Here is a 56108-nt window from a genome sequence, read left to right on the forward strand (position 1 = left end):
ACGGTGTTCTTCTGCGAGGCCAGCGGGAAAGGGTTGGAACGATCCGGGGCATACGGGTTGCCACCCTTGCCTTCGCCGACACGCACCCCGTTCACCGTCCAGGCCTGACCCGAGGTGCCGAAGACTTTTTCGGCAAAATCGAAGAACGGTTCCAGCTCTTCATAGCTGACGCCGAAATCCTGGATGGTCATGTCCTTGGGAATGAACTGCTTGCCGTAGCGCTCTTCGTAGTGGCTGCGCATGCGCAGCTCGATGGGATCGACCCGGAAATGCACGCCGGACCAATGCAGGCCGGCACCGCCGACGCCTTTGCCTGGCAGAAACGCACCCAACTGACGGTTGGGCAGGGCGACGTCGTTGACGCTGTGACGGATGGTCACGGTTTCCTTGGAGATGTCCTGGAACAGCTTCTTGCGCACGCTGTAGGTCAGCTCGTCGATCACCTGTGGATAACTGCCGTCGGGGTAGGTGTCCTGCATCGGGCCGCGCTCCAGCGCGACCACGTTGAGGCCCGCCTCGGTGAGCTCCTTGGCCATGATCGCGCCGGTCCAGCCGAACCCGACGATGACCGCGTCGACCTTCTTCATTACCGTTGCCATGTCAGGCCCTCTCGCCGCGAATCGACACTGCCGGGAAAGGGTATTGTTCGTTGCGTTCCACCCAGTCCATGAAATCGGCGCGTGCGCCGGGAAAACCGATCTGCGTCCAGCCGACCATGCCTTTGTTGCCGCCATGCACCGGATCGCAGAAGAAGCCTTCGCGGGTGTTCTGCAGCATCAGACTGAAAAATGCCGTGGCCGGCAATTCCTCGAAAACCAGCTCGCCTGCTTCGATCTTGCTGAGAATACGCTCCTGGGTAGCGCTGTCTTGCTCGGCAAAGCTTTTGCCTGATTGAGCCTTGCACCAGGTGTCCGTGGCAGCGATGCCCAAGCGATAGATCTGCTGTGGCACCAACTGCAGCTGATAGCCCATTTGCGGCGCGGCGTCGGTGACGAACGGACCCTGCATGTACCACAGCGCGCCGGTGGCGTAGGGCGTGTTCATCTGACGGTCGATGAATTCCGCCGCTCCGGCTTCCAGAGCACCGGGGCCCAGATCGTCCGCCGGAATCAAGCGAGCCACTGCGGCTTGGACGAACGCCCATTCTTCAGCGGTGAAAAATGACGGCTGGTAGTCGGCGGCAGGCGCGGGGGCTGGCGCTGGCGCTGGCGAGCGAGTATCGGCATTGGCATTGGCAGTCAGGGCAGCGACGCCCAGGCCACTGCTGGCAACGGTCACCACCGGAATGAGGGTCAGGGTTTTGCGCAGAAAATCCCGGCGCGGGTTGTTTTCTTGCTCGGACATCAAGGTTCCCATCAGCTGTTCGATACGGTTTTATCGATGCGCAGCCCAGCGGTACGTGTTCGTTGCACCACGCGGCCGGAGGCGGGTGGTGCTTTGTTGAAGGCGCAGACGCGACACATTCGGCACGAAGCCAGGCGCGGCAAAATGCCGCCCTGACGGTTCAGCCGATAAATGTATCCATTTGTGACGGCAAATGAAACCGGTTTCAGCCTACCTGTGCTCAGTCTTCACCTCTGTCGTTGCCCGAACGGCTCACGTCTTGATGCTCAGATCGAGCAGCAGCGCTTCGATACCCGGCTCGCTGCCAGCGAAGCTCTCGACCAGTTCCGCAAAAGGTCGCGTCCCTCCCGATGCCAGAATCAAACGTTCGAAATCCCCGCCGACCTGACTCGAGAACAGCCCCTCACGCTTGAAGCGGGCGAACAGATGAGCGGCCAGCACCTGCGCCCAGACATAGCTGTAGTACCCGGCGGCGTAGTCGGCACCGGTGAACAGATGGGCGAAAGTGTTGAGCCAACGAACATAGGGCGGATGACGGACGATCTGCGTCTGCTCCAACACCTGTTCGCCAATCTGCTGCGCCGACAGGGTGTCGCTGTGGCTGTGCAGGCGATAGTCGACCAGAGCGTATTCGAGTTGCCACAGCAGGGCTTGGGCACGAAAGCGCGCCTGGGCGGCGAGCGCCCGCTCGACGAAGGCGGTACCGATGGCTTCGCCGGTCCGGTGATGTCGCGACATCGATTGCAGAACTTCAGGCTGCATGGCCCAGTGCTCGAACACGCCGCTGGGCAATTCCACCGCATCTTCGGCCACGCCCTTGATGCCAGAGACGCTGCCATGGTCGATGCGGGTCAGTACATGGTGCAGCGCATGCCCCAGCTCGTGGAAGAACGTCTGGATGTCGCCCAGGCTCAGCAGGCAGGGAAACGCTGGCGTGTCGGCGGCGAAATCACACCCCACGTGGGCGATGGGCAGCTGCAGCCGACCATCGGCGAAACGGTGGCGGTCACGCAGGGCTTCCATCCAGGCACCCGCGCGTTTCTTCGGCCGAGTGTGCAGGTCCAGGTAGATATGGCCCAGAACCTGTCCCTGCTCGCTGAGTTGAATCAGGTGCACCGATGCAGGCTGGCGCGGTGCTGGCGGGCATTGCAGCCACTGCACGTCGAACAGCTGCTCGAGCAGACGCTGCAGCCCATCGAGCACCGCCTGCACGGGAAAGTACTCACGCACCTTGAGCTCTGTCACCCCATGATGGATCTGCAGGTATTTCTCCTGATAGTAATTGCAGTCCCAGGGCTGCGGCGCCGGCACTCCGAACAGCGCGGCCAGTTCCTGCAGCGGGGCGAACTCCGCCTGCGCCGCAGGGCGGACCTTGTCGATCAATTGCAGCAAGAGCTGCTCCACGTCCGCGGCCTCGTCGAACATGCGCGTGGCCTGGGCCAGCGAGGCATAGCTGCGATAGCCACCCGCTTCGGCCAGCTCGGCGCGGGCGGCAAGGATGCGTTGCAGCACCGGTCCATTGTCATAGGTTCCGGCCTGCGGGCCTTGCTCCGAAGCCTGGGTGTAGAAGGCGCGGTAAACCTGCTCGCGCAGCGCGCGGTCATGAGCCTGGCTCAATACCGCCAGCACCAGCGGCAGCTCCAGTGGCAGCCGCCAGCCCGACTGGCCGGCCTCGCGCGCGCATAGCGCCATGCTGGCAAGTACCGCGGGAGCAATGCCTGCCAGGGCGGTTTCGTTGTCGAACGCCAGGGCCCCGGCTTCGCTGGCTGCACTCAGGTTGTCGGCAAAGGTTTGGTACAACCCGGCCAGCTCCATCTGCAGACGCCCAATGCGCTTCTGGATCGACGGCTGTGTGCCTACCCCGGCCAGGCGCGAAGCACGCAACGCATGGTTCAATGCAGCCTGCTGGGTCGGATCGAAATCGAGCGCCTGCGGGCTCTGCTGCAACAGCTGCAGCACAGCATGCACGGTACGGTTGTGCTTGATGGCCAATTCATAGGCCTGTACTCGTTTGCGACAGCGCGCATAGGCGTCGATCACCGCGAGATGGTGATGGCGACTGAGCAATTGTTCGGGCTGCAGCACCGCCAGCAGGCGTTGGTGCATGTCTTCCAATGGCTTGACCAAGCCTTCCCATGTAGGTGCCGCGAGCTGCTCGGGGAGCAATTGCGCCAGCTGCCGGAGGTTGGTCTGGATCACATGCTCGATCGCCGGCTCGACGTGTTCGGCCCTGATCAAGTGGTAGGGGATCACATCGTGATGGCCCAGCAGGGGGTTTTCGGCAAGCAGGGCGGGGAGTGCAGCGAGGTGCGCAGCGGTCATGTTCGATTCCTTGAATGACGCCTGAGTGGCGCGCCAGTCTAGGAACGGGAACGAAGCATGACGTGGTAGCCGGCTATTGCCGTCGGCCTGCCCTTGCGGCAAGTCGGCGGCACGCCTGGCTCAAGGCTTCTTGAGCTTGGGGTTGGGAAAGAACTGCACCGGTTGCGACGTGGGCCGGGCAACCTTGACGGCGACCTTGTTGACCCGCGTGCCCAGCTCGCTGGGCACCGACTGGCCCTGCGCGTTCAGCGTGTCGCTGTAGCCACAGGCCACGCACTCGCGATGCGGGACTTCGTCGACGCTCCACATCATCAGCTTGTCCGGCTCGCTGCACGCCGGGCAGACGGCCCCGGCGATGAAGCGTTTCTTGGTGATCATGCTGCCGCTTCCTCGCTCAACCCGCTGTGGCGCAGCAGCGCATCGATGGAGGGCTCGCGACCGCGAAAGTCGACGAACAGCACCATCGGTGCCTGCGACCCACCACAGGCCAGAATGGCTTCGCGGAACGCGCGGCCAGTGTCGGCGTTGAGCACGCCGTCTTCCTCGAACTTGCTGAACGCGTCGGCCGACAGCACTTCGGCCCACTTGTAGCTGTAGTAACCGGCCGCGTAGCCGCCGGCGAAGATGTGCGCGAAGCTGTTGGGAAAGCGGTTGTAGGCCGGTGGACGCATGACCGAAACCTCGTCGCGGACACCGTCGAGCACTTCCATCACGCTGCGGCCGTCGCCGTGGGAGGCATGCAACTCGAAGTCGAACAGCGAGAACTCGATCTGCCGGACCATCATCAAGCCGGACTGGAAGTTCTTCGCCGCCAGCATCTTCTCCAGCAGGTCCTGGGGCAATGGCTCGCCGGTTTCGTAGTGACCCGAAATCAGGGCCAGGCCTTCGGGTTCCCAGCACCAGTTTTCCATGAACTGGCTGGGCAACTCGACTGCGTCCCACGCCACGCCGTTGATACCCGAGACGCCCACATGCTCGACCCGCGTCAGCAGGTGGTGCAGGCCATGGCCGAACTCGTGGAACAGGGTGGTGACTTCATCGTGGGTCAACAGCGCGGGCTTGCCGGCATCGGCCGGGGTGAAATTGCACACCAGATTGGCCACCGGGCTCTGCAACTCGCCGGCCTCGGTGCGACGCCGGTCGCGCGCGCCGTCCATCCAGGCGCCGCCGCGCTTGTTGGCGCGCGCATAGAGATCGAAGAAGAAGCGGCCCACGTGCTGGCCGTTTTCCTTGATCTCGAACAGGCGTACGTCGGGGTGCCAGGTGTCGAACCCTTTCTGCTCGGCGATCTCGATGCCGTACAGGCGCTGCACGATGGCGAACAGGCCGCCCAGCACCTTGTCGATGGGGAAGTAGGCGCGCAGCGCCTCTTGGGAAACGCTGTAGCGCTGTTCGCGCAGCTTTTCGCCATAGAAGCCGCTGTCCCAGCTTTGCAGGTCGGCACAACCCTGTTCGGCGGCGTAGGCCTTGAGCTGTTCCAGATCCTGGGCCGCGAACGGCTTGCTGCGCTGAGCCAGATCACGCAGGAAGGTCAACACCTGATCGGTCGATTCGGCCATCTTGGTGGCCAGGCTCAACTCCGAATAGCTGGCGTAGCCCAGCAGCTGCGCCAGCTCCTGGCGCAGGTCGAGGATCTCGCGCATCACCGGCGTGTTGTCGTTCTGGCCAGCATTGGGGCCTTGGTCCGACGCGCGGGTGCAGTAGGCCGCGTAGAGTTCTTCACGCAGGGCACGGTCGTGAGCGTAGGTCATGACCGCGTAGTAGCTGGGGAACTCGAGGCTGATCAGCCAGCCGTCCAGGCCCTTGGCCTGCGCCGCCGCAGCCATCTGCGCCTTGGCCGAGTCGGTCAGCCCGGCCAGGGCCGCTTCGTCGGTAACATGCTTGGTCCAGGCCTGGGTGGCATCGAGCAGCTGGTTGGAGAAACGGCTGCCCAGTTCCGAGAGCTTGCTCTGTACCTGTGCGTAGCGCTGCTGCTGATCCACCGGCAAATCGATACCAGACAGGCGGAAATCGCGCAGCGAGTGCTCCAGAATGGTTTTCTGGGCAACGTCGAAGTTCGCAGCTTCAGGGCTGTTGGCCAGGGTTTCGAAAGCCTGGAACAGTTCGCGGTTCTGGCCCAGCTCGGTGGAGTAGGCACTGAGCGCTGGCAGGCACGCTTCATAGGCCTGGCGCAGTTCGGCACTGTTGCACACGGCATTGAGGTGGCTGACCGGGCTCCAGGCGGCGCCCAGGCGGTCGTTCAGCTCGTCCATGGCCAGCACCAGGCCGGCCCAGGTAGGCTGGCTGCCCTGGGTTTGCAGAATGTGGGCAATGGCCGCGCGGTTGTCGGCCAGGATCTGTTCAATCGCAGGTTGTACGTGCTCGGCACGGATCGCCGAGAACGGCGGCAGGTCGTAGGACTGCAGAAGGGGATTCGCGCTCACGGTTAAACACCTTGGCTATTGAAGAAACACTGGGACATCTTAATTACAATTGCGATTCACCGCAGCTATCAACAACACAGAGGATGCCTATCGTGGCTATTCGCACATTCCAGCAGCATACGCCGCGCCTTGGCGAACGCGCCTTCGTCGACCGCTCGGCGGTGGTCATCGGCGACGTCGAGATCGGCGCCGATAGTTCGATCTGGCCGCTGACCGTGGTGCGCGCAGACATGCACCGCATCCGCATCGGCAAGCGCACCAGCGTGCAGGATGCCAGTGTGCTGCACATCACCCATGCCGGCCCGTTCAATCCGGACGGTTTTCCGTTGCTGATCGGCGATGATGTCACCATTGGACACAAAGTCATGCTCCACGGCTGCACCCTGGGCAATCGCATTCTGGTCGGCATGGGCAGTACCGTCATGGACGGCGCGGTGGTGGAAGACGACGTGATCATCGGCGCCGGCAGCCTGGTAGCACCGGGCAAACGTCTGCAGAGCGGCTTCCTGTATGTGGGCAGCCCGGCCCGCCAGGCCCGGCCACTGACCGACAAGGAACGCGCGTTCTTCACCTACACCGCAGGCAACTACGTGAAGCTCAAGGACCAACACCTGGCCGAAGGCTTCGACAAGGACTGATTCCGTGCATTATCAAAACATTCTGTTCGACCTCGACGGCACCCTGACCGACCCGCGCGAGGGCATTACCCGCTCCATCCAGTATGCCTTGGCCAAACTGGGCATAGACGAACCCGACCTGCGCAACCTGGAGCATTTCATTGGCCCACCCCTGCTGGAGCAGTTCATGCATGCCTATGGTTTCGACGAAGCCCGCGCCTGGCAGGCAGTGAATTACTACCGCGAGCGTTTCCGCGTCACGGGCCTGTACGAAAACCAGATCTTCGCCGGTGTCATCGCGCTGCTCGAAACATTGCAGGCGCAGGGCCGGCATTTGTACATCGCCACGTCCAAACCCTGGGAGTTCGCCCGGGAAATCGCCCGCCATTTCGATTTCGCCAGGCACTTCAAGGTCATCTACGGCAGCGAGCTCGACGGCACGCGAACCGACAAGGTGCAACTGATCGCTCATATCCTCGAGCAGGAAGGGCTGCAGCCGACGCAGACCTTGATGATCGGCGACCGCAAGCATGACCTGATAGGCGCCCGCCTCAATGGCCTGGATTGCGCGGCGGTGGGCTATGGGTTCGGCTCGCGGGAAGAGCTGGTCCTGGAAAATCCGACGTATCATTTCGACACGTTGCAGGCGCTGCATGAGGCGTTTTTGCAAGGCGCGGGATGATGCGGTGAAGGCGCGGGCCTCTTCGCGGCCAGTGGCCGCTCCTACAGGGGTTCGTGCAGCGGTACAGATACCGGGTTACGCAAGGCCTCGTGTAGGAGCGGCCAGTGGCCGCTCCTACGGGGATTCGTGTAGCGGTATAGATACCGGGTTACGCAAGGCTTCGTGTAGGAGCGGCCAGTGGCCGCGAAAGGGCCCGAGAAACCACTGCAACCTTCATCTGCCCAACCGATTCAACTCGGTCCTGCGCTGGTCCATCGGCAACTTGCCCAGCTTTTCCGCTTGGGCATAGAACGCCTGCCAATCACCATTGACCTGCCGGAACAGGCCGGCGAACGCCGGCACCCATTGGTCGTACAATCCGAACGGCAGCAGCTTGGCATTGTTCATCGGCCCGTTCATCCAGGCATCGAAACGCCGGTCGCCACCCCAGCGTCCATCGCGCAACTGGCGATACTCGCGGCGCAGGTGCTCGAACTCGGCAGCCTTGCCTGCGCGCATGGCCTCCGCCGACAGCGGCTGTGCGTACAGCGCACCCAGGCGTTCGCGGGTCTCGAGCACCAGCCGGGTGAACTGCTCACGTTGTAGTGCAGGTGTGCCTGCCGCCTTTGCCAAACCGCGCCAGGCCCGCCACTGCCGAGTGCCCTCCTGCTCGACGAAGGTGGCGAAGGACTCGTTGAACTCGGTATCGTCCTGCACATACACGCGCTGATGCGCCAGCTCATGGAAGATCAGCGTGGCCAGGCGCTCGTCGCCCCAGCCCAGCATGGTGTTGAGAATCGGATCATCGAACCAGCCCAAGGTCGAGTAGGCTTCGACGCCGCCGATGTACACATCCCGGCCCGCCAGCTTCTGCAGCGCCGCTTCGCCCCGCGCGCCGGACTGGCTGTAGTAGCCGCGGTAGGCAACGCACCCCGCGATGGGAAAGCAGTGGGTCAACGGGGCGAGGGAAAACTCGGGCGTGGCGAACACGTTCCACACCACCAGCGGCCGACCGATGTCGGCATACAGCCGATAGCTGCGGTTGTCCGGCAGGTGCAGATGCACGCTGGCGAAATCGCGAGCGGCCTGGGCACGCTGCAACTGCTCGCGCAGGCGCGGGTCGCGCGCGGGGTCTGCGATGATCCGCGTGACCGGCTCGCGTGCCTGCAACAGCTGCCACTGGCCCTGTATCAGCTGGCCGTAATAGCCGACGCTGGTGCAACCGCTGAGCAGGAACAGCAGGCACAGGGGAACAAAAGCGCGCAAACCGCGGTCGAGTGCGGCAAGAATGGAACGACGAACAACAACGAATTCATGCATGTGGTTTTCCATGGCCAGGCCCGCCAGCGAGCAGGTGTTATCGGCGCTGACCCTGCATCTTACGATCCCATCAGGAGAATTCCATGCGCGCATTGATCATTGCTGGCGGCATGCTGGCCCTTGCCGGCTGCGCCGGTCTGCCCGACCCGGACCCCAACCAGGCCTGGATCGATCTGCAGGCCAAGGGGCACAACGCCCTGCAGGCGACCCAAGTCGACGAGCGGGAATGGGGCGACACCCGCTATTTCGAAGTCGAACCCGGCAGCCATGAGCTGACCGTGCGCTTGCAGTTCCCCGTGCAGCCGACCAACATCGGCCCAGTCCCCGCGCCGCTGTGGCGCAACTGCGAACTGAACCTCACCTATGCCGGCTTCGACGCGGGGCAGCGGTATTTCCTGGAAGCCGGCAGCGTCGGCTTTCGCCCGTGGGCCAGGCTCTACGACGAGCAGCGCAAACTGGTAGGCCAGGCGCAACCTGCGGGCTGCCAGAGCGCCTGAGCACTGGCCTGAACATGGCCACCGTCGGCGGCGACTCGCAGCGCCGACGCAAAGCTTCTAGACTCGACCATTGTCCTGCTCACTTTCTTCCTGCAGCCAAGGAGCTTCCATGCGCGCCCTGCTCGCCCTGTTGACCCTCGCCATGCTGGCCGGCTGCGCCAATCCGCCGTTGCCGGCCGTTGACCCTGGCAAGGCCTGGATCGAGATGTTCACCACGACCGGTCGCCTGGTCATGGCAGAAAGTCTGGATGGTCGCAAACTCAATGACGGCCGCTACTTCCAGGTAGATCCGGGCAGCCATGAGCTGGAAGTGCGTTTCGACTACGAAATGTACGCCGGTGGCGGGCTGGTCAACGACCCGTTCGACCGTACCTGCTACTTGACCGTGCGCTATGACGGTTTCAAGGCAGGTCAGCGCTACCGCCTGGAGGGCAGGGCGATTGCCATGCAGGCCAGTGCCCGTTTGTACGATTCGAACCGGGAGATTGTTGCCGAAGACCGGGCGATTCACTGCATTCCCTGAATCCACGCGCAACGGTGCACCACTGAATCACAGCAGCGGATGCTGCGGGATCAGGTGTCGTTCTTTTGATAGATGATCTTGCGCATGCCGTTGTCGCAGGAACCCACCACCATGCTCGGGTCCTTGGCGTCCAGATTGTCGACGATTTCCAGGGTGTAGGACGCAACGCCTGCCGCCTGGATCTTTTTTTCGATCTCGGCCTTCAATTCTTCGCACGAAACGGGTGCAGCCGACGCCGAGGTTGCCAGGACACTGCATGTCATCGCCAAAATGAATCGTTTCATGGGCAATTCTCCAGGTGAGTGAGCAGTGTACGGCAACCGGGCGCAACCCTACCTCAAGATTCCAGCTTAGCGTCCAGGGTGATCTGGGCGTTCAGCACTTTCGACACTGGGCAGCCTTCTTTGGCCTTGTTGGCCAGTTCTTCGAACTTCGCCTGGTCGATGTTGGGGATCTTCGCCGACATGGTCAGTTTGATGGCGGTGATCGCGAAACCTTCGCCTTCCTTGTCCAGCGTGACCTCGGCCGTTGTATTGATCTGGTCTGGCGTGAAGCCTTCGCCACCCAGGATCATCGAGAAGGCCATGGAGAAACAGCCGGCATGGGCCGCGCCGATCAATTCTTCAGGGTTGGTGCCTGGCTGGCCTTCGAAGCGGGTGTTGAAACCATAGGGATTGCTTTTCAGGGCGCCGCTTTGCGTCGATATCTCGCCCTTGCCGGTTTTCAGATCGCCTTTCCAGACAGCCGATGCGGTTTTCTTGATGCTCATAAAGCCTCCTTGATGGGCGCGACGGGTTCGCGCGGTGACAAGTGTTCAGAGGCCATGGCGCGAGGCAAGTTCAGCGCCGTTCTGACCGCTGGCTATTGAATCCGAACCATAAGCCCATATTGATTACACACTCGGTAGCAAAGATGCGCGGGGCATCCCACCTGCCACATACCCACAGGATGCCAATGATCATGACTGGTTTGACCGATACGAAATACTCCGTCCTCGACCTTGTACCGGTGCGTGCCGACCACGGCCCGGCGCGGTCGCTGCACAACGCGCTGGACCTGGCACGCCACGCCGAAGGCTGGGGCTACAACCGTTTCTGGGTGGCCGAGCATCACAACATGGACGGGATCGCCAGCTCGGCGACCTCGGTGCTGCTGGGCTATCTGGCGGGGGGCACTTCGTCGATCCGCGTCGGCTCTGGCGGGGTGATGCTGCCCAACCATGCGCCGCTGGTGATCGCCGAGCAGTTCGGCACCTTGGAAAGCCTGTATCCGGGGCGCATCGACCTGGGCCTGGGCCGCGCGCCGGGGTCGGACCAGATGACGGCGCGCGCGTTGCGCCGTGAGCGCTCCGGCAGTGCCGACGATTTCCCCGACGACGTCCGCGAGTTGATGGCCTACCTGGGGCCACGCACTCCGGATCAGAAGGTGATTGCGGTGCCGGGCAGCGGCACCGACGTGCCGGTCTGGTTGCTGGGCTCCAGCTTGTTCAGCGCGCAGCTGGCCGGTATGTACGGCCTGCCGTACGCCTTCGCTTCGCATTTCGCGCCGCGCTACATGCATGAGGCAATCCGGGTCTATCGCGCTCACTTCCAGCCCTCCGAGGTGCTCGACAAGCCTTATGTGATGCTCGGCGTGCCCTTGGTGGCAGCCGACAGCGACGAGCACGCCGACTACCTGGCAACCTCGGTCTACCGCCGCATCCTCAACCTGATGCGTGGCCAGACCCTGGTGCAGCAGCCACCCGTGAAGAGCATGGAAGGGTTGTGGTTGCCCCATGAAAAGGCCGCGGTCGGGGACTTTCTGGGCTTGGCGATGGTGGGAGGACCGGCGAAGATCCGCGCCAAGCTGGACGTGCTGAAGGAACAGACTCAGGCAGATGAGCTGATCTTTACCTGCGATCTGTACGAGCATGCCGACCGGTTGCGGTCGTATGAGCTATTGGCGCAGGTGATGCGAGGCTGAGCCTTGCACCGACCTGGTGTATTGCGGGGTTCGTTTCGCGGCCGCTGACCGCTCCTACAGGGGATTTCGTTTTCTGTGGGAGCGGGTGGCGGCTGCAATCTTCAGCGCTTGTAGACGATAGCCTTGGTACCGCCTTCACACGAACCGACTACCTGGAAACCGGCATCCGGAGTGACGTTGTCGACCACTTCCAGCGTGTAGCCCGACACGCCATTGGCGTCGATCTTCGCGGCGATTTCGCCCTTGAGTTCTTCACACGACTTGCCCGCAGCGAACGCGCCGCTTGCCAGGCTCAACAAACCCACAGCCAATAAAACTCGCTTCATCGCTTACATCCTTGGTCTGATAGTGCCGGTTTAAAGACAAACGGCGGGCCGCCTGGATTCAGGTCGACACGCCGGTAATGTGTTGTAACTCAACCTATGGCATTCGGCCAGTCGGAAGATTCCGTGTTTTCTGTCAGCTGTTCTGGATACGGAAGCCGACTTTGAGTGTGACCTGGAAATGCGCCACGCGACCGTCTTCGATATGGCCACGGGTTTCGGTCACTTCGAACCATTCCATTTTCTCGATGCTTTTGCTCGCTTCGGCCAACGCATTGTTGATGGCGTCTTCGATGGTGGTGGTCGAGGAACCTACCAGTTCAACCTTCTTGTACGTGTGGTGATCGCTCATGATGCTCTCCGTTAGGGTGGCTACTGAAGTGGTTGTCTACCTGTGTGGGGATTTCTGCGCTAAAAGTTCACACGCACTGCACTTTCATCTTGCAGCGCAGTCGGAATCTACACACGCTATTCACCACAATGAAGGAGAGTTACCCATGGCAATTTCGTCACGCAAAGCTTCGCTGCAGAGCATGGAAGCAGAAATCGAAAGCCTGCTCCGCTCCCTGGAAAGCCTGAAAGAAGATTCCACCGAGGAATCGCGCAAGGTGCTCAAGGCGCTGAAAGCCAACGCAGAATCCGCGCTGAGCCATTCGCGCAGCCTGATCAGCGACGCGTATGAAGAAGTGAAGGTCAAGACCAAGGAAACCGGTATTGCCACCCGTGACTACGCTCAGGAGCACCCTTGGGCCGCCGCTGGCGTAGCCGTTGGCGCGCTGGGCCTGATCGCCGCCTACCTGATGTGCAATCGCAACAACTAATCGACCTGGCGTTCGAGCTCCTGCGCAAGCCATAGCGCCAGCTGTCGGGCGCGCCCGTCTGCGGCGCGTCGCGGGACCCAAAGTGCCAGCCGCGCCGGGGTTTGCGTAAACCCCCATGGCGCGGCCAGGCGCCCGGCACGCAGGTCATCGACCACCAGCGGTTCGGGCGCGATGGCAATGCCCAGCCCGGCCACCGCCGCCTCCAGCAAATAATACAAATGCTCGAACCCCTGTCCCATGGTCAACGCCTCGGGATCCAGGTCGTTGCGCCGTGCCCAGCTGGGCCAGGCCTGTGGCCGCGATGTGGTGTGCAGCAACGAGTGCCCGAGCAAGTCGCTGGCCGCCCGACCCTGCAAGGCTTCGAACCCTTGGAAGCGCGGGCTGAGTACCGGGCCGATACGCTCTTCGGCCAGCTCGAACACGTCCATGTCGGCGGGCCAGGGCGGCTCGGCGAACATCAGCAAGGCATCCAGCCCGGGACGACGGGGGTCCAGGTCACCTTCGCCGGCCGAGAGGTGCAGGCGCAAGTCCGGCAGCTCGCTGTTCAGCCGACCCAATCGAGGTATGAACCAGCGCGCCAGCAAGCTTCCCGAGCACCCCAGAACGAACGGTGCCTGAGCCTGGCTGAGCTCCGTACAGACCAGACGCAAACGCTCGAAGGCCTCGGCGCTGGCATCGCGCAGTCGAATGCCAGCATCTGTGAGTTTCAAGCCACGCCCCTGCTTGACGAACAACGCGATGCCCAGATGCTCTTCAAGCACTTTCAACTGTCTGCTCACGGCACCGTGGGTAACGCTCAGGTAGTCAGCCGCCTTGCTGACGCTGTTGAGCCGGGCAGTGGCTTCGAACGCTTTGAGGGCATTCAGCGGGGGCAGGTCACGGCTCATGGTATTGTGAGAAATCCTGACAGGTTGTCGAGATCTTATCGGTTTTCTTCGATCGTTGTCGTGGGTACAGTGGCTACATCGTCATTCAATTCCCCTGGAGCTTCGCATGACCCAGACCAATCTTCGCAGTGGCCCTGACAGCAACGGCCTGTTCGGCGCCTTCGGTGGCCGCTACGTCGCCGAAACCCTGATGCCGCTGGTGCTGGAGCTGGCTCGCGAATACGAAGCCGCCAAGGCCGATCCCGAATTTCTCGAGCAGCTCGCCTACTTTCAACGCGACTACATCGGCCGGCCCAATCCGCTGTATTTCGCCGAGCGCCTGACCGAACACTGCGGCGGGGCGAAAATCTACTTCAAGCGCGAAGAGCTCAACCACACCGGCGCGCACAAGGTGAACAACTGCATCGGCCAGGTGCTGCTGGCCAAGCGCATGGGCAAGAAGCGCCTGATCGCCGAGACCGGCGCCGGCATGCACGGCGTGGCCACGGCCACGGTGGCGGCTCGATTCGGCTTGCCCTGTGTGATCTACATGGGTGCCACGGATATCGAGCGCCAGCAGGCCAACGTGTTTCGCATGAAGCTGCTGGGCGCTGAGATCGTGCCGGTCACTTCCGGTACCGGCACCTTGAAAGATGCCATGAACGACGCCTTGCGCGATTGGGTCACCAATGTCGACGACACCTTTTACCTGATTGGCACGGTGGCCGGCCCGCACCCTTACCCGGCCATGGTTCGCGACTTCCAGTCGATCATCGGCAAGGAAACCCGCGAGCAGTTGCAGGAGAAGGAAGGGCGCCTGCCCGACAGCCTGGTGGCTTGCGTAGGTGGCGGTTCCAATGCCATGGGCCTGTTCCATCCTTTCCTGGATGACAGCAGCGTGGAAATCATCGGTGTCGAAGCCGCCGGCCATGGCGTGGATTCCGGCAAGCATGCCGCCAGCCTCAACGGCGGCGTGCCCGGCGTACTGCACGGCAACCGTACCTATCTGCTGCAGGACGACGATGGGCAGATCACCGACGCGCACTCCATCTCGGCCGGCCTGGACTACCCCGGTATCGGCCCTGAACACGCTTTTCTGCATGAAATCAAGCGCGTGAACTACACCAGCATCACCGATGAAGAGGCGCTGGCCGCGTTCCACGCCACCTGCCGCCTGGAAGGCATCATCCCGGCGCTGGAAACCGCCCACGCCCTGGCCGAGGCCATGAAGCGCGCGCCAACATTGCCCGCCGACCATCTGATGGTGGTGTGCCTGTCCGGCCGCGGCGACAAGGACATGCAAACCGTCATGAGCCATATGGGCGCCCACCCGAAGGAGACACTGGCATGAGCCGCCTCGAACAACGCTTCACCGACCTCAAGGCCGAAGGCCGCGCCGCGCTGGTGACGTTCGTCACGGCGGGCGACCCAGGCTACGATGCTTCGCTGTCCATCCTCAAAGGCTTGCCGGCTGCCGGCGCCGATGTGATCGAACTGGGCATGCCCTTCACCGATCCGATGGCCGACGGCCTGGCCATCCAGCTGGCGACCCTGCGCGCGCTCAACGCCGGGCAGACGCTGGCGAAAACCTTGCAGATGGTCCGCGAATTCCGCGTCGACGACAGCACCACGCCGATCGTGCTGATGGGTTACTACAACCCGATCCACCGCTTCGGCGTCGAAGCCTTCGTGGCCCAGGCCAAGGAAGCCGGCGTCGACGGCCTGATCATCGTCGACCTGCCACCCGAGCATGATGGTGAATTGGCGACCCCGGCACAGGCCTCGGGTATCGACTTCATCCGTCTGACCACGCCAACCACCGACGATGCACGCTTGCCACGGGTACTGGAGCGCAGCTCCGGGTTCGTCTACTACGTATCGGTGGCCGGCGTGACCGGTGCCGGCTCGGCTACCACCGAGCACGTGGGCGCTGCCATAGAGCGGCTGCGTCGGCATACCGACCTGCCGATCAGCGTTGGTTTCGGCATCCGCACGCCCGACCAGGCTGCCGCCATTGCCCGCCTGGCCGATGGCGTGGTGGTCGGCTCGGCACTAGTGGACAAGATCGCCCATGCCCAGCACCACGGTCAGGCTGTGGAAGATGTGCTGTCGCTGTGCAGTCAACTGGCGCAGGGCGTACGTAAGGCTCGTGTCAGCTGAAGGTAAAGATTCCAATACAGAGGAATTAGCCTCTGGTTCACGGGACTAAACGGCAAGACCAAGGGGGATCGAACCTGTGTTCGGTGCCCCTTTTTGCTGTTTGGCCGTGAAGGAAATCCATGATGAACATGCCAAAAAACCTGATCCTGAGCATGGGTGCATTGCTGATCGCTTGTGCACCGCTGGTGCAAGCCGCTCCCGGTGGTCCGGGTGGAGCGGATGAGCAACGTCAAGGACGCCAGGAACAACCCCATCAGCGGCAGGACGGACCCGATCGGCCTGATCATGACGAGCGCGGTCCGGGCAACCGTGGCCCAGGCAACCCAGGTGGCGGCATCGCGCGCGGTGGTCCACCCCAGGATTTCGGCCCCGTACGCCAGACCATTCAGGATCATCGCGACGTCTTCCGGCCCGGCAACCCACCTCCCGCCAGTATTCGCGCCATCAAGGGACAACCCCTGCCTCGCGGCTACGGTGCCCGCCTCGACGGTCCCGCGCTGAAGCATCTACCACGTTACGAAGGCTACGAATGGCGCCGCATGGGCACGGATGTGGTGCTGATCGCCATTGGTACCGGGATCGTTTATGAGGTATTGCAGGGGGTGTTGAACTGATCAACCATCTAGAGATGCACTGCCTGTCGTGACGCCTTCGCGGCTGTACGCCGCTCCTACACGGTCGCATTTCTTTGTAGGAGCGGCGTACAGCCGCGAAAACGGTGAGATAGGCGCTGCATAGCTTGCAGCAGAACCACGCCGACTCATAGCAGCAACGCAGCAAACTATTCAGCGCATTCGCTTCGAATCACTTCTAGCGCATAGCCAATGTCACTCGGCATAAACGCGTCTGGGAATGCCGGACATATCGTGATACTCAAAGAATGGAATGCTAACACTTCCATGGAAAGGCGCATTTAGCCCCCATTGACCATACCCAGCCTCTAGATGGCTAGGCGCTCCACCGGACGCAGACAGAGGGAAATTTGCAGCGGATAGGCTATCAACAGGCGAGCTCAAAACCGGCATTGACGGCTGCACCGGAACATCCAAGCTTTCATCGAACAGAGCTCTTAAGGCGCTTACAATCTCTTCATGCAAAACAGGATTATCGATACCAGGCTCGAACACACCCCAAAAACTAAATCGAGACAAACCCATCAAATCTCCAAATGTTGTAAACATAGAATTGCTGTTTTTTGTATTGCCAATCACCTTGATACCCCCCGGTGGGTAGTCGAGATTCATATCGTTTATAAGCCCAATCGACTTCACGGCGGCACGCCACCGAGGTAGTATATTTCCGCTGTCTCCGGACAAGACCACTTTTCGAGTCTGTCCTTCTTGGTAGAGATACCCCGTAGTCACCTGGTGACCTATTACACCCACCTCAGCGTGATGTTTTTTAACTGCAAAATGCCATGCTCTCAATGAGTGGCGATTAGAGGTGCCAATTGTCGCCGTACGAAGCGTGACGCGGTCGGTAGCTAAGCCATGTAGCTCCGCCATGACCTCTCCGTTCGGGTGACGAAGCGCCCAAAAGTTGTGGCTCCATAGACCGGCGATAGCATGTGAACGTGCTTCGATTTGATATTGCTGTGACATGGGTAACTCCTGTTAAGGGATGGATGTATGACTTCGCGAACTGTAGCCCGCGGTCTATGCTTCCACTACCCGGCTTATGGAGTTAAATACATAATTAATATTTTCTCATATTCTAATGAGAAGCCGCCCAAGCGCTTATACACCCCATGCCACTAGCCAAAAAGTCCATGGATGACCAATTCGATAGATCTGAAACAGGCTCGAGATAGTCGAAACCGTAAACAAGCGTGATATTGCCCCAACAGCCGCTCACTTTTTCGACGTTGCGATCCGGCTGCTGGAAATGGGTTTCGCTGATTACCGTACATACAATCCAGTTCGAGGCGTGTTGAGCAGAAACGCATTCGCCTTTCATGCCTTTGAAAAACGCTACCAGTGATGCATGGTCCAACGGTCGAAATGCCCGAGCGCCTATGGATCTACCTTCATCAAGACGAAGGGAAGGCGAGTGACCATCCGGCATCATGCGGATGATCGTATAGGTGAAGATATCGATTGGGGTAGGCGGGTGATAATCCTGAGGGATGGGTAGATAACATCCTGAAACGGCGGTAGATACAACGGCGACTGCTATGGCACGGCGCATGTCGATGCATTCCTGATCGGCGGGACATGCAGGTTAGCCAGTCGACCGATTGTGCAGTAGCAGCCGTTTCCCAAGTGAATGTGAGATATCCCCTCTACCGCCGGCTCTGCTCCTCCATCACCCAATCCACGAACCGTTGCACCATTTGTCCACGGCGTTTGCGTTGCGGCACCACCACGAAATAACCCAACGCCGATGTGGCGGCGCCTTCGAAAGGGCGGCAGAGCAGTTGCTGCTCCAGCAATGCGTCCACCAGGTGACGCCAGCCGATGGCAACGCCTTGCCCGGCAATCGCGGCCTGGATGAGCAGTGTGTAGTTGTCGAAGCGCAATTGCCCCGGCGCTGGGGCACTCGGGATGTGCAAGGCGCGGAACAGGCCGCTCCAATCGAACCACTGACAGCTGCTTTCACCGCGCAGGTGCAGCAGCGGCCATTCGAGCAATGCATCAGGGCCCAGCGGTAGCGTTCGATCGTCCAACAGGCGCGGGCTGCAGACCGGGAAGACTTCTTCGTTGAACAACCGGTGACTTTCACCCTGACGGAAACGGCCATCGCCGAACAGGACCGCCACATCGATGTTCGGGCCAAGCATGGCGTGGCTGCGTTCACTGGTGACCAGGCTGACGTCGACCTGTGGATAACGTTGGTGGAAGCGATGCAGACGTGGCATGAGCCAGTAGGCGGCGAACGCGAAGTCGGTAGAGACCTGAAGCACTTCGTGCTGGGTTTGACTGGTGATCAAGCCCAGACAGTCGTCAATGCCGCGCAGTCCTCCATGTACCGCCTCGAACAAGGTGTAGCCTGCGTCGGTCAGCTCGATGCCTCGGTAGATACGATCGAACAGGCGGATGGCCAGCTGTTCCTCGAGCCGTTTGATCTGCTGGCTGACGGCAGGCTGCGTCGTACCCAGCTCGACCGCGGCAGCGGTAAAGCTCCGCAGCCTGGCGGCCGCCTCGAAAGCCCGCAACAGGTCAAGAGACATCTCTCCAAGGCTCGTAAACATAAGCGCTACTTATCCTAGGTATTGTCCGGCATGGGCTTTACCAGGCCACAGCTGCACCGCATGGTGGACGGCAGAAATTTCGCATTAATCTCCACTATGGAATGCCCTGAGCCGATGAAGCGCAAGAACATTCTTTTCATCATGGCCGATCAGATGGCCGCACCCATGCTGCCGATCTACGCGCCATCACCGATCAAGCTGCCGAACATCAGCCGTTTGGCCGAGACCGGGGTGGTCTTCGATGCGGCCTACTGCAACAGCCCGCTGTGCGCGCCTTCGCGCTTCACATTGGTCAGCGGCCAGTTGCCGAGCAAGATCGGCGCCTACGACAACGCTGCCGACTTTGCCGCCGACGTGCCGACCTATGCCCACTACCTGCGGCGCCTGGGTTACCGCACCGCACTGTCGGGCAAGATGCATTTCTGTGGCCCGGACCAGCTGCACGGCTACGAGGAACGCCTGACCAGCGATATCTACCCGGCCGACTACGGCTGGGCGGTCAATTGGGACGAACCCGACGTTCGCCCCAGCTGGTACCACAATATGTCCTCGGTGTTGCAGGCTGGCCCGTGCGTGCGCACCAACCAGCTGGATTTCGATGAAGAGGTGGTCTTCAAAGCCCAGCAGTACCTGTTCGATCACATTCGCGAAGACGGCGATCGGCCATTCTGTCTGACGGTGTCAATGACCCATCCGCACGACCCCTACACCATTCCCAAGCCGTTCTGGGACCTGTACCGCGACGAAGACATTCCACTGCCTCAGGATGTACCGGACCAGGCCGCGCTGGACCCCCACTCGCAACGCCTGCTCAAGGTCTATGACCTGTGGGACAAGCCCCTGCCCGTGAACAAGATCCGCGATGCACGCCGCGCCTACTTCGGTGCGTGCAGCTACATCGATCACAACGTCGGCAAACTGCTGCAGACCCTGGAAGAAACCGGGTTGGCCGACGACACCATCATCGTCTTCTCCGGCGATCACGGTGACATGCTCGGCGAGCGTGGGCTCTGGTACAAGATGCACTGGTTCGAGATGGCCGCGCGGGTGCCGCTGCTGGTTTGCGCGCCCGGGCAGTTCAAGCCAGGGCGAGTGCAGGCCGCAGTCTCTACCGCCGACCTGCTGCCGACCTTCGTCGAGCTGGCCGGTGGCGAACTGGAACCCGGCCTGCCGCTGGACGGACGTTCGCTAGTGGCGCATCTGCAGGGTGAAAAGGGGCATGACGAAGCGTTCGGTGAATACATGGCCGAAGGTACCCACAGCCCGTTGATGATGATCCGCCGTGGCGCGATGAAATTTATCTACAGCGAGGTCGACCCTTGCCTACTCTATGACGTGGATAACGACCCACGCGAACGTGAAGACCTGAGCCAGTCACCCCCGCACCGGGCACTGTTCGAGGCTTTCCTGAGTGAAGCCCGCCGCAAATGGGACATGCCGGCGATACACCAACAGGTGCTCGCCAGCCAGCGCCGGCGCCGCTTCGTGGCCGGCGCACTGGCCCAAGGCAAGCTGAAGAGCTGGGACCACCAGCCGCTGGTGGACGCCAGTCAGCAGTACATGCGCAACCATATCGACCTGGACGACCTGGAGCGCAAGGCACGTTATCCACAACCCTGCCCATAACATTCGAAGCTCTGAGGGGAAGTCGCATGAAGGTCACCATGAAGATATCCACAGCCCTGGCCGCCGGTTGGCTGGCCGTTGCCGGAACCACGGCGGTCGCCGACGAACAACGGTGCGAGACGGTGAAGATGGCCGACCCGGGCTGGAGCGACATTGCCGCCACCAACGCGCTCACCAGCCTGGTGCTGGAAGGCATGGGTTACCGGCCCAAGATCGACACGCTGGCGGTGCCGATCATCTTTGGCGGTCTCAAGGATGGCCAGGTGGATGTCTTCCTCGGCAACTGGATGCCGGCCCAGCAGGGTTTCTACGACAAGTTCGTGGCCAATGGTGACGTGGTGCAGTACGCCAAGAACCTGGACGGCACCGAGTTCACCCTGGCCGTCCCCGACTACGTGTATGACGCGGGTGTGAAGGATTTCGCCGACCTGGACAAGCACGCCGACAAGTTCGGCAAGAAGATCTACGGGATCGGTTCAGGGGCACCGGCCAACCTATCGCTGGCCGAGATCATCAAGAAGGACGAATTCGGCCTGGGTGACTGGAAACTGGTCGAGTCCAGCGAGCAGGCGATGCTGACCGAGGTCAATCGCAACGTGAAGAAGAAGTCGTTCGTGGTCTTCCTCGGCTGGACGCCGCACCCGATGAACGTGCAGATCAAGCTCAAGTACCTCACCGGCGGCGAGAAGTATTTCGGCTCGACCGGCACCGTGCACACCCTGACCCGCAAGGGCTATGCCGAGAGTTGCCCGAACACCGGCAAGCTGCTCAGCAATCTGGTGTTCACCCAGGACATGGAGAACAGCATCATGGCCGATGTGGCCAATAGCAAGAAAACCAGCGCACAGGCGGCGCAGGCCTGGCTGAAAGCCAATCCGGCGGTGTTGGAGAAGTGGCTGGAAGGTGTGAAAACGCTGGATGGCAAGGACGCGCTGCCGGCGGTACGCGCGAAGCTTTGATTTGACGGGCTTTGATTTGATGGGTGTCAGTCATGGCCCCTTCGCGGGCAGAGAGCTCGCCGCCCGCGAAGAGGCCTTCACTGACACCCTTCAATCAACTCAACCCGCCGCCATTTCCCGGCGCAGCTGGCTCAGCACCGGTGCCGTATCCACCGCCACACCACGCCAGTAGGTGAACGCTTCGGCTGCCTGCTCGACCAGCATCCCGAAACCGTCCAGCGACAGCCGTGCGCCGTGTTCGCTGGCCCAGCGGCAAAACGGCGTTGGCTCCTTGCCATACATCATGTCGTAGCAGACCGTCACACCGGGCTCGATCAGGCTGGCGGCGATCGGTGGCAGATCGCCCGCCAGGCTCGCCGAAGTGGCGTTGATGATGATATCCACCGGTTCTTCCAGCCAATCGAAGCCACTGGCCGCCACCGGCCCCAGGTCAGCGAACAGCTGCGCCAGCTGTTCGGCTTTCTCGACCGTGCGGTTGGCGATCACCAGTGACAGTGGCTGCTGTTCGAGCAACGGCTCGACCACTCCACGCACCGCGCCGCCGGCACCCAACAGCAGAATGCGCTTGCCCTGCAAGGTCACGCCGGCGTTGTTGACCAGGTCGCGCACCAGCCCCACGCCGTCGGTATTGTCGCCACGCAGGCTGCCATCGGGCAGCCGACTGAGCATGTTCACCGCGCCGGCGCGCTGCGCGCGCGGGGTCAGTACGCTGCACAGGCCGAACGCCTGCTCCTTGAACGGTACGGTGACGTTGGCGCCCAGCCCTTCTTCGAAAAAACCCAAGGCACTGCGGGTGAAGTCGTCGATGGGCGCCAGCCGTGTGTCGTATACCAGCGCCTGGCCCGTCTGCTCGGCAAACAAACGGTGAATGGCGGGTGATTTGCTGTGCCCCACCGGGTTGCCGAAAACCACGTAACTGTCCATGCGAATCGGTTCCTGAATCATAGGGGAGGGGTCTGCGCCAGCCAGTCGCGATCCTGCAGAAAGTAGTCGGTGAGCCGCGCTTCTTCGCTGCCAGGTACGGCTTTCCAGTCATAGCCCCAACGCACCTGCGGCGGCAGTGACATCAGGATCGACTCGGTACGGCCACCCGACTGCAGGCCGAACAGCGTACCGCGGTCGTAGACCAGGTTGAACTCGACGTAGCGCCCGCGGCGGAACTCCTGGAATTCACGCTGCTGCGCGGTGTACGCCATGGCCTTGCGCCGCTGCACGATGGGCAGGTAGGCGTCGATGAAGGCGTCGCCAATGGCGCGCATGAAGGCGAAGCTGGTGTCGAAATCCCATTCGTTCAGGTCATCGAAGAACAGGCCGCCCACGCCCCGCGGCTCGCCCCGGTGCTTGAGGTGGAAATAGCGGTCGCACCAGGCCTTGTAGCGTGGATAGACATCGGCGCCGAAGGGCTCGCAGGCTTGTTGCGCGACACGATGCCAGTGGATGCAGTCTTCCTCGTGAGCGTAGTAGGGCGTCAGGTCGAAGCCGCCGCCGAACCACCAGACGGCCTCTTCGCCTTCCTTTTCGGCAATGAAGAACCGCACGTTGGCGTGGGAGGTGGGCACGTGCGGGTTGTGCGGGTGGATCACCAGCGACACGCCCAGTGCCTCGAAGCCGCGACCGGCCAGCTCCGGTCGATGGGCGCTGGCCGAAGGAGGCAGGCCGGTGCCGAATACATGGGAAAAGTTGACCCCGCCTTTCTCGATCAACTCACCGTCTGCAATCACCCGGGTGCGCCCGCCGCCGCCCGCTGCGCGCGTCCAGGCATCTTCGACGAAGTGCGCGCCGCCGTCTTCGGCCTGCATGGCGTGGCAGATTCGATCCTGCAGATCGAGCAGATAGGCCTTTACGGCCTCTGTGCGGGTAGTCATGGCATCACCTTGAAAAAGGGCAAATACCGCCAGCGGCCTGGGAACACGCCTGACCGGCGATCAAGTCGGCGCGTAGCATAGCATCGCTCACCGCGTGCGGCAGTTGACGCCGATCAAGCAAAGGCGTCCGATAGGCCCTCGCCCAACGACAGCAGGAGTGAGCAGATGGCAAAGCGTATCCAGTTCGGTTCCACCGGCGGCCCGGAAGTCCTCGAGTTCGTCGACTTCGAGCCCAGGCAACCGGGCCCGCAAGACATTCGCGTACGCAATCACGCCGTGGGCGTGAACTACATCGACAACTACTTCCGCAGCGGCCTGTACCCGACGCCACTGCCTTCGGGCCTGGGCACCGAGGCCGCTGGCGTGGTCGAGGCGGTCGGCAGCGAGGTGGACCGGTTCAAGGTCGGCGACCGTGTGGCCTACGCAGGTGGCCCCCTGGGCGCCTACAGCGATCTGCACGTGCTGCCAGCGGCCATGGCTGTACGCCTGCCCTCGAGCATCAGCTTCGAACAGGCCGCTGCGGTGATGCTCAAGGGCCTGACCGTGCAATACCTGCTGCGTCAGACCTACAAGGTCGAGGCTGGCGAAACCATCCTGTTCCATGCCGCCGCCGGTGGTGTGGGCTCGCTGGCCTGCCAATGGGCGGCAGCACTGGGCGTGAAGCTGATCGGCACCGTCAGCTCGCCCGCCAAGGCCGAACGGGCCAAGGCCCTGGGTGCCTGGGAGGTGATCGACTACAGCCACGAAGACGTGGCCAAGCGAGTGCTCGAATTGACCGACGGCAAGAAATGCCCGGTGGTGTACGACGGTGTCGGCAAGGACACTTGGGAAACCTCGCTGGACTGTCTCCAGCCGCGCGGCTTGATGGTCAGCTTCGGCAATGCGTCGGGTGCGGTCAGTGGGGTCAACCTGGGCATCCTGTCGCAGAAGGGCTCGCTGTACGTGACTCGCCCGACCCTGGCCAGCTACGCCGTGCCCGGCGCAGTACAGGGCATGGCCGACGAGCTGTTCGAGATGATCGCCAGCGGCAAGCTCAAGGTCGACGTCAGCCAGCAGTACGCACTGAGCGATGCCGCCAAGGCGCAGACCGCACTCGCCGCGCGCGAAACGGTGGGCTCGACCATCCTGCTACCATGAAACCAGGCAGGGAGCCCCGTGTACGCGGCTCCCTGCCTGGCCTCAGGGCCTGATCACTTCACCGGTGATCAGGTCGCGAATCACGCTCGGGCTCTTGCGCCCCCCCAGCGCGCCGCCCAGCACGACGTCCACTTCGCCACGAAAGTATTGCTCGACGCGCAGACGGCTACGCGCGGCCGGGCGACCTTGGCGATTGGCGGAGGTCGACACCAGCGGCCCGACCAGCGCGCACAGCTCCCGCACCTGCGGGTGATCGCTCACGCGCAGGGCCACGGAATCGTGGATACCGGTGATCCATTCGGGCAGCAGGCCTTGGTGAGGCACCAGCCAGGTGTTCGGGCCGGGCCAGGTACTGGCCATGCGATCGATCCACTCTTCGGGAAAATCCTCGAACAGAAAGTCGAACTGCCGGATGTTGTCGGCGATCAGGATCAGGCCCTTGTCGACCGAGCGCTCCTTGATGGCCAGCAAGCGGTACACCGCTTCTTCGTCCCATGGATCGCAACCCAATCCCCAGACAGCTTCGGTAGGGTAGGCGATCACCGCGCCCGCTCGGATCTCGCGCGCCGCTTGCTGCACACGCCAACTGCTCACCATCTGCTGTCACTCCCATTGAAGACTGCCGCCAGTGTACTTAGCTGGCCCGTGCAAACCAACGCCCCGCCTGGCTGACCACGCGCCCCTGCATCTCCAGCTCGGTAAGTTGCGCCATCACCCGCGGCAACGGCCATCCCAACGCCGTGGCCAAGCCTTCGGTGGTGTGCGCGGCGGCCACCAGCACCTCAAGCAGCGGATCGGCGGGCTGGGCTGGCGCCGCCGGCAGGACCGGTGGCAGACGCTGCCAGCCCTGCAACCCTTCAAGAATATGATCGATGGTCTCGACCAGTTGCGCGCCGTCGCGGATCAACTGGTGACAGCCGCGTGCGCCGGGGTGATGAATGGAGCCGGGCAGCGCCCACACCTCGCGGCCATGCTCGGCGGCCAGCCTTGCGGTGATCAGTGAACCGCTGGCCGGGCTGGCCTCGATGACCAGCACACCCAGCGACAGACCGCTGATGATCCGATTGCGTCGAGGAAAGTTGCCCGGCTGCGCCTGCGCGTCGAGGGGAAACTCGGAAACCAGTGCACCCTTGCGCTCGACGATGGCCTGGGCGAGCACGCGATGCTTCTGTGGATAAAGTTTTTCCAGACCGGTGCCCAATACCCCGATGGTGTGCCCACCCACCTCCAGCGCACCTTGATGCGCCGCCCCGTCCACACCCAGGGCCAGGCCACTGGTGATGGCAAATCCCGCCGCTGCCAGGCTGCGGGCGAAGGCCCGGGCGTTGTCCAGGCCGGGCGGCGAAGCGCGACGACTGCCGACCACGGCGATCTGCGGCCGCTCCAGCACACCGGGGTCGCCGCGTACGAACAACAGCGGCGGTGGATCGGCGATTTCCTTGAGCAGGGCGGGGTAGTCGGCGTGGTCCCACATCAGCAAATGCTGATGCGGACGCTCTAGCCAGGCCATTGCAGCCGCCGCGTCGCGATGGATGCAGGGGTCGCGGCGGGCCTGGGCACTGGCGTCGCTGCCGCCGGCCCCGCGCCATTGCCCGACTGGCGCAGCAAGCGCCGAACGCGCGCTGCCGAAGTGCGCAACGAGCTTGTGGAAGCGTTGCGGGCCGATTTCCGGCAGCACATGCAAGCGCAGGCGCGCCTCGAGTTCGGAAAGGGTCTGAGCAGTGGTATCGAAAAGCGGCATCCGATCATCCTTGAATCGGCAGGCTCGCAGACAGCTGGACAAGCTGTGGATAACTCTGTGCACAAAAGTATCGGAAAGCGCCCGGGCGTGACCTCGTCATGCCCGGTGCCCTATGCGCTACGGGTTGCCTACCTTGTCCATCACTGCCAACGAGCGGTTGGCGTTGAGGATCAAACCATAGCTCAGCTTTTCATAAGTGCGGAACACCATAAGCAGCCCGGAGCGCTCGTCGGGGACCTTGACCTGCTCGCCGGTGATACGATCGCGCACTGTCTCGCCGGTCTTGTACACCGCGAGAACGTTGCCCTCGCGCAGTCCGTCGCGCGTTCCGCGGTTCAAGGTGACCACGTCGTACTTGCCGATCTGTGTAACACCTCGTGGCACATCAATGATCACACCACGAATGTCAGTCTCTGGCGCGCTGGGGAAAAACGTCGAATTGACCGCGCGTTGTTCATCGCTGAACAGCCGGTCGCCCAGGCGGACCTCTTCGCGCGAGCGTTGCAGTACCAGGGTAGAGATATCCCCCTCGGTCGCGACGATCTCGCCGCCGCCGATGTTGTCGGCGTTGATACCCAGAAATTCCTGGGTGTCGGGGTCGATGTAGGTCTTGCCCTGGCGGAAGATGCCGTACACCGACTGCGCCGGGTCGAAGGCGCCACGTGCGTAGATGCGGTCGCCCATGCCACTGAGCACGCGCTCGGCATTGCCGGCCACGATGTAGGGGGCGGCGTTGAATTGCTCGACCGAATCCATGATGCGGTTGGTCAGCAGGAAGCTGTTGATCGATTCCAGCGGGATGCTGGGTATGGCCTCGGCCACGGGCGTGGTGCGCACCCTGGGCGAAAGCTTGATGGTGCCGCGCGAGGCGCCACGTTCGAGCATCAGCTGCGGCTGGCCGTTGACGAAGCCCAGCACCAGCGAATCGCCAGGGTAGATCAGGTCCGGGTTGGCGATCTGTGGGTTGGCGTGCCAGAGGTGTGGCCACTGCCACGGCTGGCTGAGAAACTTCCCGGAAATGTCCCACAATGTATCGCCACGCACCACCGTGTAGCGCTGTGGATAGCCGTCCCTGAGCTGCACTTGCGCCTGCGCCAGGCCGGCCATTGCCAGCATCAGCAGGGCGAGTAGTGATTTCCTCATGCCGTGAATCCCTTTATCATGTCTGCTCACGCGAAATAACGACTTTACCTCACAGTGCAGCACATACGCATATGGCTATTTTAAACATCCTCGAATTTCCAGACCCGCGCCTGCGTACCGTCGCCAAGCCGGTCACGGTGGTGGACGACAGCGTTCGCCAGCTTGTCGATGACATGTTTGAAACCATGTACGACGCCCCTGGCATCGGTTTGGCCGCCACCCAGATCAACGTGCACAAGCGCATCGTGGTCATGGACCTGTCCGAAGATCGCAGCGAACCACGGGTGTTCATCAACCCCGAGTTCGAGTCGCTGACCGACGAGATGGACCAGTACCAGGAAGGTTGCCTGTCGGTGCCCGGCTTCTACGAGAACGTCGATCGCCCGCAGAAGGTCAAGGTCACCGCGCTGGACCGCGACGGCAAATCCTACGAACTGATCGCCGAAGGCCTGCTGGCCGTGTGCATCCAGCACGAGTGCGATCACCTCAACGGCAAGCTGTTCGTCGACTACCTGTCCAACCTCAAGCGCGACCGCATCAAGAAAAAGCTGGAAAAACTGCACAAGCAGCAGGCCTGATTCCGGTGCCCTTGTAGGAGCGGCTAGTAGCCGCGAACAACGCACCTCGGTGCGTCAGGAAGGGCCCCTTCGCGGCTGCTAGCCGCTCCTACAAAGGGTTGCGGCCCACCCCCAACAGCGAGAACTCCATGCGCATCGTCTTCGCGGGCACTCCCGAGTTTGCCGCCGAACACCTCAAGGCCCTGCTGGCCACTTCGCACGACATCGTTGCCGTATACACCCAGCCCGATCGCCCCGCCGGGCGGGGGCAGAAACTCATGCAAAGCCCAGTCAAGCAATTGGCCCTGGAGCACGGCATTCCCGTCCTGCAGCCAGCGACCCTGCGCGACCCCCAGGCCCAGGCCGAGCTGCGCGCGCTGACGCCGGATTTGATGGTGGTGGTCGCCTATGGCCTGATCCTGCCGCAGGCGGTGCTCGACATCCCGCCGCTGGGCTGCATCAACAGTCATGCCTCGCTGCTGCCGCGCTGGCGCGGAGCGGCGCCGATCCAGCGGGCGATCCAGGCGGGCGATACCGACAGCGGCGTTACCGTGATGCGCATGGAGGCGGGTCTGGATACCGGCCCGATGCTGCTCAAGGTCAGCACCCCGATCGACGCTCACGACACCGGCGGCAGCCTGCACGACCGCTTGGCGCAAATGGGCCCACCGGCCGTGGTCCAGGCCATTGCCGGGCTGGCCGCCGCTACCCTGCAGGGCGAGGCGCAGGACGACAGCCTGGCCAACTACGCCCACAAGTTGGACAAGAACGAAGCGCGCATCGACTGGGCCCAACCGGCCGTGGTGCTCGAGCGCCAGGTGCGGGCGTTTTTCCCTTGGCCTGTCTGCCACAGCACCTTGAATGGCGAAGCGCTGAAGGTGCTGGCCGCCAGTTTGGCCGAAGGCAGCGGCCGGCCAGGCGAAATCATCCAGGTCGACAAGGACGGGCTGACCATAGCCTGCGGTGAACAAGCCCTGCGCCTGACCCGCCTGCAGTTGCCGGGAGGCAAGCCGCTCGACTTCAGTGACCTGTTCAACAGCCGCCGCGACCGGTTCGTGGTCGGCACGGTGCTGGGCCAATGAACCCGCGTCTGGCGGCGGCCCGTGCGTTGGCGACGGTACTCAGCGGCAAGGCCTCGCTCAACAGCTCCTTGCCCAGGGAGCTGGACAAGGTCGAGGCGCGCGACCGTGGCCTTACCCAAGACCTGGCATTCGGCACCGCCCGCTGGCAGCCCCGTCTCGACGCGCTGGCCGAGCGCCTGCTGCAGAAGCCTTTCAAGGCCGCCGATGCCGATGTACATGGCTTGCTCCTGGTCGGGCTCTACCAGTTGCTGTACACCCGGATTCCAGCCCATGCCGCGATCGGCGAAACCGTCGGCTGTGCCGACAAGCTGAAGAAGCCCTGGGCCAAGGCGCTGCTCAATGCCGTGCTGCGCCGAGCCCAGCGTGAGAGCGAGGCCATTCTTGCCGAACTCGAACGTGACCCGGTGGTGCGCATGGCGCACCCGCGCTGGCTGCAGAAATCGCTGAAAGCCTTCTGGCCCGAGCAGTGGGAAGCCATCTGCGCCGCCAACAACGCTCATCCGCCGATGATCCTGCGGGTCAACCGTCGCCATCAGCCGCGCGATGCCTACCTGGGCCTGCTGGCCGAACAAGGCGTGGCGGCCCAGGCTTGCGTGTACAGCCGTGATGGCATCGTCCTGGCAGAAGCCTGCGACGTGCGCGGGCTGCCGGGCTTCAGCGAAGGCTGGATCAGCGTCCAGGATGAAGCAGCGCAACTGGCCGCCGAACTGCTCGACCTGGCGCCCGGCCAGCGGGTACTCGACGCCTGCTGCGCGCCGGGCGGCAAGACCTGCCACATTCTGGAAGCCGAGCCGGCCCTGGCTACTGTGGTAGCCGTGGATCTCGAGGAAAAGCGTCTGGTTCGAGTGCGCGAGAACCTGCAGCGATTGGGGCTGCAAGCCCAGTTGATCGCAGCCGATGGCCGCGATACCCAAGCCTGGTGGGACGGTCAGCCGTTCCAGCGGATCCTGCTCGACGCCCCCTGTTCGGCCACTGGCGTGATCCGCCGCCATCCCGACATCAAGCTGACCCGCCAGCCCGACGACATTCCGGCCCTGGCCGTGCTGCAAGGGCAGTTGCTTGACGCCCTGTGGCCAACCCTGGAGGTCGGCGGGGTGCTGCTCTATGCCACCTGCTCGACACTGCCCACGGAAAATACCGAAGTCATCGAAGCGTTCCTGGCGCGCACGCCCGGCGCCCGCGAACTGGACCTGGCCACGTCCGCCGGCATCAAGCAGGCTCATGGCCGCCAATTGCTGGCACAAGAAGGCGGTCACGATGGCTTCTACTATGCCAAGCTGATCAAGATCACCGCCGTACGCGGCCACTGACGGGGAGTAATGGATGAAGATCATCATCCTGGGCGCAGGTCAGGTGGGCGGCACGCTGGCCGAGCACCTGGCCGGCGAGGCCAATGACATCACCGTGGTCGATACCGACGCCGAACGCCTGCGCAACCTTGGCGATCGCCTGGACATCCGCACCGTGCAGGGCCGCGGCTCGTATCCGACAGTGCTGCGCCAGGCCGGTGCCGACGATGCCGACATGCTGGTGGCGGTGACCAACAGCGACGAGACCAACATGGTCGCCTGTCAGGTGGCCTACACCCTGTTCCATACCCCCACCAAGATCGCCCGGGTGCGCGAGTCGGCCTATCTCACCCGCGCCGGCCTGTTCAACAACGACGCCATTCCGGTGGATGTGCTGATCAGCCCGGAACAGGTGGTGACCAACTACATCAAGCGCCTGATCGAGTACCCCGGCGCCCTGCAGGTCATCGACTTCGCTGGCGGCAAGGCACAGCTGGTGGCGGTCAAGGCCTACTACGGCGGCCCGCTGGTGGGTCAGCAACTGCGGCAGATTCGTCACCACATGCCCAAGGTCGATACACGGGTGGCTGCCATCTTTCGCCGCGACCGGCCGATCCTGCCACGCGGCGACACGGTCATCGAAGCCGACGACGAGGTGTTCTTCATTGCAGCCCGCGAAGACATTCGCGCGGTGATGAGCGAACTGCGCCGGGTCGACCAGAGCAACAAGCGGGTGGTCATCGCCGGCGGCGGGCAGATCGGCGAGCGCCTGGCCGAGGCCATCGAAAGCCGCTACCAGGTGAAGATCATCGAGATGAACCCGGCACGCTGCCGCTACCTCTCCGATACCCTGGACAGCACCGTGGTGTTGCAGGGCAGCGCGTCCGACCGCGATCTGATGCTCGAAGAGAACATCGCCCAGGCCGATATCTTCCTGGCCCTGACCAACGACGACGAAGCCAACATCATGTCCTCGTTGCTGGCCAAGCGTTTGGGCGCGCGCAAGGTCATGACCATCATCAACAACCCGGCCTACGTGGACCTGGTCCAGGGGGGCGAAATCGATATCGCCCTGAGCCCGCAGCTGGCAACCATCGGTACCCTGCTGGCGCACGTAAGGCGGGGCGATATCGTCAGTGTGCACTCGCTACGCCGGGGCGCCGCGGAGGCCATCGAGGCCATCGCCCATGGCGACGCGCGTTCGAGCAAAGTGATCGGCAAGCCCATCGAAACCATCGACCTGCCTCCGGGAACGACGATCGGCGCGATCATTCGCGATGACCAGGTGATCATCGCGCACAGCGACACGGTGATCGAGGCCGGTGACCACGTGATCCTATTCGTCGTGGACAAGAAATACATCCGCGACGTCGAGAAGCTCTTCCACGTCGGCCTGAGCTTCTTCTGACCCCCAGCCTCGCTCATCCAAAAAGCGGGCCGTCCAGGAGCCCGCTCTGTGAAAGCTGGTCTAGTGCAAGCATGCCCTGTGGGAGCGGGTCTCTGCCCGCGAAGAAGCCCCCACGCCAGCCGCTAGCTCAATACCACCTGGCCTCACCCGCCGGCCGCTTCTTGAAGCGCTTCATGCTCCACATATACTGGCTCGGATAGGCCCGCACATACTTCTCGACCACGCCGCTCATCGCCGCGACCGACGTGTACGTGTCGGTGCTGTACATCGCCTCGGGTGCCGCTTCCAGGATCACCTTGTAGCCCGAACCATCGGGCAGGCGCACGGCATGCAGGAACACGCCGACGGCCTTGCCGCCGGCGAGCATGTTGGGCACGAACTTGCTGGTCAGCGCCAGGGTGCCGAGAAACGGCACGAACAGCCCGGCCGATTCGGCGGGTTCCGGGTCGGCGGGAATGCCCACCTGGCCACCCTTGCGCACCTCCTTGATGACACTGAGGATGCCTTCCTTGGTCGAGGCCGCAACGCGGTTGCCCAATTGCACCCGTTGCTTGCGCAACAGCTCGTCCACCGCCTTGAGCTTGGGTGGACGGTAGAAAATGATCGGCTTGCACTGGTTGCAGTAGAAGTGATTGAGCACTTCCCAATTGCCCAGGTGGCTGGTGATGCCGACCACGCCCTTGCCCGATGCCAGGGCATCCTTGAGCACGTCCAGCCCCTCGACCTCGCGCACCAGGTCGAGCGAGCGCTGGGCCGGCCAGATCCAGGCACAGGCGCTTTCGGTCAGGGTCTTGCCGATGTCCATCAGGCTGCGTCCTGCGAGGCGCTCGCGCTCGGCAGCGTCCATGTCCGGAAAACACTTGGCCAGGTTGATGCGCACCACCTCGCGAGAGCGGTTGGGCAGCTTCCACATCAACCAGCCGATGGCCGTGCCGACCCACTGCACGGTGCGCCACGGCAGCAGCGCGAACAACCGCAAGGCACCGACCATCAGTGCCCCTTTGAACTTATCCACAGATCACTCCTTAATTGCCCAGGCGCCCATTCTAGCCTCAGCCGGCCAGCTCGGCGTAGCGGTCGCAATCCTGGGTGTGGTCCATGACCATGCCCGAGGCCTGCATGAAGGCGTAGCAGATGGTCGGCCCGACGAAGGTGAAACCGGCTTTCTTCAGGGCCTTGCTCATGGCCCGGGCTTCCTCGGTTTCAGTGGGGATCTCGCTGCGATCGCGCCGATGGTTGACCCGCGGCTGCCCACCGACGAACGACCAGAGGAAGGCTGCCGGGTCTTCGAGCTGCAACCAGGCGCGGGCGTTCTTGCGTACACCGTTGAGCTTGAGGCGATTGCGCACGATGCCCGGATCCTGCATCAGCACCTCGATTTCCTCGTCACTCATCTGCGCGAGGCGTTGCGGGTCGAAGCCGTGGAGCACCTGCCGATAGCGTTCACGCTTGCGCAGCACGGTGATCCACGACAGGCCGGCCTGGAACCCTTCCAGCGCAAGCAACTCGAACAGGGCGCCCGCCTCGCGCAGCGGCACGCCCCATTCAAGGTCATGGTAGGCCTGGTACAAGGGGTCTTGGGTACACCAAAAGCAGCGAGGCATTAGGGCTCCATGGGTAGAGGCGCCGCGGATTCGCGGTATACTCCCGCTCTTTATATTCGCAGCCCTAGAAACAGGTGAATTTCGTGAGCCAGCCTACGCCAGCCGTGCGTACCTTCCAAGACTTGATCCTCGCCCTCCAGCAATACTGGGCCGAGCAAGGTTGTGTGGTGCTTCAGCCCTACGATATGGAAGTGGGCGCCGGCACTTTTCATACCGCCACGTTCCTGCGCGCCGTGGGCCCGGAAACCTGGAATGCCGCTTACGTGCAACCCAGCCGCCGTCCGACCGATGGCCGCTACGGCGAGAACCCCAACCGCCTGCAGCACTACTATCAGTTCCAGGTGGTTCTGAAGCCCAACCCGGACAACTTCCAGGAACTGTACTTGGGTTCGCTCAAGCACATCGGCCTCGATCCGCTGGTGCACGACGTCCGCTTCGTCGAAGACAACTGGGAGTCGCCGACCCTGGGCGCCTGGGGCCTGGGCTGGGAAGTCTGGCTCAACGGCATGGAAGTCACCCAGTTCACCTATTTCCAGCAGGCTGGCGGCATCGAATGCTACCCGGTCACCGGCGAGATCACCTACGGCCTGGAACGCCTGGCCATGTACCTGCAGGGCGTCGACTCGGTCTACGACCTGGTGTGGGCCGATGGCCCGTTCGGCAAGGTGACCTACGGCGACGTGTTCCACCAGAACGAGGTGGAGCAGTCCACCTACAACTTCGAGCACGCCAACGTCGACAAACTCTTCGAGCTGTTCGATTTCTACGAAAGCGAGGCCAAGCGCCTGCTCGAACTGGACCAGCCACTGCCGCTGCCCAGCTATGAAATGGTCTTGAAGGCGTCCCACACCTTCAACCTGCTCGATGCTCGCCGCGCCATTTCGGTCACCGCGCGCCAGCAGTACATCCTGCGCGTGCGGACCCTGGCCCGTGGTGTGGCACAAGCCTACCTGATGGCCCGTGCCAAGCTGGGTTTCCCCATGGCGACCCCCGATCTGCGAGATGAAGTATTGGCCAAGCTGGAGGCTGCGCAATGAGTGCTCAAGATTTTCTGGTCGAGCTGGGCACCGAAGAGCTGCCACCCAAGGCCCTCAACACCCTGGCCGACGCCTTCCTGGCCGGCATCGAGAAAGGCCTGCAGGCCGCCGGCCTGAACTACAGCGCCAAGAACGTCTACGCTGCGCCACGCCGCCTGGCTGTGCTGATCACCGGCCTGGATACCCAGCAGCCGGACCGCAGCATCAATCTCGACGGCCCGCCGCTGCAGGCCGCCTTCAATGCCGAAGGCGAGCCGACCCAGGCTGCACTGGGCTTTGCCAAGAAATGCGGAGTGGATCTCAGCGAGATCGACCGCAGCGGACCCAAGCTGCGCTTCAGCCAGAACATCGTCGGCAAGCCGACGGCCAGCCTGTTGCCGACCATCGTCGAAGACTCCCTCAACGACCTGCCGATTCCCAAGCGCATGCGCTGGGGCGCGCGCAAGGAAGAGTTCGTGCGGCCAACCCAGTGGCTGGTCATGCTGCTGGGCGACGACGTCATCGATTGCACGATCCTGGCCCAGAAGGCAGGCCGTGAATCGCGTGGTCACCGTTTCCATCACCCGCAGAACGTGCGCATCAGCTCGCCTGCTGGCTACCGCGAAGACATGCGCAAGGCCTACGTACTGGCCGATGCCCACGAACGCCGTGAACTGATTGCCCGACGTACCGCCGAGCTGGCCACCCAGCAGGAAGGCAGCGCCATCGTCCCACCGGCGCTGCTGGACGAAGTGACGGCCTTGGTCGAGTGGCCCGTGCCGCTGGTGTGTTCGTTCGAGGAACGCTTCCTGGATGTCCCGCAGGAAGCGCTGATCACCACCATGCAGGACAACCAGAAGTATTTCTGCCTGCTCAACGCCGACGGCAAGCTGCTGCCGCGTTTCATCACCGTGGCCAACATCGAGAGCAAGGACCCGCGCCAGATCGTCGAGGGCAACGAGAAAGTCGTGCGTCCACGCCTGACCGATGCCGAGTTCTTCTTCAATCAGGACAAGAAGCAACCGCTGGAAGCCTTCAACAAACGCCTGGAAAACGTGGTGTTCCAGGCGCAGTTGGGCAGTGTCTACGACAAGGCCGTGCGGGTTTCCAAGCTGGCGGCCTACATTGCCTCGCGCATTGGTGGCGATGCCCAGCGCGCGACGCGGGCAGGCCTGCTGTCGAAGTGCGACCTGGCCACGGAAATGGTCGGCGAGTTCCCGGAAATGCAGGGCGTGGCGGGCTATTACTACGCGCTCAACGCCGGCGAACCCGAAGACGTCGCGCTGGCACTCAACGAGCAATACATGCCTCGTGGCGCCGGCGCCGAGCTGCCCAGCACCCTGACCGGTGCGGCCGTGGCCATCGCCGACAAGCTCGACACCCTGGTCGGCATCTTCGGCATCGGCATGCTGCCCACTGGCAGCAAGGACCCCTATGCCCTGCGTCGCGCGGCCCTGGGCGTGCTGCGCATCCTGATCGAAAAGCAGCTGGACCTGAACCTCAACGAAGCCGTGAGCTTCGCCGTCTCGGCCTTCGGCACCCAGGTCAAGTCGGCCGGGCTTGCCGAGCAGGTGCAGGAGTTCATCTTCGATCGCCTGCGCGCTCGCTACGAGGACGAGGGCATCGATGTGGCCACTTATCTTTCGGTGCGCGCCCTGCAACCCGGTTCGGCACTGGACTTCGATCAGCGCGTGCAGGCTGTCCAGGCGTTCCGCCGGTTGCCTGAGGCCGCCGCGCTGGCTGCCGTCAACAAGCGTGTCTCGAACCTGCTGAGCAAGGCCGAGGGCAAGGTTGCTGCCACCGTGGAGCCCAAGTACTTCGACAACGCCAACGAGTTCTCGCTGTACTCGGCCATCACCCAGGCCGACCATGCGGTGGCGCCGATGGCTGCCGAGCGTCGCTACAACGAAGCCTTGACCCGTCTGGCCGCCCTGCGCGAGCCAGTGGATGCGTTCTTCGAAGCGGTGATGGTCAATGCCGAAGATGCCAATGTGCGGGCCAACCGCTATGCCTTGCTGGCACGTCTGCGCGGTCTGTTCCTGGGCGTCGCCGACATTTCGTTGCTGGGGTAGGCCTTGAAACTGCTGATTCTCGATCGCGACGGGGTCATCAATCATGACTCCGACGCCTACATCAAATCAGTCGCCGAATGGCTGCCATTGCCTGGAGCGATCGAGGCCATTGCACAGTTGCACCAGGCTGGCTGGACGGTGGCCGTCGCTACCAACCAGTCTGGCCTGGCGCGCGGTTACTACGACCTGGCCACCCTCGATGCCATGCACGCCCACCTGCGCGCGCTGGTCGCGGAGCAGGGCGGCGAGGTTGGCCTGATCGTGCATTGTCCCCATGGTCCGAATGACCAGTGCACCTGCCGCAAACCGCGGCCGGGTTTGCTGCAGCGCATCGCTGCCCACTATGACGCGCCCCTGACCGGCGTTTGGTTCGTCGGCGACAGCCTGAGCGATCTGCACGCCGCAACGGCAGTGGCTGCTCGACCCGTGCTGGTGAAGACCGGCAAAGGGCTACGGACCCTGACCCAGGACCTGCCCGAGGGAACCCTGATTTTCGATGACCTGGCGGCAGTCGCCAGGCACCTTATCCACACTTGACGGTATCCACCGCTATGTCGATCCTGCGGGCAATCAGAATCTTTGCCTTTTATCTGCTTCTGGGCAGCAGCGCCTTGCTGTGGTGCACCCTGAGCTTTTTCATCGCGCCCTTTCTGTCCTTCAAGGCGCGCTACCGTTTCATCAACGTCTACTGGTGCCGCTGTGCGCTGTGGCTGACGCGCGTCATGCTGGGTATCGACGTACGGGTGAAAGGTGCGGAAAACGTTCCGCAAACTCCATGCGTCATCGTTTCCAACCACCAGAGCACGTGGGAAACCTTTTTCCTTTCCGCCTACTTCCAGCCCCTGAGCCAGGTGCTCAAGCGCGAGCTGCTGTTCGTGCCGTTCTTTGGCTGGGCCATGGCCATGCTGCGCCCCATCGCCATCGACCGCGACAATCCCAAGTCGGCACTCAAGGAAGTCGCCAGCAAGGGCGACACGCTGTTGAAGGACGGCGTCTGGGTACTGATCTTCCCGGAAGGTACGCGTGTGCCATACGGCCAGATCGGCAAATTCACCCGCAGCGGCAGTGCCCTGGCGGTGAACGCGCAGTTGCCGGTGTTGCCCATTGCGCACAATGCCGGGCGCTACTGGCCCAAGGAAGGCTGGAACAAGCATCGCGGTACCATCGAGGTGGTCATCGGGGCACCCATGTACGCCGAAGGCACCGGACCGCGGGCCATTGCGGCCTTGAACGAGCGCGTCCAGGCCTGGAACGAGCAAACTCAACAAGCCATGGGCGCGCTGCCGGAGCATCCGGAAATCGCACCCACGCCGGTTATCTAGTTTCTGTGGATAACTTGTGTATTGTTTCTCGTGCAATGTCTTTGAAAGCTGCGTAACCCTCTGTTGGCTATGCAGTTTTCAAAACCCATCGAAACCCGACAATTGGTGCATAAGTTTTTTGCACGGCGGTGAAAGGCTCGTCTTTTCGAGCCTTTCACCGCTGGGTTTTCAGCCAGACGTCAGACCTTGTCCAGGTCCACGTGGCGGGTTTCCTTCAAACAGAACATCCCCACCACGAAGCTGATACCGGTCACCAGCACCGGATACCACAGTCCGTAGAAGATATCCCCCGTGTACACCACCAGCGCGAACGAGACCGTGGGCAGGAATCCGCCGAACCAGCCGTTGCCAATGTGGTAGGGCAGGGACAAGGACGTGTAGCGAATGCGGGTGGGGAAGAGCTCGACCATCACCGCCGCCAGCGGCCCATAGGTCATCGTGGCAATCAGGATCATGGCAACGATGATCAACACCACCATGGGTTGATTGACCAGGCTCGAATCGGCCTTGGCGGGGTAGCCTGCCTGAGCAATGGCCGCGCGCAGGGCTGGCTCATCGTAGCCGTTGATCCGTTGCTCACCGACCGTGATTGCCACATCCGTGCCGTCGACCGGTGCCGCCGAGCTGTACGGCACACCCGACTTGATCAGCAACGTCTTGACCTTGTCGCAGGGGCTGTCGAATTTGGCCTTGCCCACTGGGTCGAACTGGAAGGTGCATGTAGAAGGGTCCGCCATCACCGTGACCGGCGAGTTGCGAGTGGCATTGTCGATCTGCGGGTTGGCGTAGTGGCTCAAACCCTTGAACAGGGGGAAGTAGGCGAAGGTCGCCAGCAGCAGGCCAAGCATCAGGATGGGTTTGCGCCCGACACGGTCGGACAGCCAACCGAAGAACACGAAGAACGGCGCACCGATGACCACACTGATGATCAGCAGCTGATTGGCCAGTGCCGGGTCCATCTTGAGCATCTGCGTCAGAAAGAACAGCACGTAGAATTGCGCACAGTAGAACGTTACGGCCTGCCCAGCATTGATGCTGAACAACGCGGTCAACACGATCTTCAGGTTCTGCCAGGAACCGAACGACTCGCGGATCGGCGATTTACTGGTCTTGCCCTCGGCCTTCATCTTGGTGAAGGTGGGCGATTCGCTCAGGCTCAGGCGGATCCAGGTGGAAATGCCCAGCAGTACGATCGACAGCAGGAACGGCAGGCGCCAGCCCCAGACTTCGAATTGATCGCCACTGATATAGCGGCTGCCCATCACCACCAGCAGTGACAGCAGCAGGCCGAGGGTGGCTGTCGACTGGATCCAGCCGGTGTGAAAGCCCCGTTTTTTCTGCGGCGCATGTTCGGCCACGTACGTCGCTGCGCCGCCATACTCGCCGCCCAGGGCCAGGCCCTGAAGCATGCGCAACAGCACCAGGATGATCGGCGCGGCAATGCCGATGCTGGCATAGGTCGGCAGCAATCCCACTGCAAAGGTCGAGACGCCCATCAGGATGATGGTCATGAGGAAGGTGTACTTGCGCCCGATCATGTCACCCAGACGCCCAAACACCAAGGCGCCAAAGGGTCGCACCAGGAAGCCTGCGGCAAACGCCATCAGGGCGAAGATGAAGGCTGTGGTCTCGTTCACTCCGGCGAAGAACTGCTTGCTGATCACCGCAGCCAGGGCGCCGTACAGGAAGAAGTCGTACCATTCGAAAACCGTCCCCAGCGACGATGCGAAGATGATCTTCTTCTCGTCCCGGTTCACGGCAGGCGCAGCCGCCGCGCCGTGTTGCAGATAATCCGCCATATTGCCATCCTCAGTGATTATTGTTGTTGTTCCACTGTTGCCTTTTCCGAGTACTGCCTGCACTCGGTCAAATCGTTTCCGGCACCTGCAGCGCAGTGGCCGGCACGGCCTCCAGCGGCTGCGGATGCAGAATCATCTGCGCTGCCTTTTCTGCAATCATCACCGTCGGTGAGCAGGTATTGCCCGAGACGATTTCCGGCATGATCGACGCGTCTGCCACACGCAGACCCTGCACGCCACGAACCTTGAGTTGCGCATCCACCACCGCCAGGGTGTCGTTGCCCATGCGACAGGTACCGGCTGGATGAAAGATAGTCGTTCCTATGCGTCCTGCTGCCGCGCGCAGCGCTTCTTCACTCTGCACGTCCGCGCCTGGCAGGTATTCCTGCGGGGCAAAGCCTTGCAGGGCCGAGCCCTGGACGATCTTGCGCGTCAGGCGTATGGCATCGACCGCCACCTGCACGTCGTCGGGATGGCTGAGATAGTTGGGATCGATCAACGGCGCTGCGTCCGGATCGGCAGAGCTGATGTCCACCCGCCCGCGGCTCTTGGGCCGCAGGTTGCAGACCGAAGCGGTAAACGCAGGAAAGCGGTGCAGCGGCTCGCCGAAGCGCTCCAACGACAGCGGCTGTACATGGTATTGAAGATTGGGGGAGGGCTGCTCGGGGCTCGAGCGCACGAAGGCGCCCAGTTGACTCGGCGCCATCGCCAGCGGCCCGCTGCGGTCGTACAGGTAGCGCACGCCCATGCCGAACTTGCCCCACAGGCTGTTGGCAACCTGGTTGAGAGTGCGCGCGTTGCTGACCTTGTACACCAGCCGCAGCTGCAGATGATCCTGCAAATTGCCACCCACGCCAGGCAGCTCGTGCTGCACATCGATACCCAGGCGTTCGAGCAAGGGCCGGGGGCCAATGCCGGAGCGCTGGAGAATGTTTGGCGAACCGATGGCGCCGGCGCACAGAATGATCTCACCGCGCGTCTCGAACCGATGGTCGGCGCCCTGCCAGCGGGCAGCCACCGCATGGGCACGGCCGTCTTGCAGCAGCACCTTGTCCACCCGCACGCCCGTATGCACCGTCAGATTCGACCGCTTCAGCGCAGGGCGCAAGAACGCCTTGGTCGAATTCCAGCGCACCCCGGACTTCTGATTGACCTGGAAGTAACCGCAACCCTGGTTGTCTCCGGTGTTGAAGTCTTCGATGCTGGCGATCCCGGACTCGGCCGCCGCACTGCGGAAGGCGTCGAGAATGGGCCAGCGATAACGCTGCTGCTCGACTCGCCACTCGCCCTGGGCGCTGTGGAACTCGGAGTCGCCGGCATGATGGTTTTCGCTCTGGCGAAACAGCGGAAGAACGTCTTTCCAGCCCCAGCCGGGATTGCCTTGGGCCTCCCAGCGATCATAGTCGCTGGACTGGCCGCGCATGTAGATCATGCCATTGATCGACGAGCAGCCGCCGAGGACCTTGCCGCGAGGGTAGTTGAGGCTGCGGCCGTCGAGGCCTGGTTGTGGCTGGGTCTTGAAACACCAGTCGGTGCGGGGATTACCGATGCAGAACAGATAACCGACCGGGATGTGGATCCAGGCATAGTTGTCCCGGCCACCTGCCTCGAGCAACAGCACCTGTACCGAAGGGTCGGCCGACAGTCGATTGGCAAGCAGACAACCTGCAGGACCTGCGCCGACAATGATGTAGTCATAGACGGATGGGACTGATGGCATGGTGTACTCCGCGCCGTTTTATTGTTCTTGTCGTTCCCCATGTTATTGATTAGCTTCGTGGTGAAAACTAAAGATTTCACCCAGGGGCTGAGCGTTTTCGCACAGTCCAGAGCGCAGTTGATTAACAAGGGAAAATCAATGTTCGACTGGAACGACCTGCGCTTCTTTCTCGAGCTGCAACGCAGCGGCCGATTGCTGACCGCTGCCAAGCGCCTGCATACCACGCACAGTACGGTCGCCCGGCACATCGAAAGCATCGAGCGCCACCTGGGCACGCCGCTGTTCGTGCAGAACGCCCACGGCTACGAACTGACCCCGGCGGGGCAGACGCTGCTCAAGCACGCCGAGGCCATGGAGAACCTGGCCCTGCGCGCGCAGGAGGACATTACGCAGTCATTCAATCCGCTGGGCAAGATCCGCCTGGGCGTCACCGAAGGCATCGGTATCGCCTTCATCACACCGCGTCTTGGTGAGCTGTTCAGGCGTTATCCAGGCCTGGAGGTCGAGCTGGTGGCCGTGCCGCGCTTTGTCAGCATTCTCAACCGCGAAGCCGAAATCAGCGTGCACCTCGAGCGTCCCAATGCCGATCTGCTGATCACCCGCAAGCTCACCGACTACAACCTGGCACTGTATGCCAGTGCCGATTACCTGGCTGCTGCCGAGCCGCTGCGCAATCGTGAAGACCTGGCACAGCATCGCTGGATCGGCTATGTCGATGACCTGCTGTTCAGCCAGGAGTTGTTATTGCTCAACAGCTTCTGTCGCAATCCGGTCGTGGCCTTTCGCAGCACCAGTGTGCTGGCTCAACAGGAGGCTGCATGCATCGGCCTGGGCATCGCCGTGTTGCCCGTGTACATGGCTGCCAAGGATCCACGGCTGGTGCGCGTACTGCCCGACGAAACCATCCAGCGCAGTTACTGGATCAGCACCCGACGCGAACTGCACAAATCGGTACGCCTGCGCGTGGTCTGGGATTTCCTCCTGCAACTGTGCGCCGACCAGCAGGCTACCTTGCTCGCCACCTGAAACCCATGCCCGGCTCCCACATGGCACTGAATGTTGCCTTCATGTGGGAGCGGGCTCTGCCCGCGAAGACGCCAGCCGAGTCGCCACAGATCCAACCGGCTCAAACAACCACCGGCTGCCCACCATGAACAGCTTCCCCCGCATCGCCATGCAGGGAAATCTTCGACGTCTCCGGCAGTGCCAAGCCACCGGCGAGCGCCAGCACCGAAACCGCCATCAAGTAAAACGCTGGCGACAGGTTGCTCCCCGTCATACCGATCAACCAGGTCGCCATCAGCGGCGCCGTTCCGCCAAACACCGTGTAGGCCAGGTTGTAGGTGATCGCCGAGGCCGTGTAGCGGGTTCGGGTCGGGAAGGTTTCCGACAACAGTGCTGCAGTCACCACACCACTGAGCACTGCACCGACCGCCAGCATCATCACCCCGATGACGGAAGCGACGAACGAGCCTGAGCTGGCGAGCAGGAACGACGGATACACCACCGCGATGATCAACACCCCAGCGGTCCCCACCGTTACCCGACGCCCGACCTTGTCGGAGAATGCTCCCGCAACGGGACACATCAACGCGGCAAACACCAAGGCGATCACCGAGATCAACAACGCCGTGGCCCGGCTCAAGCCACCCACCACCTGCAGATAAGTCGCAAAGTAGGTAGTGAACATATAGAAGGAGAGGGCGGTCAGCGACACGAATGCACCCAGGCACAGGATCGCACCACCGTGACTGCGCAGGGTGTCCTTGAGCGGTGAATGGGCAACGTCGTGTTCTTGCTTGACCGCCTGGAACGCTGGCGTTTCATCCAGCCGCCAGCGCAGGTAAAGCCCCACCAGGCCCAGCGGTGCCGCTATCAGGAACGGCACCCGCCAACCCCAACTGGCCATCGCCTCGGGCGACAGCGAAGCGTCCAATGCGTAGGCCATTACCGCAGCACAGGCGAACGCGCTGAAGGTCGACACCGGGATGAAGCTCCCATACCAGGCACGTTGGGTACGCGGCGCATGCTCCATGAGATAGGCACAGGCGCCGGCATACTCACCGCCGGCAGAAAAACCCTGAGCGCAGCGAATCAGCGTGAGCATGATCGGCGCGGCAATGCCGATGGCGGCATAGGTGGGCAACAAACCGATCAGCGTCGTTGCACCAGCCATGAGCAGGATGGTCATGGCCAGCACCTTCTTGCGCCCGATTCGGTCGCCGAGCATGCCGAAAACGATTCCGCCCAGGGGTCGAAACGCAAACGCCACGGCGAACACTGCAAAGGTTTTCAACAAGCCCGTGGCAGCGTCACCACTGGGGAAGAACTGTTGGGCAATGGCCGTGGCCAGAAACCCGTAGACCGCAAAGTCGAACCATTCCACGAAGTTGCCTACGGCAGCGGCGCAGATCACCTTTTTCAACGTCGCGGGGGATACCCGCCCCTCCATTGCATGGTCCATGAGCTTTACCCCTGTGCAGACGTGACGAGCCATTGATTATCGGGCGCGGGCTGTGACACTCCTGCCGAAAAGCGGCATTGACGTAGTCATGCCCGCAGCGCACCTGCAATAAGCCTGCGCAAGATCCACGCCAGGGCTGTTCGTCCGTTCTCGGCGTGAGGCATTGGATACGCACACCCAAAAAAAACCCCGGGCCAAGGGCGCCGGGGTTCGGTGGGTGGGTCTAGCCTCAGAAGTCGAGGTTCGACACCGCCAGTGCATTGCTTTCGATGAACTCGCGACGGGGCTCGACCGCATCACCCATCAGGGTGTTGAATATCTGATCGGCGCCGATCGCATCCTCGATGGTGACCTTGAGCATGCGTCGCACGCTTGGGTCCATCGTGGTTTCCCACAACTGGTCTGGGTTCATCTCACCCAGACCTTTGTAGCGCTGGATGGTATGGCGCTTGGTGCTTTCGGTCATCAGCCACTCGAGGGCTTCCTTGAACTCGACCACGGCCTTCTTGCGCTCGCCCCGTTTAACGTAGGCGCCTTCGTCCAGCAGACTGGCCAACTGTGCGCCCAGAGCGGTCACGGTCTTGTAGTCGTTGCTGCCGAAGAAATCGCGGTTGAAGGTGATGTAGCTCGCCAGGCCGTGGGAGGTGATCTCCACCTCTGGCAGCCAGACGTTGCGCTCACGGTCTTCACGCAGACTGGCCTTGTACACCAGGCCCGATTTCTCGCTGGTGCGCAGACGTGCGTCGAACTTGGCCAACCAGGCCTGCATGGCCTCGTGGTCGCCCAGCTGCTCGAGTGCCACCGCCGGCAGGTACACGAAGTGCTCGGTCAGCTCCTGCGGGTACAGACGCGACAGACGCTTGAGCGTCTTCATGACCATACGGAAATCGTTCACCAGGCGCTCCAGCGCTTCCCCGGAAATACCGGGCGCCGAATCGTTGAGGTGCAGGCTCGCATCTTCCAGGGCCGACTGCGTCATGTACTCCTCCATGGCGTCGTCGTCCTTGATGTACTGCTCCTGCTTGCCCTTCTTCACCTTGTACAACGGCGGCTGGGCAATGTAGATGTAGCCGCGCTCGATCAGCTCAGGCAACTGACGGAAGAAGAAGGTCAGCAACAAGGTACGGATGTGCGATCCGTCAACGTCGGCATCGGTCATGATGATGATGTTGTGATAGCGCAACTTGTCGATGTTGTACTCTTCGCGACCGATACCGCAGCCCAGTGCCGTGATCAAAGTGCCCACTTCCTGGGAAGAGATCATCTTGTCGAAGCGTGCCTTCTCGACGTTGAGGATCTTGCCCTTGAGCGGCAGGATCGCCTGGGTCTTGCGATTGCGGCCTTGCTTGGCCGAACCACCGGCGGAGTCACCCTCCACCAGGTAGAGTTCGGAAAGGGCAGGGTCCTTCTCCTGGCAGTCGGCCAATTTGCCTGGCAGGCCAGCGATGTCCAATGCACCCTTGCGACGGGTCATCTCGCGCGCCTTGCGGGCAGCTTCACGAGCACGGGCGGCGTCGATCATCTTGCCCACCACGGCCTTGGCTTCGTTCGGATTCTCCAGAAGGAAATCCGAGAAGTACTTGCCCATCTCCTGCTCGACCGCAGTTTTCACTTCGGACGAAACCAGCTTGTCCTTGGTCTGCGAGCTGAACTTGGGATCCGGCACTTTCACCGAAATGATTGCGGTCAAGCCTTCACGCGCATCGTCGCCGGTGGTCGAGACCTTGTTCTTCTTGGCCAGGCCTTCCTGCTCGATGTAGTTGTTCAGGTTGCGCGTCAGCGCCGAGCGGAAGCCCACCAGGTGAGTACCGCCATCGCGCTGCGGAATGTTGTTGGTGAAGCACAACAGGTTTTCATTGAAGCTGTCGTTCCACTGCAGTGCCACTTCAACACCTACGCCATCGTCGCGTTGCACATTGAAGTGGAACACCTGATTGACGGGCGTCTTGTTGGTATTGAGGTATTCGACGAATGCCCGCAGACCGCCTTCGAACTTGAACAGCTCTTCCTTGGCGGTGCGCTCATCCTTCAGGAGGATACCCACGCCAGAGTTGAGGAAGGACAATTCGCGGATCCGCTTCGCCAGAATGTCCCAGCTGAAGTGGATGTTCTTGAAGGTGTCGGCCGATGGCTTGAAGTGGATCTTGGTACCGGTGGTTTCGCTTTCACCGACGATTTGCATCGGCTCCTGCGGTACGCCATGCACGTAGAACTGCTCCCACAATTTCCCAGCGCGACGCACTGTCAATTGCAGGCTTTCAGAGAGTGCGTTCACCACGGATACACCAACGCCGTGCAGGCCGCCGGAAACCTTGTACGAGTTATCGTCGAACTTACCACCAGCGTGCAGCACGGTCATGATGACCTCGGCCGCAGATACGCCTTCTTCCTTGTGCACATCCACTGGAATGCCGCGACCGTTGTCGGTTACGGAAATGGATTCGTCTGGATGAATGGTGATGGTGATTTCATCACAGTGGCCGGCCAGTGCTTCGTCGATGGAATTGTCCACCACCTCGAAGACCATGTGGTGCAGGCCGCTACCATCATCGGTGTCGCCGATGTACATACCGGGACGTTTGCGTACGGCATCAAGCCCTTTCAGCACCTTGATGCTGGAGGAGTCGTACGTTTGGTTCTCGCTCATGCCTTCACTCCCGATGATCGTGGGTCTGGGTAATACCGCCATGTTCCACGTGGAACACGGCAACTGGCGTTTCCGTTTGCCAGCCTTCCCTCAATAATTCTTGATCCACACAGGTGATGAACACCTGGCAGCGTAATTCTTCCAGCAAGCGGCACAATGCGCGACGATGTTTCTCGTCCAGTTCGGAGGGCAAATCGTCTACCAGATAGATGCATTGCCCTCGGCGGGCCTGGCCTACCAGATGGCCCTGGGCAATGCGAAGTGCGCATACCACCAGCTTCTGCTGACCGCGCGACAATATGTCGGCCGCATTATGGGCGCCCATTCTGAGGCGAAGATCAGCACGTTGAGGTCCAGCCTGGGTATGCCCCATCTGCTGGTCTCTCAACAGCGAACCTGCCAATACATCGGCAAGTTCGCGATCCTTGTCCCAACCTCGGTAATAGCTCAGCGTCAACCCATCGAGCTGCACCAACTCGGCGAGTGTCTGTTCGAACACAGGCTTCAGCGCCTTGATGTAAGCACGGCGGTACTCGTCGATTTCTGCACTGGCAAGACAGAGTTCACGGTCCCACGCCGCTTGCGAAGCAACGTCAAGTGTACCATGCCGAAGCCACGAGTTCCGTTGCTTCAAGGCCTTCTGCAGGCGCTGCCAGGTCGACATGAAGCGAGGTTCCACGTGGAACACACCCCAGTCGAGAAACTGTCTGCGAATTTTAGGCGCGCCTTCCAACAGCCGAAAGCTGTCGGGATTTATCAACTGCAGCGGAAGTATCTGGGCAAGCTGGGCTGCGCTTCGCGCATTCTGGCCATCTATGCGAATGGTGAAATCGCCTTGGCGCTCTCTGGATATCCCCAGATTGCTCTGTCCACCTTCGGCCAGTTCGACTTGCCCGAACACCGTAGCGCTCGCCTGATCGTGCTGGATGATCGGCACCAAGCGCGTACTGCGGAAAGATCGAGCCAGACCCAGCAAGTGAATGGCTTCCAGAACACTGGTCTTGCCACTGCCGTTGGCGCCATAAAGAATGTTGATGCGCGGGGAGGGGGAGAAGGTCACCGGGTGCAGGTTGCGCACCGCGGTGACTGTGACGCGGGTAAGGGACATTCAGGCAGGGGTCAGAGGCGCATCGGCATGACGACATATGCCGAGTCGTCGTTGTCCGATTCCTGCACCAGGGCGCTGCTGTTGGAATCGGACAGAATCAGGCGCACCTGCTCCGTCGTCATCACGCCCAGCACGTCGAGCAGATAACTGACGTTGAAGCCGATCTCCAGCGCGCCACCGTTGTAGTCCACGGCCACTTCTTCTTCCGCTTCTTCCTGCTCAGGGTTGTTGGCCTGGATTTTCAGCTGACCGGCCGCCAGTTGCAAACGGATGCCGCGGTACTTTTCGTTGGACAGAATAGCGGTGCGGCTAAACGCTTCACGCAATGCCTGGCGATCTCCGACCACCAACTTGTCGCCACCTTTGGGCAACACGCGCTCGTAGTCGGGGAACTTGCCATCGACCAGTTTGGAGGTGAAGGTGAACTCACCGGTGGTAGCACGGATGTGGTGCTGGCCCAGCACTATGCTGACGTTGCCATCAGGCTCGGTCAGCAGGCGGGCCAGCTCCAGGATACCTTTGCGGGGCACAATGACCTGATGCCGATCGGCCTGGCCAATGTCGGCTTGCATCGAGCACATGGCCAAGCGGTGTCCATCGGTTGCGACGGCGCGGATGATACCTGCCGATACTTCCAGCAGCATGCCGTTGAGGTAATAGCGAACGTCCTGTTGAGCCATGGCGAAACTGGTGCGTTCGATCAACCGGCGCAGCTTGCTCTGGACCAGGCTGCACGTCAGCGAACCCGGGCCTTCCTCGACCGTCGGGAAATCATTGGCCGGCAATGTCGACAAGGTGAAACGGCTGCGTCCGGCCTTGACCACTACCTTCTGTTCATCGACTTTGATGTCGATCAGGGCGTCGTTGGGCAAGCTCTTGCAGATGTCCATCAACTTGCGCGCGGGCACCGTGATCTCGCCAGGCTCGGCGGGCTCTTCCAGCTGTACGCGGCCAACCAGTTCCACTTCCAGGTCAGTACCGGTCAGGGACAACTGCTGCCCCTGAACGACCAGCAGCACGTTGGAAAGCACAGGCAAGGTCTGGCGGCGTTCGACGACGCCGGCGACCAGCTGCAGGGGTTTCAACAGGGCTTCGCGTTGAATGGTGAAATGCATGGTCTAGTCCCTTGCCTCAAAAGCTGCGTAGTGAATGTTCACGTGGTCAGGGTACGCAGCAGGTTCTTGTAGTCCTCGCGGATATCCGCGTCGGATTCCTTGAGTTCGTTGATCTTGCGGCAGGCGTGCAGCACGGTGGTGTGATCACGGCCACCAAACACATCGCCGATTTCCGGCAGGCTGTGGTTGGTCAGTTCCTTGGACAACGCCATGGCCACCTGCCGCGGTCGCGCCACCGAGCGTGAGCGGCGCTTGGACAGCAGATCGGAAATCTTGATCTTGTAGTACTCGGCCACCGTGCGCTGAATGTTATCCACACTCACCAGCTTGTCTTGCAGTGCCAGCAAATCCTTGAGCGACTCGCGGATCAGCTCGATGGTGATTTCTCGGCCCATGAAGTGCGAGTGCGCAATGACGCGCTTGAGTGCACCTTCGAGTTCGCGGACGTTGGAGCGAATCCGCTGGGCAATGAAGAACGCCGCGTCATGGGGCAACTCAACCTTGGCCTGATCCGCCTTCTTCATCAGGATCGCGACTCGCGTCTCGAGCTCCGGTGGTTCGACCGCCACTGTCAAACCCCAGCCAAAGCGCGACTTCAGGCGCTCTTCGAGCCCTTCGATTTCCTTTGGGTAGCGGTCGCTGGTCAGGATGACCTGCTGGCCGCCCTCGAGCAGCGCATTGAAGGTATGGAAGAACTCCTCCTGGGAGCGCTCCTTGCGAGCGAAGAACTGAATGTCATCGATCAGCAGCGCATCGACCGAACGATAGAACCGCTTGAATTCGTTGATCGCGTTCAGCTGCAACGCCTTGACCATGTCGGCCACGAATCGCTCGGAATGCAGGTAGACGACCTTGGCATTCGGATTCTTCTTGAGCAGATGGTTACCCACAGCATGCATCAAGTGCGTTTTACCCAGACCCACACCGCCATAAAGGAACAGCGGGTTGTAGCCATGCTTGGGGTTGTCCGCAACCTGCCAGGCAGCGGCACGCGCCAGCTGGTTGGATTTACCTTCGACGAAGTTTTCGAAGGTAAAGGTGCGATTCAGATAGCTGGTGTGCTTGAGCGCACCCTCTACCTGCACGGTGCGCTGCTCGGCGCGCACAGGGGCCGGTTGCGAACTGGCACCGGCCATGGGGTCGAAGCTGTCCCGCGACGGTTCTTCACTGGCCGCCGAAGGCTTGGAAACGGCCTCTACAGGCGCAACTGCAGGCACGGCAGCCACCGGGGCCGCCTGCGCCTGGCTTGCCGCTGCAGAGGCTGCCAGCGGGGCGTTGAATGCAGCGCGGGGCGTCGAGCTGCGGCGGCTGCCGATCAGCAACGAAAGCGCCGGCGCGAGTCCGTTGCCGTGCTCACCCAACAGTTCGAGAAGTCGTGTCAGGTATTTCTCGTTTACCCAGTCCAGCACAAAGCGGTTGGGCGCGTAGACCCGCAACTCGTCGCCTTCGGCTTCGACCTGTAGCGGACGGATCCAGGTGTTGAATTGCTGGGCAGGCAGTTCATCGCGCAGGAGTTCCACGCACTGCTGCCAAAGTTCCACTGACACAGGTATCCCCTGAATTGAAAGCCGGCAAGGCAAAAACAACCCCCATTGTACCGACGCTCAGCACACTTATCCACATGTAGGTCCGGCCACTGGCCTGGAAAGCGTGAAAAAACCGCTGTTCAATGCCTCGAAATCTGATTCCTGAGCTCTGTGGATAACCTGGCTTGAGATCTATGCACAAGTGGGGGTCGAGATCTGTGGATAACAGCCCTGTGGATATCCTCGTCTTTAATCCACAGGTTGTCCTTAGCATCGACACAGGCGCAGCACCTCTTCTGGACAGGGTTGCGAATCCCCAGGACGCACGGGCAGCAAGGGCTGAAGGTAGTTATCCACAGAAAAGGGCCTCACTAAGATCTATAAGCATTACAGAAAAGCTTTAAATAAGTCCCTTCTCTATTTCTATATTTGATCGGCTCTGGTGTGTCATACGCAGGCTTGGAAACAGGAGGCGGATGAATCGAAGGTGAGGGTCGATGTCTACGTGCAGCGCAGGGTTCTGATAAACGATGCAAAAGTAATAGCTGGTTGGAAATTGACCTTCTGCCGCGCTTTCACTAGAATCGCCGGTCTCTTAAAACGGGGTCCATTCCGGCCCGTTGTGGACGAACCAGGTAACAACCATGAAACGTACTTTCCAACCCAGCACCATCAAGCGCGCTCGCACTCACGGTTTCCGTGCCCGCATGGCTACCAAGAACGGCCGTACCGTCCTGTCGCGTCGTCGCGCCAAGGGCCGCAAGCGTCTGGCAGTTTGATCCTTCGGCACAGGTGGTGAGTCAGGACTACGGTCGGGAAAAGCGTCTGCTGACAGCCCGGCATTTCAAAGCAGTCTTCGACTCGCCGTCTGGCAAGGTACCCGGCAAGAACTTGCTGCTCCTTGCGCGTGAGAACGGCCTCGAACATCCCCGTCTGGGGCTGGTCATCGGTAAAAAGAGCGTCAAGCTCGCCGTTCAACGCAATCGCTTGAAACGTTTGATGCGTGACTCGTTCCGTCTGCACCAGGACATACTGGCTGGCTGGGACATCGTCATCGTCGCGCGCAAAGGTTTGGGCGACGTGGAAAACCCTGAATTGCATGAGCATTTTGGCAAGCTCTGGAAGCGCCTTGCACGTAACCGGCCCGCTCCAGTGGTGAAGACCGAACCTGCAGGAGTGGACAGTCAAGATGCGTAAACTGGCAATCGTTCCGATCCAGTTCTACCGCTACGCCATCAGCCCTCTCATGGCGAACCACTGTCGTTTTTATCCCAGTTGCTCTTGCTACGCGCTCGAAGCCATCGAGATCCACGGCCTCTTGCGTGGAAGCTGGCTGACCGTTCGTCGCCTTGGCCGCTGTCACCCATGGAATGCCGGTGGTTTCGACCCGGTTCCAGACGCCCCATCACCCCGTTCTTCTTCGATAGCCGAGTAATCATGGATATTAAACGCACGATCCTGATCGTCGCCCTGGCAGTCGTGGCCTACGTCATGGTCCTGAAATGGAACCAAGACTACGGTCAAGCCGCCTTGCCGACTCAGAATATGGCTACCCAGAACCCGACCCCGGCATTGCCGGAAACGGTACCGGGCACCAACACTCAAGCCAGTGCCGATGTACCCAGCGCCAATCCTGATGCCAATCTGCCTGTGCCGACCCCTGTCGTGGTCAGCAAGGACCTGATCTGGGTCAAGACCGACGTGCTCAACTTCGCTATCGATCCTACCGGTGGTGATATCGTCCAGCTGAACCTGCCCGAGTACCCTCGGCGCCAGGACATGCCGAACATTCCATTCCAGTTGTTCGACAACGGTGGTGAACTGACCTACCTGGCCCAGAGTGGCCTGACCGGTGCGAACGGCCCGGATGCGCGTTCCACTGGGCGCCCCGTGTACAGCGCCACGCAAAAAAGTTATCAACTGGCCGAGGGTCAGAACCAGCTGGTAGTCGACCTGACCTACAGCGACAACGGCGTCAACTACGTCAAGCGCTTCACGGTCGACCGCGGCGAATACGACCTGAAAGTCGGCTACCTTGTGGATAACCAGAGCGCGCAGAACTGGAGCGGGAACATGTTCGCCCAGCTCAAGCGAGACAACAGCTCTGACCCGTCGTCGACTACGGCCACCGGTACCGCGACCTACCTGGGTGCTGCCCTGTGGACAAGTGGCGAGCCGTACAAGAAAGTGTCGATGAAGGACATGGACAAGGCCGGCCTCAAGGAAACCGTGCAAGGTGGTTGGGTAGCCTGGCTGCAGCACTACTTCGTGACGGCCTGGATCCCTGCCCCCGGTGACAGCAACAACGTCATGACGCGCAAGGACAACCAGGGCAACTACATCATCGGCTACACCGGTCCGACGTTGTCCGCCGCACCAGGTGGCAAGGTCGAAACCACAGCCACCCTGTATGCCGGTCCGAAGGTACAGGACAAGCTCAAGGAATTGTCCCCAGGCCTGGAGCTGACCGTCGACTACGGCATCCTGTGGTTCATCGCGCAACCGATCTTCTGGCTGCTCAAGCATATCCACGCGATCCTGGGTAACTGGGGCTTCTCGATCATCTGCCTGACCATCCTGATCAAGCTGCTGTTCTTCCCCTTGTCGGCCGCCAGCTACCGGTCGATGGCGCGCATGCGCGCCGTTGCGCCGAAACTGGCATTGCTCAAGGAGCAGCATGGCGACGATCGCCAGAAGATGTCGCAGGCCATGATGGAGCTGTACAAGAAAGAGAAGATCAATCCGCTGGGTGGCTGCCTGCCGATCCTGGTGCAGATGCCGGTCTTCCTGTCCCTGTACTGGGTACTGCTGGAAAGCGTCGAGATGCGTCAGGCACCTTGGCTGCTGTGGATAACCGACCTGTCGATCAAGGATCCGTTCTTCATCCTGCCGATCATCATGGGCGCGACCATGTTCATTCAGCAGCGCTTGAACCCAACGCCTCCGGATCCGATGCAGGCCAAGGTGATGAAGATGATGCCGATCGTGTTCACCTTCTTCTTCCTCTGGTTCCCGGCCGGCCTGGTACTGTACTGGGTAACCAACAACACCCTGTCGATTGCCCAGCAGTGGTACATCACGCGCGGTATCGAGAAAGCTGCGGCAAACAAACCTGCCGTTTAACGGGTTGCTCGACTAACCTGTGCACAAAGCGCCCCCTCGTGGGGCGTTTTGCTATCTGAAATTCGACCGGAGTATCTGCATGAACGTCGTTCGCGAAACCATCGCTGCCATTGCCACAGCCCAAGGTCGCGGTGGAGTGGGGATCGTGCGTATCTCCGGACCACTGGCCAGCACGGCTGCCCAGGCGATCATCGGCCGCGTGCCAACGCCTCGCTACGCTCACTACGGCCCGATGCTCGACGCGCAGTGCCAGGTCATCGACGAGGGCCTGAGCCTGTACTTCCCCGGGCCCAATTCGTTCACCGGCGAGGACGTGCTCGAGCTGCAAGGCCACGGTGGGCCTGTGGTGATGGACATGCTGCTGCAGCGTTGTCTGCAACTGGGCTGCCGCCTGGCACGTCCGGGCGAATTCAGCGAGCGTGCATTCCTCAACGACAAGCTCGACCTGGCCCAGGCCGAGGCCATTGCCGATCTCATCGAAGCCAGTTCAGCCCAGGCGGCGCGCAACGCCGTGCGTTCGCTGCAAGGGGCTTTTTCCCGCCGTGTGGATAACTTGACCGAGCAGCTCATCGCGTTGCGTATCTACGTCGAGGCCGCCATCGACTTTCCCGAGGAGGAAATCGATTTCCTCGCCGATGGTCATGTACTGAGCCTGCTCGACAAGGTACGTGGCGAGTTATCCACCGTGCTGCGGGAAGCCGGGCAGGGGGCCTTGCTGCGTGATGGCATGAACGTGGTCATCGCCGGTCGACCGAATGCCGGCAAGTCTAGCCTGCTCAACCTGCTGGCCGGACGCGAAGCCGCGATCGTGACGGAGATTGCCGGCACGACCCGGGACGTGTTGCGCGAACATATCCACATCGATGGCATGCCGTTGCACGTGATCGACACCGCGGGGCTGCGCACCACAGCCGATGAAGTCGAGCAGATCGGCGTGCAGCGAGCGCTGAAGGCCATTGCCGAGGCCGATCGTATCCTGCTGGTGGTGGATGCGACGGCCGCCGAAGCGGCCGACCCGTTTTCGCTCTGGCCGGAGTTCCTCGAGCTCACGCCCGATATCGGCAAAGTCACGGTGATTCGCAACAAGGCGGACCTGAGTGGGGAACCCATCGGCCTGCAGCAGGACGGCGACGGACACGTCACGTTGAGCTTGACTGCCAAGGGGGCGGGCGAGGGGCTGCAGTTGCTGCGCGAACACCTCAAGGCCTGCATGGGGTACGAACAGACCGCAGAAAGCAGCTTCAGCGCACGTCGACGTCACCTCGAAGCCTTGCGCCATGCCGGCGACCACCTTGACCATGGACGTGATCAATTGACCCTGGCCGGGGCCGGCGAGCTGTTGGCCGAAGACCTGCGCCTGGCGCAGCAAGCCTTGGGTGAAATCACCGGAGCATTCAGTTCAGATGATCTGCTGGGACGCATCTTTTCGAGCTTCTGCATCGGCAAGTAGGCGTGCAAGCACCGCCACGACCCGCGCATGAAACTGATCAACAGCCGCCTTTCGAGGCGGCTTTTTTTTATACACGCTTCAGGAGCCCTGTGGAAAAGCCTGCCTGAGCCAGGTTGATAAGCGGGTCCGAAAGCTGATGATAAATCCGCCTGTGGGTAAGCAACCGTGTTACCCACAGGTTAATTTCGGTTATACACCGGGCTCATTAACAGGTGAACACAACCTTTAATTTCTCTGTACAGCACGAGTACAGAGGGTTTCAGAACCTTATCCACAGATTTGTCGTTGCATAGTAATAAACATAAAAACAAAGCTTTAATAAATCTCTCTCTTTTAATTTCTATTACCCGGTCTATCCACAGCTGGTTATTTTTTGTGCAGAAGGGTTCTTTAGCCGAGGCAAATTCCCTATACTGCGCCGCTATCCCAATTACCCACATTGAACAGGCACGAGGTGCGTGGTGGATTTCCCTTCCCGTTTTGAAGTGATCGTCATCGGCGGCGGTCATGCCGGTACCGAGGCAGCACTGGCCTCAGCACGCATGGGTGCAAAGACCCTGCTGTTGACGCACAACGTGGAAACCCTCGGTGCCATGAGTTGCAACCCGGCCATCGGCGGCATCGGCAAGAGCCACCTGGTAAAGGAGATCGATGCGCTCGGCGGTGCCATGGCACTGGCTACCGACAAGGGTGGCATTCAGTTTCGCGTGCTCAACAACCGCAAGGGCCCAGCGGTACGGGCCACCCGTGCCCAGGCCGACCGGGTCCTGTACAAGGCGGCGATCCGCGAAATCCTGGAGAATCAACCCAACCTGTGGATATTCCAGCAGCCGGCAGACGACCTGATCGTCGAGCAGGACGAGGTCAAGGGCGTGGTCACCCAGATGGGCCTGCGCTTCATGGCCGATTCCGTGGTGCTCACCACCGGTACCTTCCTGGGCGGGCTCATCCACATCGGTTTGCAGAATTATTCGGGTGGGCGTGCGGGCGATCCGCCGTCGATCGCCCTGGCCCATCGCCTGCGTGAACTGCCCCTGCGAGTAGGCCGGTTGAAGACCGGTACACCGCCGCGCATCGACGGCAAGTCCGTGGACTTTTCGGTGATGACCGAGCAGCCGGGCGATACCCCGATCCCGGTGATGTCGTTCATGGGATCCAAGGCACTGCATCCGCGCCAGGTCAGTTGCTGGATCACCCATACCAACGCGCGCACCCATGAAATCATCGCGGCCAACCTCGATCGCTCGCCGATGTATTCGGCAGCCGGTGAAATCGAAGGCATAGGTCCACGGTACTGCCCCTCGAT

Annotated in this window: 55 protein-coding genes (2 of these 55 only partly in view); 27 read left to right on the plus strand and 28 right to left on the minus strand. The window is 61.7% G+C overall.

The features are described from left to right. From IFT76_RS15845 to prlC, 5 genes are all read right to left on the minus strand, one after another. Positions 1-599, minus strand: the 5' portion of a protein-coding gene (locus IFT76_RS15845; protein WP_192059232.1) for a GMC family oxidoreductase. Its footprint begins 1186 nt before the window's first position; the window shows 599 of its 1785 coding nt (coding positions 1-599); its start codon is at positions 597-599; the stop codon falls past the left edge of the window. Position 600: 1 nt separating this feature from the next. Beyond that, positions 601-1344, minus strand: a complete 744-nt coding sequence (locus IFT76_RS15850; protein ID WP_192059234.1) for a gluconate 2-dehydrogenase subunit 3 family protein — start codon at positions 1342-1344, stop codon at positions 601-603. 252 nt (positions 1345-1596) lie between these two features. Next, positions 1597-3666: a M3 family metallopeptidase gene (locus tag IFT76_RS15855; RefSeq protein WP_192059236.1), complete on the minus strand. Its 2070-nt coding sequence runs from the start codon at positions 3664-3666 to the stop codon at positions 1597-1599. Between the two features lie 120 nt (positions 3667-3786). Next, positions 3787-4044, minus strand: coding sequence for a YheV family putative zinc ribbon protein (locus IFT76_RS15860; RefSeq protein ID WP_043191945.1), 258 nt, complete (start codon positions 4042-4044; stop codon positions 3787-3789). Continuing rightward, positions 4041-6089 carry an oligopeptidase A gene (gene prlC / locus IFT76_RS15865; protein ID WP_192059238.1) on the minus strand — a complete coding sequence of 683 codons (2049 nt, stop codon included), beginning with the start codon at positions 6087-6089 and terminating at the stop codon, positions 4041-4043. The genes IFT76_RS15860 and prlC overlap by 4 nt, the downstream gene beginning before the upstream one ends. Before the next feature lie 92 nt (positions 6090-6181). Between prlC and IFT76_RS15870 the strand changes: the two genes are divergently transcribed. Continuing rightward, positions 6182-6727, plus strand: a complete 546-nt coding sequence (locus IFT76_RS15870; protein ID WP_192059240.1) for a gamma carbonic anhydrase family protein — start codon at positions 6182-6184, stop codon at positions 6725-6727. A 4-nt stretch (positions 6728-6731) separates the two neighbouring features. After that, positions 6732-7388 (plus strand): HAD hydrolase-like protein, encoded by a 657-nt coding sequence (locus tag IFT76_RS15875; RefSeq protein ID WP_192059242.1) that lies wholly within the window; start codon positions 6732-6734, stop codon positions 7386-7388. A 213-nt stretch (positions 7389-7601) separates the two neighbouring features. Here the strand turns inward: IFT76_RS15875 and IFT76_RS15880 are convergent, their stop codons facing one another. Continuing rightward, entirely contained in the window at positions 7602-8687 is a 1086-nt protein-coding gene (locus tag IFT76_RS15880; RefSeq protein WP_192059244.1) for an aminopeptidase, read from the minus strand. Positions 8688-8770: 83 nt separating this feature from the next. Here IFT76_RS15880 and IFT76_RS15885 point away from each other — a divergent pair, with 83 nt between their 5' ends. Together IFT76_RS15885 and IFT76_RS15890 are read left to right on the plus strand one after the other, a co-directional pair. Further along, positions 8771-9184 carry a PA0061/PA0062 family lipoprotein gene (locus IFT76_RS15885; RefSeq protein ID WP_192059246.1) on the plus strand — a complete coding sequence of 138 codons (414 nt, stop codon included), beginning with the start codon at positions 8771-8773 and terminating at the stop codon, positions 9182-9184. Positions 9185-9293: 109 nt separating this feature from the next. Further along, complete coding sequence (locus IFT76_RS15890; protein ID WP_192059248.1) at positions 9294-9707, plus strand: PA0061/PA0062 family lipoprotein; 414 nt, start codon at positions 9294-9296, stop codon at positions 9705-9707. A 50-nt stretch (positions 9708-9757) separates the two neighbouring features. On the opposite strand, the gene IFT76_RS15895 is transcribed toward IFT76_RS15890, so the two are convergent. After that, complete coding sequence (locus tag IFT76_RS15895) at positions 9758-9991, minus strand: DUF1161 domain-containing protein (protein ID WP_192059250.1); 234 nt, start codon at positions 9989-9991, stop codon at positions 9758-9760. A gap of 53 nt (positions 9992-10044) precedes the next feature. Next, positions 10045-10470, minus strand: a complete 426-nt coding sequence (locus tag IFT76_RS15900) for an OsmC family protein (protein ID WP_122480139.1) — start codon at positions 10468-10470, stop codon at positions 10045-10047. Positions 10471-10667: 197 nt separating this feature from the next. On the opposite strand from IFT76_RS15900, the gene IFT76_RS15905 reads away from it, so the two are divergent. Beyond that, complete coding sequence (locus IFT76_RS15905) at positions 10668-11669, plus strand: LLM class flavin-dependent oxidoreductase (RefSeq protein WP_192059252.1); 1002 nt, start codon at positions 10668-10670, stop codon at positions 11667-11669. Between the two features lie 101 nt (positions 11670-11770). On the opposite strand, the gene IFT76_RS15910 is transcribed toward IFT76_RS15905, so the two are convergent. Continuing rightward, positions 11771-11995: a DUF1161 domain-containing protein gene (locus tag IFT76_RS15910; protein WP_122480071.1), complete on the minus strand. Its 225-nt coding sequence runs from the start codon at positions 11993-11995 to the stop codon at positions 11771-11773. 133 nt (positions 11996-12128) lie between these two features. Further along, positions 12129-12344 carry a dodecin gene (locus IFT76_RS15915; protein ID WP_043191958.1) on the minus strand — a complete coding sequence of 72 codons (216 nt, stop codon included), beginning with the start codon at positions 12342-12344 and terminating at the stop codon, positions 12129-12131. A 145-nt stretch (positions 12345-12489) separates the two neighbouring features. Here IFT76_RS15915 and IFT76_RS15920 point away from each other — a divergent pair, with 145 nt between their 5' ends. Then, positions 12490-12813, plus strand: coding sequence for a DUF883 family protein (locus IFT76_RS15920; protein WP_185794609.1), 324 nt, complete (start codon positions 12490-12492; stop codon positions 12811-12813). On the opposite strand, the gene IFT76_RS15925 is transcribed toward IFT76_RS15920, so the two are convergent. Continuing rightward, positions 12810-13700 (minus strand): LysR family transcriptional regulator, encoded by an 891-nt coding sequence (locus tag IFT76_RS15925; protein WP_192059253.1) that lies wholly within the window; start codon positions 13698-13700, stop codon positions 12810-12812. The two genes, IFT76_RS15920 and IFT76_RS15925, sit on opposite strands and share 4 nt — an antisense overlap. A 106-nt stretch (positions 13701-13806) precedes the next feature. On the opposite strand from IFT76_RS15925, the gene trpB reads away from it, so the two are divergent. From trpB to IFT76_RS15940, 3 genes are all read left to right on the plus strand, one after another. Then, the gene (gene trpB / locus IFT76_RS15930; protein ID WP_185794611.1) at positions 13807-15030 is read left to right on the plus strand and encodes a tryptophan synthase subunit beta; all 1224 of its coding nucleotides are present in this window, start codon (positions 13807-13809) and stop codon (positions 15028-15030) included. After that, entirely contained in the window at positions 15027-15839 is an 813-nt protein-coding gene (trpA, locus tag IFT76_RS15935; RefSeq protein WP_192059255.1) for a tryptophan synthase subunit alpha, read from the plus strand. The genes trpB and trpA overlap by 4 nt, the downstream gene beginning before the upstream one ends. A gap of 122 nt (positions 15840-15961) precedes the next feature. Beyond that, on the plus strand, positions 15962-16453 hold the full coding sequence (locus tag IFT76_RS15940) for an anti-virulence regulator CigR family protein (protein ID WP_192050303.1): 492 nt from the start codon (positions 15962-15964) through the stop codon (positions 16451-16453). Between the two features lie 213 nt (positions 16454-16666). On the opposite strand, the gene IFT76_RS15945 is transcribed toward IFT76_RS15940, so the two are convergent. The 3 genes from IFT76_RS15945 to IFT76_RS15955 all read right to left on the minus strand — a co-directional run bounded on the left by IFT76_RS15945 (position 16667) and on the right by IFT76_RS15955 (position 19029). Then, positions 16667-17440, minus strand: coding sequence for a hypothetical protein (locus IFT76_RS15945; RefSeq protein ID WP_152965730.1), 774 nt, complete (start codon positions 17438-17440; stop codon positions 16667-16669). Positions 17441-17552: 112 nt separating this feature from the next. Continuing rightward, complete coding sequence (locus tag IFT76_RS15950; RefSeq protein ID WP_192059257.1) at positions 17553-18026, minus strand: hypothetical protein; 474 nt, start codon at positions 18024-18026, stop codon at positions 17553-17555. 94 nt (positions 18027-18120) lie between these two features. Next, a complete protein-coding gene (locus IFT76_RS15955; RefSeq protein ID WP_192059259.1) occupies positions 18121-19029 on the minus strand; it encodes a choline sulfate utilization transcriptional regulator in 909 nt (302 codons plus the stop codon). A gap of 114 nt (positions 19030-19143) precedes the next feature. Here IFT76_RS15955 and betC point away from each other — a divergent pair, with 114 nt between their 5' ends. Together betC and choX are read left to right on the plus strand one after the other, a co-directional pair. Continuing rightward, a complete protein-coding gene (betC, locus tag IFT76_RS15960; protein WP_192059261.1) occupies positions 19144-20655 on the plus strand; it encodes a choline-sulfatase in 1512 nt (503 codons plus the stop codon). 38 nt (positions 20656-20693) lie between these two features. Continuing rightward, the gene (choX, locus tag IFT76_RS15965) at positions 20694-21614 is read left to right on the plus strand and encodes a choline ABC transporter substrate-binding protein (RefSeq protein WP_192059263.1); all 921 of its coding nucleotides are present in this window, start codon (positions 20694-20696) and stop codon (positions 21612-21614) included. Positions 21615-21713: 99 nt separating this feature from the next. Here the strand turns inward: choX and aroE are convergent, their stop codons facing one another. Further along, positions 21714-22538 carry a shikimate dehydrogenase gene (gene aroE / locus IFT76_RS15970; RefSeq protein ID WP_122480137.1) on the minus strand — a complete coding sequence of 275 codons (825 nt, stop codon included), beginning with the start codon at positions 22536-22538 and terminating at the stop codon, positions 21714-21716. 17 nt (positions 22539-22555) lie between these two features. Further along, the gene (hemF, locus tag IFT76_RS15975) at positions 22556-23479 is read right to left on the minus strand and encodes an oxygen-dependent coproporphyrinogen oxidase (protein WP_122480063.1); all 924 of its coding nucleotides are present in this window, start codon (positions 23477-23479) and stop codon (positions 22556-22558) included. Positions 23480-23644: 165 nt separating this feature from the next. Between hemF and IFT76_RS15980 the strand changes: the two genes are divergently transcribed. Next, positions 23645-24616 (plus strand): NADPH:quinone reductase, encoded by a 972-nt coding sequence (locus IFT76_RS15980; protein ID WP_192055196.1) that lies wholly within the window; start codon positions 23645-23647, stop codon positions 24614-24616. A 42-nt stretch (positions 24617-24658) separates the two neighbouring features. Here the strand turns inward: IFT76_RS15980 and IFT76_RS15985 are convergent, their stop codons facing one another. The 3 genes from IFT76_RS15985 to IFT76_RS15995 all read right to left on the minus strand — a co-directional run bounded on the left by IFT76_RS15985 (position 24659) and on the right by IFT76_RS15995 (position 27500). Continuing rightward, positions 24659-25213 carry an L-threonylcarbamoyladenylate synthase gene (locus IFT76_RS15985; protein ID WP_122480061.1) on the minus strand — a complete coding sequence of 185 codons (555 nt, stop codon included), beginning with the start codon at positions 25211-25213 and terminating at the stop codon, positions 24659-24661. A 37-nt stretch (positions 25214-25250) separates the two neighbouring features. Continuing rightward, complete coding sequence (gene dprA, locus IFT76_RS15990) at positions 25251-26357, minus strand: DNA-processing protein DprA (protein ID WP_192059265.1); 1107 nt, start codon at positions 26355-26357, stop codon at positions 25251-25253. A gap of 117 nt (positions 26358-26474) precedes the next feature. After that, positions 26475-27500 (minus strand): LysM peptidoglycan-binding domain-containing protein, encoded by a 1026-nt coding sequence (locus IFT76_RS15995; protein WP_122480059.1) that lies wholly within the window; start codon positions 27498-27500, stop codon positions 26475-26477. A gap of 71 nt (positions 27501-27571) precedes the next feature. Between IFT76_RS15995 and def the strand changes: the two genes are divergently transcribed. The 4 genes from def (at position 27572) to trkA (ending at position 31836) form a co-directional block, all read left to right on the plus strand. Beyond that, positions 27572-28078 (plus strand): peptide deformylase, encoded by a 507-nt coding sequence (gene def, locus IFT76_RS16000; RefSeq protein ID WP_122480058.1) that lies wholly within the window; start codon positions 27572-27574, stop codon positions 28076-28078. A 128-nt stretch (positions 28079-28206) separates the two neighbouring features. Next, entirely contained in the window at positions 28207-29139 is a 933-nt protein-coding gene (gene fmt / locus IFT76_RS16005; RefSeq protein ID WP_192059267.1) for a methionyl-tRNA formyltransferase, read from the plus strand. After that, positions 29136-30449 (plus strand): 16S rRNA (cytosine(967)-C(5))-methyltransferase RsmB, encoded by a 1314-nt coding sequence (gene rsmB / locus IFT76_RS16010; RefSeq protein ID WP_192059269.1) that lies wholly within the window; start codon positions 29136-29138, stop codon positions 30447-30449. The genes fmt and rsmB overlap by 4 nt, the downstream gene beginning before the upstream one ends. A gap of 13 nt (positions 30450-30462) precedes the next feature. After that, positions 30463-31836 carry a Trk system potassium transporter TrkA gene (gene trkA, locus IFT76_RS16015; RefSeq protein WP_122480055.1) on the plus strand — a complete coding sequence of 458 codons (1374 nt, stop codon included), beginning with the start codon at positions 30463-30465 and terminating at the stop codon, positions 31834-31836. 127 nt (positions 31837-31963) lie between these two features. Here trkA and IFT76_RS16020 read toward each other — a convergent pair whose 3' ends face one another. Next, positions 31964-32851: a lysophospholipid acyltransferase gene (locus tag IFT76_RS16020; protein ID WP_122796662.1), complete on the minus strand. Its 888-nt coding sequence runs from the start codon at positions 32849-32851 to the stop codon at positions 31964-31966. 37 nt (positions 32852-32888) lie between these two features. Next, positions 32889-33440 (minus strand): DNA-3-methyladenine glycosylase I, encoded by a 552-nt coding sequence (locus IFT76_RS16025; RefSeq protein WP_192059272.1) that lies wholly within the window; start codon positions 33438-33440, stop codon positions 32889-32891. 83 nt (positions 33441-33523) lie between these two features. On the opposite strand from IFT76_RS16025, the gene glyQ reads away from it, so the two are divergent. The 4 genes from glyQ to IFT76_RS16045 are packed head-to-tail and all read left to right on the plus strand — an operon-like array spanning position 33524 to position 37850. Next, complete coding sequence (glyQ, locus tag IFT76_RS16030) at positions 33524-34477, plus strand: glycine--tRNA ligase subunit alpha (protein WP_043193756.1); 954 nt, start codon at positions 33524-33526, stop codon at positions 34475-34477. Beyond that, on the plus strand, positions 34474-36528 hold the full coding sequence (glyS, locus tag IFT76_RS16035) for a glycine--tRNA ligase subunit beta (RefSeq protein ID WP_192059274.1): 2055 nt from the start codon (positions 34474-34476) through the stop codon (positions 36526-36528). Before glyQ ends, glyS begins: the two co-directional genes overlap by 4 nt. Before the next feature lie 3 nt (positions 36529-36531). Further along, positions 36532-37065, plus strand: coding sequence for a D-glycero-beta-D-manno-heptose 1,7-bisphosphate 7-phosphatase (gmhB, locus tag IFT76_RS16040; protein ID WP_122480051.1), 534 nt, complete (start codon positions 36532-36534; stop codon positions 37063-37065). 14 nt (positions 37066-37079) lie between these two features. Continuing rightward, on the plus strand, positions 37080-37850 hold the full coding sequence (locus tag IFT76_RS16045; RefSeq protein WP_122480050.1) for a lysophospholipid acyltransferase family protein: 771 nt from the start codon (positions 37080-37082) through the stop codon (positions 37848-37850). Between the two features lie 179 nt (positions 37851-38029). On the opposite strand, the gene IFT76_RS16050 is transcribed toward IFT76_RS16045, so the two are convergent. Continuing rightward, on the minus strand, positions 38030-39649 hold the full coding sequence (locus IFT76_RS16050) for an MFS transporter (protein WP_122716097.1): 1620 nt from the start codon (positions 39647-39649) through the stop codon (positions 38030-38032). 67 nt (positions 39650-39716) lie between these two features. Further along, positions 39717-41369, minus strand: coding sequence for a GMC family oxidoreductase (locus IFT76_RS16055; protein ID WP_192059275.1), 1653 nt, complete (start codon positions 41367-41369; stop codon positions 39717-39719). A gap of 138 nt (positions 41370-41507) precedes the next feature. Here IFT76_RS16055 and IFT76_RS16060 point away from each other — a divergent pair, with 138 nt between their 5' ends. Further along, positions 41508-42395: a LysR family transcriptional regulator gene (locus IFT76_RS16060; protein WP_192055181.1), complete on the plus strand. Its 888-nt coding sequence runs from the start codon at positions 41508-41510 to the stop codon at positions 42393-42395. A gap of 100 nt (positions 42396-42495) precedes the next feature. On the opposite strand, the gene IFT76_RS16065 is transcribed toward IFT76_RS16060, so the two are convergent. From IFT76_RS16065 to dnaA, 5 genes are all read right to left on the minus strand, one after another. After that, entirely contained in the window at positions 42496-43833 is a 1338-nt protein-coding gene (locus IFT76_RS16065) for an MFS transporter (RefSeq protein ID WP_122480046.1), read from the minus strand. A gap of 229 nt (positions 43834-44062) precedes the next feature. Then, entirely contained in the window at positions 44063-46480 is a 2418-nt protein-coding gene (gene gyrB / locus IFT76_RS16070) for a DNA topoisomerase (ATP-hydrolyzing) subunit B (protein WP_122480045.1), read from the minus strand. A 4-nt stretch (positions 46481-46484) separates the two neighbouring features. After that, positions 46485-47588 (minus strand): DNA replication/repair protein RecF, encoded by a 1104-nt coding sequence (gene recF, locus IFT76_RS16075; protein WP_122480044.1) that lies wholly within the window; start codon positions 47586-47588, stop codon positions 46485-46487. Between the two features lie 11 nt (positions 47589-47599). After that, on the minus strand, positions 47600-48703 hold the full coding sequence (gene dnaN / locus IFT76_RS16080; protein ID WP_122480043.1) for a DNA polymerase III subunit beta: 1104 nt from the start codon (positions 48701-48703) through the stop codon (positions 47600-47602). Positions 48704-48741: 38 nt separating this feature from the next. Then, on the minus strand, positions 48742-50250 hold the full coding sequence (gene dnaA / locus IFT76_RS16085) for a chromosomal replication initiator protein DnaA (RefSeq protein ID WP_122480042.1): 1509 nt from the start codon (positions 50248-50250) through the stop codon (positions 48742-48744). A 623-nt stretch (positions 50251-50873) separates the two neighbouring features. Here dnaA and rpmH point away from each other — a divergent pair. The 6 genes from rpmH to mnmG form a co-directional block, all read left to right on the plus strand. Continuing rightward, the gene (gene rpmH / locus IFT76_RS16090) at positions 50874-51008 is read left to right on the plus strand and encodes a 50S ribosomal protein L34 (RefSeq protein ID WP_043192020.1); all 135 of its coding nucleotides are present in this window, start codon (positions 50874-50876) and stop codon (positions 51006-51008) included. Positions 51009-51021: 13 nt separating this feature from the next. Next, on the plus strand, positions 51022-51426 hold the full coding sequence (rnpA, locus tag IFT76_RS16095; RefSeq protein ID WP_049860458.1) for a ribonuclease P protein component: 405 nt from the start codon (positions 51022-51024) through the stop codon (positions 51424-51426). Further along, the gene (gene yidD, locus IFT76_RS16100) at positions 51419-51664 is read left to right on the plus strand and encodes a membrane protein insertion efficiency factor YidD (RefSeq protein WP_082223633.1); all 246 of its coding nucleotides are present in this window, start codon (positions 51419-51421) and stop codon (positions 51662-51664) included. Before rnpA ends, yidD begins: the two co-directional genes overlap by 8 nt. A 2-nt stretch (positions 51665-51666) precedes the next feature. After that, complete coding sequence (gene yidC / locus IFT76_RS16105; protein ID WP_192050259.1) at positions 51667-53352, plus strand: membrane protein insertase YidC; 1686 nt, start codon at positions 51667-51669, stop codon at positions 53350-53352. 79 nt (positions 53353-53431) lie between these two features. Continuing rightward, complete coding sequence (gene mnmE, locus IFT76_RS16110; protein WP_192059277.1) at positions 53432-54802, plus strand: tRNA uridine-5-carboxymethylaminomethyl(34) synthesis GTPase MnmE; 1371 nt, start codon at positions 53432-53434, stop codon at positions 54800-54802. Between the two features lie 461 nt (positions 54803-55263). Next, positions 55264-56108 carry the 5' end (the start) of a tRNA uridine-5-carboxymethylaminomethyl(34) synthesis enzyme MnmG gene (gene mnmG / locus IFT76_RS16115; RefSeq protein ID WP_192059279.1) on the plus strand. 1054 nt of this gene lie beyond the right edge of the window, so 845 of the gene's 1899 nt are visible here — the first part of the coding sequence; its start codon is at positions 55264-55266; the stop codon falls past the right edge of the window.

It is taken from the genome of Pseudomonas sp. CFBP 13727, assembly GCF_014841915.1.
In the GTDB taxonomy this organism is placed as follows: Bacteria; Pseudomonadota; Gammaproteobacteria; order Pseudomonadales; family Pseudomonadaceae; genus Aquipseudomonas; species Aquipseudomonas baltica.

Excerpts from the sequence above, each read along its gene's own strand:
- IFT76_RS15850 (WP_192059234.1), bottom strand. The coding sequence starts at position 1,344 with ATGTCCGAGCAAGAAAACAACCCGCGCCGGGATTTTCTGCGCAAAACC.
- IFT76_RS15855 (WP_192059236.1), bottom strand. The coding sequence starts at position 3,666 with ATGACCGCTGCGCACCTCGCTGCACTCCCCGCCCTGCTTGCCGAAAAC.
- IFT76_RS15860 (WP_043191945.1), bottom strand. The coding sequence starts at position 4,044 with ATGATCACCAAGAAACGCTTCATCGCCGGGGCCGTCTGCCCGGCGTGC.
- IFT76_RS15880 (WP_192059244.1), bottom strand. The coding sequence starts at position 8,687 with ATGCATGAATTCGTTGTTGTTCGTCGTTCCATTCTTGCCGCACTCGAC.
- IFT76_RS15885 (WP_192059246.1), top strand. The coding sequence starts at position 8,771 with ATGCGCGCATTGATCATTGCTGGCGGCATGCTGGCCCTTGCCGGCTGC.
- IFT76_RS15890 (WP_192059248.1), top strand. The coding sequence starts at position 9,294 with ATGCGCGCCCTGCTCGCCCTGTTGACCCTCGCCATGCTGGCCGGCTGC.
- IFT76_RS15895 (WP_192059250.1), bottom strand. The coding sequence starts at position 9,991 with ATGAAACGATTCATTTTGGCGATGACATGCAGTGTCCTGGCAACCTCG.
- IFT76_RS15905 (WP_192059252.1), top strand. The coding sequence starts at position 10,668 with ATGACTGGTTTGACCGATACGAAATACTCCGTCCTCGACCTTGTACCG.
- IFT76_RS15910 (WP_122480071.1), bottom strand. The coding sequence starts at position 11,995 with ATGAAGCGAGTTTTATTGGCTGTGGGTTTGTTGAGCCTGGCAAGCGGC.
- IFT76_RS15915 (WP_043191958.1), bottom strand. The coding sequence starts at position 12,344 with ATGAGCGATCACCACACGTACAAGAAGGTTGAACTGGTAGGTTCCTCG.
- IFT76_RS15920 (WP_185794609.1), top strand. The coding sequence starts at position 12,490 with ATGGCAATTTCGTCACGCAAAGCTTCGCTGCAGAGCATGGAAGCAGAA.
- IFT76_RS15925 (WP_192059253.1), bottom strand. The coding sequence starts at position 13,700 with ATGAGCCGTGACCTGCCCCCGCTGAATGCCCTCAAAGCGTTCGAAGCC.
- trpB (WP_185794611.1), top strand. The coding sequence starts at position 13,807 with ATGACCCAGACCAATCTTCGCAGTGGCCCTGACAGCAACGGCCTGTTC.
- trpA (WP_192059255.1), top strand. The coding sequence starts at position 15,027 with ATGAGCCGCCTCGAACAACGCTTCACCGACCTCAAGGCCGAAGGCCGC.
- IFT76_RS15940 (WP_192050303.1), top strand. The coding sequence starts at position 15,962 with ATGAACATGCCAAAAAACCTGATCCTGAGCATGGGTGCATTGCTGATC.
- IFT76_RS15945 (WP_152965730.1), bottom strand. The coding sequence starts at position 17,440 with ATGTCACAGCAATATCAAATCGAAGCACGTTCACATGCTATCGCCGGT.
- IFT76_RS15950 (WP_192059257.1), bottom strand. The coding sequence starts at position 18,026 with ATGCGCCGTGCCATAGCAGTCGCCGTTGTATCTACCGCCGTTTCAGGA.
- IFT76_RS15955 (WP_192059259.1), bottom strand. The coding sequence starts at position 19,029 with ATGTTTACGAGCCTTGGAGAGATGTCTCTTGACCTGTTGCGGGCTTTC.
- betC (WP_192059261.1), top strand. The coding sequence starts at position 19,144 with ATGAAGCGCAAGAACATTCTTTTCATCATGGCCGATCAGATGGCCGCA.
- choX (WP_192059263.1), top strand. The coding sequence starts at position 20,694 with ATGAAGATATCCACAGCCCTGGCCGCCGGTTGGCTGGCCGTTGCCGGA.
- aroE (WP_122480137.1), bottom strand. The coding sequence starts at position 22,538 with ATGGACAGTTACGTGGTTTTCGGCAACCCGGTGGGGCACAGCAAATCA.
- hemF (WP_122480063.1), bottom strand. The coding sequence starts at position 23,479 with ATGACTACCCGCACAGAGGCCGTAAAGGCCTATCTGCTCGATCTGCAG.
- IFT76_RS15980 (WP_192055196.1), top strand. The coding sequence starts at position 23,645 with ATGGCAAAGCGTATCCAGTTCGGTTCCACCGGCGGCCCGGAAGTCCTC.
- IFT76_RS15985 (WP_122480061.1), bottom strand. The coding sequence starts at position 25,213 with ATGGTGAGCAGTTGGCGTGTGCAGCAAGCGGCGCGCGAGATCCGAGCG.
- dprA (WP_192059265.1), bottom strand. The coding sequence starts at position 26,357 with ATGCCGCTTTTCGATACCACTGCTCAGACCCTTTCCGAACTCGAGGCG.
- IFT76_RS15995 (WP_122480059.1), bottom strand. The coding sequence starts at position 27,500 with ATGAGGAAATCACTACTCGCCCTGCTGATGCTGGCAATGGCCGGCCTG.
- def (WP_122480058.1), top strand. The coding sequence starts at position 27,572 with ATGGCTATTTTAAACATCCTCGAATTTCCAGACCCGCGCCTGCGTACC.
- fmt (WP_192059267.1), top strand. The coding sequence starts at position 28,207 with ATGCGCATCGTCTTCGCGGGCACTCCCGAGTTTGCCGCCGAACACCTC.
- rsmB (WP_192059269.1), top strand. The coding sequence starts at position 29,136 with ATGAACCCGCGTCTGGCGGCGGCCCGTGCGTTGGCGACGGTACTCAGC.
- trkA (WP_122480055.1), top strand. The coding sequence starts at position 30,463 with ATGAAGATCATCATCCTGGGCGCAGGTCAGGTGGGCGGCACGCTGGCC.
- IFT76_RS16025 (WP_192059272.1), bottom strand. The coding sequence starts at position 33,440 with ATGCCTCGCTGCTTTTGGTGTACCCAAGACCCCTTGTACCAGGCCTAC.
- glyS (WP_192059274.1), top strand. The coding sequence starts at position 34,474 with ATGAGTGCTCAAGATTTTCTGGTCGAGCTGGGCACCGAAGAGCTGCCA.
- IFT76_RS16045 (WP_122480050.1), top strand. The coding sequence starts at position 37,080 with ATGTCGATCCTGCGGGCAATCAGAATCTTTGCCTTTTATCTGCTTCTG.
- IFT76_RS16050 (WP_122716097.1), bottom strand. The coding sequence starts at position 39,649 with ATGGCGGATTATCTGCAACACGGCGCGGCGGCTGCGCCTGCCGTGAAC.
- IFT76_RS16055 (WP_192059275.1), bottom strand. The coding sequence starts at position 41,369 with ATGCCATCAGTCCCATCCGTCTATGACTACATCATTGTCGGCGCAGGT.
- IFT76_RS16060 (WP_192055181.1), top strand. The coding sequence starts at position 41,508 with ATGTTCGACTGGAACGACCTGCGCTTCTTTCTCGAGCTGCAACGCAGC.
- IFT76_RS16065 (WP_122480046.1), bottom strand. The coding sequence starts at position 43,833 with ATGGACCATGCAATGGAGGGGCGGGTATCCCCCGCGACGTTGAAAAAG.
- gyrB (WP_122480045.1), bottom strand. The coding sequence starts at position 46,480 with ATGAGCGAGAACCAAACGTACGACTCCTCCAGCATCAAGGTGCTGAAA.
- recF (WP_122480044.1), bottom strand. The coding sequence starts at position 47,588 with ATGTCCCTTACCCGCGTCACAGTCACCGCGGTGCGCAACCTGCACCCG.
- dnaN (WP_122480043.1), bottom strand. The coding sequence starts at position 48,703 with ATGCATTTCACCATTCAACGCGAAGCCCTGTTGAAACCCCTGCAGCTG.
- rpmH (WP_043192020.1), top strand. The coding sequence starts at position 50,874 with ATGAAACGTACTTTCCAACCCAGCACCATCAAGCGCGCTCGCACTCAC.
- yidD (WP_082223633.1), top strand. The coding sequence starts at position 51,419 with ATGCGTAAACTGGCAATCGTTCCGATCCAGTTCTACCGCTACGCCATC.
- yidC (WP_192050259.1), top strand. The coding sequence starts at position 51,667 with ATGGATATTAAACGCACGATCCTGATCGTCGCCCTGGCAGTCGTGGCC.
- mnmE (WP_192059277.1), top strand. The coding sequence starts at position 53,432 with ATGAACGTCGTTCGCGAAACCATCGCTGCCATTGCCACAGCCCAAGGT.